This window comes from Streptomyces sp. NPDC050704 (genome assembly GCF_040654355.1).
In the GTDB taxonomy this organism is placed as follows: Bacteria; Actinomycetota; Actinomycetes; order Streptomycetales; family Streptomycetaceae; genus Streptomyces.
Map to the genome: position 1 here is coordinate 1 of NZ_JBFAHW010000053.1, position 57,462 is coordinate 57,462.

At 69.0% G+C, this 57,462-nt stretch carries 46 protein-coding genes, 1 tRNA gene and 4 pseudogenes (1 of these 51 only partly in view); 26 read left to right on the forward strand and 25 right to left on the reverse strand.

Translation table 11 applies throughout. The features are described from left to right. Positions 1–324, reverse strand: a pseudogene (locus tag AB0I18_RS28365) (hypothetical protein); the annotation flags it as partial. 456 nt (positions 325–780) lie between these two features. Between AB0I18_RS28365 and AB0I18_RS28370 the strand changes: the two are divergent. From AB0I18_RS28370 to AB0I18_RS28395, 6 genes are all read left to right on the forward strand, one after another. Continuing rightward, positions 781–1,146, forward strand: a complete 366-nt coding sequence (locus tag AB0I18_RS28370; RefSeq protein WP_363108428.1) for a transposase family protein — start codon at positions 781–783, stop codon at positions 1,144–1,146. Next, entirely contained in the window at positions 1,125–1,322 is a 198-nt protein-coding gene (locus AB0I18_RS28375; protein ID WP_363108429.1) for a hypothetical protein, read from the forward strand. The genes AB0I18_RS28370 and AB0I18_RS28375 overlap by 22 nt, the downstream gene beginning before the upstream one ends. Before the next feature lie 207 nt (positions 1,323–1,529). Then, positions 1,530–3,092, forward strand: a complete 1,563-nt coding sequence (locus AB0I18_RS28380) for a TIGR02677 family protein (protein ID WP_363108430.1) — start codon at positions 1,530–1,532, stop codon at positions 3,090–3,092. Beyond that, positions 3,089–4,333 (forward strand): TIGR02678 family protein, encoded by a 1,245-nt coding sequence (locus AB0I18_RS28385; RefSeq protein ID WP_363108431.1) that lies wholly within the window; start codon positions 3,089–3,091, stop codon positions 4,331–4,333. The genes AB0I18_RS28380 and AB0I18_RS28385 overlap by 4 nt, the downstream gene beginning before the upstream one ends. A gap of 7 nt (positions 4,334–4,340) precedes the next feature. After that, the gene (locus AB0I18_RS28390) at positions 4,341–8,570 is read left to right on the forward strand and encodes a TIGR02680 family protein (RefSeq protein WP_363108432.1); all 4,230 of its coding nucleotides are present in this window, start codon (positions 4,341–4,343) and stop codon (positions 8,568–8,570) included. Beyond that, complete coding sequence (locus tag AB0I18_RS28395) at positions 8,554–9,813, forward strand: Wadjet anti-phage system protein JetD domain-containing protein (RefSeq protein WP_363108433.1); 1,260 nt, start codon at positions 8,554–8,556, stop codon at positions 9,811–9,813. Before AB0I18_RS28390 ends, AB0I18_RS28395 begins: the two co-directional genes overlap by 17 nt. A 157-nt stretch (positions 9,814–9,970) precedes the next feature. On the opposite strand, the gene AB0I18_RS28400 is transcribed toward AB0I18_RS28395, so the two are convergent. Both AB0I18_RS28400 and AB0I18_RS28405 read right to left on the reverse strand, forming a co-directional pair. Next, entirely contained in the window at positions 9,971–11,971 is a 2,001-nt protein-coding gene (locus tag AB0I18_RS28400; protein ID WP_363108434.1) for a Shedu anti-phage system protein SduA domain-containing protein, read from the reverse strand. Between the two features lie 681 nt (positions 11,972–12,652). After that, a tRNA-Pro gene (locus AB0I18_RS28405) sits at positions 12,653–12,726 on the reverse strand. Positions 12,727–12,796: 70 nt separating this feature from the next. Here AB0I18_RS28405 and AB0I18_RS28410 point away from each other — a divergent pair. Further along, on the forward strand, positions 12,797–13,213 hold the full coding sequence (locus AB0I18_RS28410) for a nuclear transport factor 2 family protein (RefSeq protein WP_363108435.1): 417 nt from the start codon (positions 12,797–12,799) through the stop codon (positions 13,211–13,213). Positions 13,214–13,284: 71 nt separating this feature from the next. On the opposite strand, the gene AB0I18_RS28415 is transcribed toward AB0I18_RS28410, so the two are convergent. From AB0I18_RS28415 to AB0I18_RS28435, 5 genes are all read right to left on the reverse strand, one after another. After that, the gene (locus AB0I18_RS28415) at positions 13,285–14,109 is read right to left on the reverse strand and encodes a MurR/RpiR family transcriptional regulator (protein WP_363108479.1); all 825 of its coding nucleotides are present in this window, start codon (positions 14,107–14,109) and stop codon (positions 13,285–13,287) included. 242 nt (positions 14,110–14,351) lie between these two features. After that, on the reverse strand, positions 14,352–15,272 hold the full coding sequence (locus AB0I18_RS28420; protein WP_363108480.1) for an ABC transporter substrate-binding protein: 921 nt from the start codon (positions 15,270–15,272) through the stop codon (positions 14,352–14,354). A gap of 71 nt (positions 15,273–15,343) precedes the next feature. Then, positions 15,344–16,033, reverse strand: coding sequence for an ABC transporter permease (locus tag AB0I18_RS28425; RefSeq protein WP_363108436.1), 690 nt, complete (start codon positions 16,031–16,033; stop codon positions 15,344–15,346). Next, the gene (locus tag AB0I18_RS28430; RefSeq protein ID WP_363108437.1) at positions 16,030–16,695 is read right to left on the reverse strand and encodes an ABC transporter permease subunit; all 666 of its coding nucleotides are present in this window, start codon (positions 16,693–16,695) and stop codon (positions 16,030–16,032) included. The genes AB0I18_RS28425 and AB0I18_RS28430 overlap by 4 nt, the downstream gene beginning before the upstream one ends. After that, the gene (locus AB0I18_RS28435) at positions 16,692–17,960 is read right to left on the reverse strand and encodes an ABC transporter ATP-binding protein (protein WP_363108438.1); all 1,269 of its coding nucleotides are present in this window, start codon (positions 17,958–17,960) and stop codon (positions 16,692–16,694) included. Before AB0I18_RS28435 ends, AB0I18_RS28430 begins: the two co-directional genes overlap by 4 nt. A gap of 210 nt (positions 17,961–18,170) precedes the next feature. Here AB0I18_RS28435 and AB0I18_RS28440 point away from each other — a divergent pair, with 210 nt between their 5' ends. The 3 genes from AB0I18_RS28440 to AB0I18_RS28450 are packed head-to-tail and all read left to right on the forward strand — an operon-like array spanning position 18,171 to position 21,663. Continuing rightward, positions 18,171–19,172, forward strand: coding sequence for an ornithine cyclodeaminase family protein (locus tag AB0I18_RS28440; RefSeq protein WP_363108439.1), 1,002 nt, complete (start codon positions 18,171–18,173; stop codon positions 19,170–19,172). Further along, positions 19,169–20,761, forward strand: a complete 1,593-nt coding sequence (locus AB0I18_RS28445) for an aromatic amino acid ammonia-lyase (RefSeq protein ID WP_363108440.1) — start codon at positions 19,169–19,171, stop codon at positions 20,759–20,761. The genes AB0I18_RS28440 and AB0I18_RS28445 overlap by 4 nt, the downstream gene beginning before the upstream one ends. After that, a complete protein-coding gene (locus tag AB0I18_RS28450; protein ID WP_363108441.1) occupies positions 20,758–21,663 on the forward strand; it encodes an amidohydrolase in 906 nt (301 codons plus the stop codon). Before AB0I18_RS28445 ends, AB0I18_RS28450 begins: the two co-directional genes overlap by 4 nt. A gap of 121 nt (positions 21,664–21,784) precedes the next feature. On the opposite strand, the gene AB0I18_RS28455 is transcribed toward AB0I18_RS28450, so the two are convergent. After that, positions 21,785–22,699, reverse strand: a complete 915-nt coding sequence (locus tag AB0I18_RS28455; RefSeq protein WP_363108442.1) for a YceI family protein — start codon at positions 22,697–22,699, stop codon at positions 21,785–21,787. 223 nt (positions 22,700–22,922) lie between these two features. Further along, positions 22,923–23,305: pseudogene (locus AB0I18_RS28460) on the reverse strand (cupin). Between the two features lie 218 nt (positions 23,306–23,523). On the opposite strand from AB0I18_RS28460, the gene AB0I18_RS28465 reads away from it, so the two are divergent. The 3 genes from AB0I18_RS28465 to AB0I18_RS28475 are packed head-to-tail and all read left to right on the forward strand — an operon-like array spanning position 23,524 to position 26,484. Then, positions 23,524–24,063 carry a MarR family transcriptional regulator gene (locus AB0I18_RS28465; protein ID WP_363108443.1) on the forward strand — a complete coding sequence of 180 codons (540 nt, stop codon included), beginning with the start codon at positions 23,524–23,526 and terminating at the stop codon, positions 24,061–24,063. Beyond that, complete coding sequence (locus AB0I18_RS28470; protein ID WP_363108444.1) at positions 24,060–25,313, forward strand: multidrug effflux MFS transporter; 1,254 nt, start codon at positions 24,060–24,062, stop codon at positions 25,311–25,313. The genes AB0I18_RS28465 and AB0I18_RS28470 overlap by 4 nt, the downstream gene beginning before the upstream one ends. Before the next feature lie 55 nt (positions 25,314–25,368). Then, positions 25,369–26,484: a DUF4037 domain-containing protein gene (locus AB0I18_RS28475; RefSeq protein ID WP_363108445.1), complete on the forward strand. Its 1,116-nt coding sequence runs from the start codon at positions 25,369–25,371 to the stop codon at positions 26,482–26,484. 124 nt (positions 26,485–26,608) lie between these two features. Here the strand turns inward: AB0I18_RS28475 and AB0I18_RS28480 are convergent, their stop codons facing one another. Next, entirely contained in the window at positions 26,609–27,259 is a 651-nt protein-coding gene (locus AB0I18_RS28480; RefSeq protein WP_363108446.1) for a GNAT family N-acetyltransferase, read from the reverse strand. Positions 27,260–27,305: 46 nt separating this feature from the next. Beyond that, positions 27,306–27,797 (reverse strand): FBP domain-containing protein, encoded by a 492-nt coding sequence (locus tag AB0I18_RS28485; RefSeq protein ID WP_363108447.1) that lies wholly within the window; start codon positions 27,795–27,797, stop codon positions 27,306–27,308. An 88-nt stretch (positions 27,798–27,885) separates the two neighbouring features. Between AB0I18_RS28485 and AB0I18_RS28490 the strand changes: the two genes are divergently transcribed. Continuing rightward, on the forward strand, positions 27,886–28,455 hold the full coding sequence (locus AB0I18_RS28490; RefSeq protein WP_363108448.1) for a TetR/AcrR family transcriptional regulator: 570 nt from the start codon (positions 27,886–27,888) through the stop codon (positions 28,453–28,455). A gap of 58 nt (positions 28,456–28,513) precedes the next feature. Continuing rightward, a pseudogene (locus tag AB0I18_RS28495) lies at positions 28,514–29,714 on the forward strand (GDSL-type esterase/lipase family protein). Positions 29,715–29,793: 79 nt separating this feature from the next. Here AB0I18_RS28495 and AB0I18_RS28500 read toward each other — a convergent pair. After that, positions 29,794–31,266 carry a glycoside hydrolase gene (locus AB0I18_RS28500; protein ID WP_363108449.1) on the reverse strand — a complete coding sequence of 491 codons (1,473 nt, stop codon included), beginning with the start codon at positions 31,264–31,266 and terminating at the stop codon, positions 29,794–29,796. Positions 31,267–31,689: 423 nt separating this feature from the next. On the opposite strand from AB0I18_RS28500, the gene AB0I18_RS28505 reads away from it, so the two are divergent. Beyond that, positions 31,690–32,136 (forward strand): nitroreductase family deazaflavin-dependent oxidoreductase, encoded by a 447-nt coding sequence (locus AB0I18_RS28505; protein WP_363108450.1) that lies wholly within the window; start codon positions 31,690–31,692, stop codon positions 32,134–32,136. A gap of 49 nt (positions 32,137–32,185) precedes the next feature. Here the strand turns inward: AB0I18_RS28505 and AB0I18_RS28510 are convergent, their stop codons facing one another. The 5 genes from AB0I18_RS28510 to AB0I18_RS28530 all read right to left on the reverse strand — a co-directional run bounded on the left by AB0I18_RS28510 (position 32,186) and on the right by AB0I18_RS28530 (position 37,690). Continuing rightward, entirely contained in the window at positions 32,186–32,947 is a 762-nt protein-coding gene (locus AB0I18_RS28510) for a PIG-L deacetylase family protein (protein ID WP_363108451.1), read from the reverse strand. An 80-nt stretch (positions 32,948–33,027) separates the two neighbouring features. Continuing rightward, entirely contained in the window at positions 33,028–34,308 is a 1,281-nt protein-coding gene (locus AB0I18_RS28515) for a glucarate dehydratase family protein (protein ID WP_363108452.1), read from the reverse strand. A 195-nt stretch (positions 34,309–34,503) separates the two neighbouring features. Next, entirely contained in the window at positions 34,504–35,460 is a 957-nt protein-coding gene (locus AB0I18_RS28520) for a carbohydrate ABC transporter permease (protein ID WP_363108453.1), read from the reverse strand. Continuing rightward, on the reverse strand, positions 35,457–36,365 hold the full coding sequence (locus AB0I18_RS28525; RefSeq protein ID WP_363108454.1) for a sugar ABC transporter permease: 909 nt from the start codon (positions 36,363–36,365) through the stop codon (positions 35,457–35,459). Before AB0I18_RS28525 ends, AB0I18_RS28520 begins: the two co-directional genes overlap by 4 nt. After that, complete coding sequence (locus tag AB0I18_RS28530; RefSeq protein WP_363108455.1) at positions 36,362–37,690, reverse strand: sugar ABC transporter substrate-binding protein; 1,329 nt, start codon at positions 37,688–37,690, stop codon at positions 36,362–36,364. The genes AB0I18_RS28525 and AB0I18_RS28530 overlap by 4 nt, the downstream gene beginning before the upstream one ends. A 306-nt stretch (positions 37,691–37,996) precedes the next feature. On the opposite strand from AB0I18_RS28530, the pseudogene AB0I18_RS28535 reads away from it, so the two are divergent. From AB0I18_RS28535 to AB0I18_RS28545, 3 genes and pseudogenes are all read left to right on the forward strand, one after another. Next, positions 37,997–38,537 (forward strand): annotated as a pseudogene (locus AB0I18_RS28535) (LLM class flavin-dependent oxidoreductase). 101 nt (positions 38,538–38,638) lie between these two features. After that, complete coding sequence (locus tag AB0I18_RS28540) at positions 38,639–39,085, forward strand: TIGR03668 family PPOX class F420-dependent oxidoreductase (protein WP_363108481.1); 447 nt, start codon at positions 38,639–38,641, stop codon at positions 39,083–39,085. 450 nt (positions 39,086–39,535) lie between these two features. Continuing rightward, entirely contained in the window at positions 39,536–39,763 is a 228-nt protein-coding gene (locus AB0I18_RS28545) for a DUF6480 family protein (RefSeq protein ID WP_363108456.1), read from the forward strand. Positions 39,764–39,892: 129 nt separating this feature from the next. On the opposite strand, the gene AB0I18_RS28550 is transcribed toward AB0I18_RS28545, so the two are convergent. The 3 genes from AB0I18_RS28550 to AB0I18_RS28560 form a co-directional block, all read right to left on the reverse strand. Further along, positions 39,893–40,957 carry a maleylacetate reductase gene (locus tag AB0I18_RS28550; protein ID WP_363108482.1) on the reverse strand — a complete coding sequence of 355 codons (1,065 nt, stop codon included), beginning with the start codon at positions 40,955–40,957 and terminating at the stop codon, positions 39,893–39,895. Positions 40,958–40,971: 14 nt separating this feature from the next. Next, positions 40,972–41,847, reverse strand: a complete 876-nt coding sequence (locus AB0I18_RS28555; RefSeq protein WP_363108457.1) for an intradiol ring-cleavage dioxygenase — start codon at positions 41,845–41,847, stop codon at positions 40,972–40,974. Positions 41,848–41,996: 149 nt separating this feature from the next. Beyond that, the gene (locus AB0I18_RS28560; RefSeq protein ID WP_363108458.1) at positions 41,997–43,751 is read right to left on the reverse strand and encodes an FAD-dependent monooxygenase; all 1,755 of its coding nucleotides are present in this window, start codon (positions 43,749–43,751) and stop codon (positions 41,997–41,999) included. 174 nt (positions 43,752–43,925) lie between these two features. Between AB0I18_RS28560 and AB0I18_RS28565 the strand changes: the two genes are divergently transcribed. Beyond that, positions 43,926–45,731: a helix-turn-helix domain-containing protein gene (locus AB0I18_RS28565; RefSeq protein ID WP_363108459.1), complete on the forward strand. Its 1,806-nt coding sequence runs from the start codon at positions 43,926–43,928 to the stop codon at positions 45,729–45,731. 274 nt (positions 45,732–46,005) lie between these two features. On the opposite strand, the gene AB0I18_RS28570 is transcribed toward AB0I18_RS28565, so the two are convergent. After that, the gene (locus AB0I18_RS28570; RefSeq protein WP_363108460.1) at positions 46,006–47,187 is read right to left on the reverse strand and encodes an endonuclease/exonuclease/phosphatase family protein; all 1,182 of its coding nucleotides are present in this window, start codon (positions 47,185–47,187) and stop codon (positions 46,006–46,008) included. A 23-nt stretch (positions 47,188–47,210) separates the two neighbouring features. After that, positions 47,211–47,846 carry a M15 family metallopeptidase gene (locus AB0I18_RS28575; RefSeq protein ID WP_363108461.1) on the reverse strand — a complete coding sequence of 212 codons (636 nt, stop codon included), beginning with the start codon at positions 47,844–47,846 and terminating at the stop codon, positions 47,211–47,213. Positions 47,847–47,933: 87 nt separating this feature from the next. Between AB0I18_RS28575 and AB0I18_RS28580 the strand changes: the two genes are divergently transcribed. The 6 genes from AB0I18_RS28580 to AB0I18_RS28605 all read left to right on the forward strand — a co-directional run bounded on the left by AB0I18_RS28580 (position 47,934) and on the right by AB0I18_RS28605 (position 54,806). Continuing rightward, on the forward strand, positions 47,934–48,629 hold the full coding sequence (locus AB0I18_RS28580) for a response regulator transcription factor (RefSeq protein ID WP_363108462.1): 696 nt from the start codon (positions 47,934–47,936) through the stop codon (positions 48,627–48,629). Next, positions 48,622–49,737 carry a HAMP domain-containing sensor histidine kinase gene (locus AB0I18_RS28585; protein WP_363108463.1) on the forward strand — a complete coding sequence of 372 codons (1,116 nt, stop codon included), beginning with the start codon at positions 48,622–48,624 and terminating at the stop codon, positions 49,735–49,737. Before AB0I18_RS28580 ends, AB0I18_RS28585 begins: the two co-directional genes overlap by 8 nt. A 351-nt stretch (positions 49,738–50,088) precedes the next feature. Further along, a complete protein-coding gene (locus tag AB0I18_RS28590) occupies positions 50,089–51,159 on the forward strand; it encodes a LacI family DNA-binding transcriptional regulator (RefSeq protein ID WP_363108464.1) in 1,071 nt (356 codons plus the stop codon). 487 nt (positions 51,160–51,646) lie between these two features. Continuing rightward, entirely contained in the window at positions 51,647–52,987 is a 1,341-nt protein-coding gene (locus tag AB0I18_RS28595; RefSeq protein WP_363108465.1) for an extracellular solute-binding protein, read from the forward strand. Between the two features lie 11 nt (positions 52,988–52,998). Continuing rightward, the gene (locus AB0I18_RS28600; RefSeq protein ID WP_363108466.1) at positions 52,999–53,883 is read left to right on the forward strand and encodes a sugar ABC transporter permease; all 885 of its coding nucleotides are present in this window, start codon (positions 52,999–53,001) and stop codon (positions 53,881–53,883) included. Continuing rightward, on the forward strand, positions 53,883–54,806 hold the full coding sequence (locus tag AB0I18_RS28605) for a carbohydrate ABC transporter permease (RefSeq protein ID WP_363108467.1): 924 nt from the start codon (positions 53,883–53,885) through the stop codon (positions 54,804–54,806). Before AB0I18_RS28600 ends, AB0I18_RS28605 begins: the two co-directional genes overlap by 1 nt. Positions 54,807–54,858: 52 nt before the next feature. Here AB0I18_RS28605 and AB0I18_RS28610 read toward each other — a convergent pair whose 3' ends face one another. After that, positions 54,859–56,118 carry an alginate lyase family protein gene (locus tag AB0I18_RS28610; protein ID WP_363108468.1) on the reverse strand — a complete coding sequence of 420 codons (1,260 nt, stop codon included), beginning with the start codon at positions 56,116–56,118 and terminating at the stop codon, positions 54,859–54,861. Positions 56,119–56,150: 32 nt separating this feature from the next. Then, a protein-coding gene (locus AB0I18_RS28615) for an alginate lyase family protein (protein WP_363108469.1) crosses the window boundary here: on the reverse strand, positions 56,151–57,462 show its final stretch. 2,015 nt of this gene lie beyond the right edge of the window; the window shows 1,312 of its 3,327 coding nt (coding positions 2,016–3,327); the start codon falls outside the window, past its right edge — the gene reads right to left on this strand; the stop codon is at positions 56,151–56,153.

The following is a 57,462-nucleotide window of genomic DNA, read 5'->3' on the forward strand; positions in this document are numbered from 1 at the left end:
GATCAGCGTGTGTACCCGGGAGGCGGTCCACACCTGGTCCTCACTCCAGCCGTGCGCGGCCGGCCCCTCCTCCAGCCACATCGCGAGCTTGGCCTCCACGTGCGCGCGAGTGACGTCGACCGGATCCTCAGCCGCCGCGTCGGCATCCGGATCCGGCGAGTACTCCCCCAGGTAGCGGCCCAACTGCGCGGCCGCCAGCAGATAGTTGTACCGGGTGGTCTCCGGATAGTTCCCCGACCGCAGCGAGCGGTCCCAGTCCCGCAGGAATCCCGACCAGGTCGTCGACAGCCCCGCAGTGATCTTGTCCAGGTCCAGCAGCGGCATCCTCGCAAACGTCCGAGGAAAGGCGCCGATGAGCGGCGTGCTCAACCCCGAAGACCGGAAACGACCCACACGAAAAGGGCCCCCGCAGGTGTTCACCTGCGAAGACCCTTCACACTGTCGGGACGACAGGATTTGAACCTGCGACCCCTTGACCCCCAGGAGTGAGGGTGACAGGCATTTTCTGGACATAGCAGAATTAGTCAGGATGCCTTTTGTTCGTCCGAAGCTCTGCCGTGTGCCATCGCGCGTACCGTGTGGTCCCCAACTGGTCCCCGGAGGAATGCGCGCGACTGCTGGCCGCTCGGGCCCCGCGCCTGGAGAAGGCCCTGAAGAAGATCGCCAGGAAGGGTGGCGGCGGGGTGGTGCTGCTGGACGGCACGCTGATCCGCACCGGCAGCGCCCCGCACGGACAACCAGAACAACTACTCCGGCAGGCACAAATGCCATGGCCTGCTCGTGATCACGCTCACCGACGAACAGGGCTGGCTGGTATGGGTCTCGGCGGTCGGACCGGCGCGAGCCTCGGAGATCGCCGCCTGCCGTCACGACAAGCTCACGCAGAAGTTGCGGACGGCCGGGCTCGGCGCGATCACCGACCTGGGGTTCGTCGGGCTTGACGACAGTGATCCCGACGCCGACCCGACGGTGATCACCGGCTACAAGGCCGCCCGGAACCGGTTTCTGACGCGAGAGCAGAAGCTGTTCAACAAGACATTGGCGATCGACCGGGCACCGGTCAAGCACAGCTCCGCCCACCTGAAGAACTGGCGCGTCCTCGGCAAGGTACGCACCCACCCGACGTGGACGACCACCCTGATGTAGTGAATAGCCCGGACCTTGTCCTAGAAGCCTTCGAAGGCCGCCAGTCTGCAGACAAGGTTCCTCAACGCGATGGCTTCATGGTGCGGCCGATGGCCAGCGGGATGCCGATGGCCTGCTGGTTGGACAGTTTCCGCTGGGCCACCACGGTCGACTACGCAGTTATCAATCCGAGTTGACCCACGAGGTCCCCGGGGACGACGGAGGGGTTCGGTGCAGGGTATGCAGTCACACAGGTGATCTGCATCGCATACTATCTGTGACACCACACCGTTCACCGGTCCACCAGGAACGGCATCCCGCAACCTCCACCATCCCCGTCCATGCGATGCGCAGACGTACGGCGGCAGGGGCGAACGAATCCCATCCGACTGATCCCAGGATCCATGACCACTGTGTACGGCCTCGGCCATCGCATGCCCCTCGTCAACTACTTGACGTCCCAGCAGGCTGTGTACTATCGGCTCGCCCTGGACATTCTCCTGGAGGAGGAGTCACGGCTCGGCATGCATCTTCCGGCAGACGGCATCGGCCAGGAGGTGGCCAAGCGGCTGAGCGGCGCACCCGAGTTACTGGCCGAAATGCCGCCGATCGACGGCCTTCTGGACTCGCTGAACACCTGGGGCAACGTCAACCGCATCTACAACCTGCGGCGCAGCGGCACCGTTCAGGAGTTCATACGCAAGGACTTCCTGTATCAGCTGACCCCCGCGGGCGCGCAGGTCCACCGGACTCTGACGTTGATCGACCAAGAGCTGGGGGCCACCGGTGCCCTCCAGGCCTCGATGCTGCCGGAAGTCCTTGACGCACTGACCGAGCTGGTGAAGGCAGTGGAGAAGTCCCCTCCGGACCTGGCCCGTGCCAGTCGTAACTTCCAACGCCTGGCCAATGGATTCACGCAGCTGACGGAGAACGCGAAGCTCTTCGTGCAGGGCCTCAACCGTACCCTCGCCGTGGACGACCAACTGGACGTGGATGCGTTCCTCGCCTACAAGGAAGTCGTCGTCGGGTACCTGCAGACCTTCATCCTGGCCTTGAGCCGGAACGGGCCGCTCATCTCCGGGCTGATCGAACAGGCCGAGGAAGCCGACATCACAGTGCGTCTCGGCGACATCGCGACCCAGGAGTGGGCCCCGCAGATGGGCGTCGCGAAGGAGGACGTCATCGCGCGGGACACCGACCGGGCTGTCGGTCAGTGGGCGGGCGTACGCAGCTGGTTCTTCGAGGGACCCGACCGTCTGCCGATCGCGCAGACCCTCCAGGACCGCGCGTCCGACGCCGTCAACCACATTCTGCTCACTATCCGGCAGATCCACGAGCAGCGCTTCCGCAGAGTCGACCGAGCGGCCGACCTGGTGGCCCTGGCCACGTGGTTCGACGCGATGAGCGACAGCCCCCAGCAGAAAGTGTCGGCGCTCTGGCACACCGCGTTCGGGATGTACTCCGCCCGTCACCTGGGCACGCCACGACCGCCGGACGACGACGAGGACGTCCTGCCTCGGGCCAGCTGGTGGGAGAGCTCACCCGCCCCGGTCTCCGCGGTGTTCCGGGCGTCCGGCCCCCGGACACGGCCCGGGCCGCCACCTCGGGTGCGCAGTCCGCGCCGCGCTAAGAGCATGCTCGCTGCCCAACTCGACAAGCAGCAGCACGAAGAGACCTCCGCGGAGGAATCCCTGGCTGCCCGCGGCCGTGTCCGGCTCTCGTTACTGGGGCAGTTGAGCGACGCGGAGGCACACGTCCTGCTGCGCTGTCTGGACTGCGTGCTCTCCGTGCCGGAAGACGGTGCCGGCGTACGCAGGGCCCGGACCAGCGACGGACGGCTCGCGATCACGCTCGCCCCGGCGGATCCACCGTCCGCACAAGCAGCGTCCGTCGCGATGCGTGGCGGGCGGTTGCGGATCGCGGACATGGAACTGACGATCAGCCTTTCCTCGGGGAGATCAGCGTGACCAGCCGGAGCCGCGAAGCCGCGTTCGAACGCAGCCAGATCATCCGAGCACTTCTACTTCGTCCACTGCTCCACCGGCGGGGACGTCACATTCGCACGCTGGATCTGGCGCGCCGGCACCAGGCCGAGCTGAGACGCTGGTTCGACCATCATCTGGGCTGGCAGTTGCATGTGGAGCGTGACCACCTCCGCCTGTTCAAGATCCCCGAAGCGCCCGACCGGCAGGGCATCGAGGCGCCAACGGCCCGGCAGTCCGCCCTGTACTGCCTGCTTCTGGCGGTCCTGGAGGACTGTGGACAGCAGACCGTGATCAGCGAACTCGCCGAAAAACTCACGGCCGTGACCGCCACCCACACCGCGCTGCGCCGCTTCGACGCCACCGCGCATCGTGAACGCTTCGACTTGGTCGCCATGGTGCGGCTGCTGTGCCGTCACGGGATCCTGGCCCCCACCGGTGACGCCGGGACCGCTCACGAACACGAGAAGCAGTACGTCGCGGGCAGCGGCGACGCGCTGTACGACGTCGACCACCGTACGGCGGCTCTGATGCTGGCCGCACCTGTTGCCCCGGCTCAAGCCACGGGACCGGACGAACTGTTCGACGCCCTTGGGGCGGAACAGGGCAGGACAGCCAACGAGTTGACCCGCCAGGCCCTGATGCGCCGGCTCGTCGACGAGCCTGTCGTTCATCTCTACGACCTTCCCGGCGACCAGCGCGACTACTTCCTCGCTCACACCGACGAGGTGCTGACCGCCGTACGCCTCGGCCTCGATACCCGTGTCGAGGTACGCGCCGAGGGCGCGGCCGTCATCGACGAGGAACTCACCGACCTGGAATTCCCCAAGGCAAGCGCACCTTCGTTCGCTGCCCTGGTGCTGGCCGACAGGCTCTGTGGCGAGGTGGAGAGCAGGTCACCACGCCGGACGTTCGTCTCGCATCCACGGCTCTTCGAACTCACCGCCGACGTAGCCGCAGATCTGCTGCAGCTGATCACGACCATCAACGGCCACCCGATCGACGCGATCCGCGTCAAGGAAGCGGCCCTGCCCGTTCTCGTCCAACTCGGCCTGGCCGAACACGTCTCCGGCGGAATCCGCGTCCGCCCCGCCATCGCCCGCTATCGCGCCATGCCCGGCCTCGGCACGCGCAAGGGAGCCGAGAACCTGATGCTCTTCGGCGCGCACGACCTTCCCAGCCCATCTGCCCGCTCCAGCGAAGACGGCAGCGATGACACCCTCTGAACCTCCTGTGACCGACCCCGCTCTACAGCAACTCCTAGGCGGCGGTCTGCCGATACCCGAGCGCCTGCGCTTCCAGCCCCTGCGCATGGGGCTCATGGGTATCTGGGAGTACGACGAGCAGGTGTTCTTCTTCTACGGCGGGAAACTGATCCTGCGTGGCCACAACGGCAGCGGCAAGACCAAGGCCCTGGAAGTCACCAGTCCGCTCCTGCTCGACGGCATCCTGAACGCCCGGCGTATGGACCCGTTCGGCAACGCGGCACGCACCATGCGCGACAACATCCTGTACCGCGGGCAAACGCAGCGGATCAGCTATGTGTGGACGGAGTACGGCCGCGTCACCGAGTCCGGCGAGTTCGAGTACCTGACCGTCGGGATCGGCATGCACGCGCTGGCATCGGGCAAACAGGCGCTGCGCGACAAGTGGTTCTTCACCACTCCCCTCCGTGTGGGGGCCGACTTCTCCCTCTACGACGATGACCGCCGGCCTCGCAACCGCGCCCAGCTGGAAGACGTCCTGGGCAAGGAGGACGTGTATGAGCGGGCCAAGCACTACCGTGAGGCGCTCGCCGCACGGCTCTTCGGATTCTCCGCGGCACGGCTCCTCTCGCTCATCGATCTCCTGCTGACGCTGCGCCGGCCCAAGCTGAGCGAGGACCTGACGGTGGCCAGACTGAGCCGGCTGCTCAGAGACGGCCTCCCTCCCGTCAGCGGTCTGCTGCTGGAGGACCTGGCCGGAAAATTCGACGAACTGGCTCGCGAGCGTGAAGAACTCCAAACCCTGGTCCGCAACAAGGGCCATGTGGACACCTTCCTGTCCTTCTACAGCCGACTGGCCCGGCGGATCGTGCGTAACGAGGCCGAGGGTCTGGTTGCCGCAGGAGCGCGGCGCAGTTCCGCGCACCGGGCCCAGCGTGAGAAGGCCGACGAACTCGCCCTGATGCGAGACCGAATGCGTCGGCACGAGGAAGAGCGCCAGCGTATCCAATCCCACAGCACCACCTTGCAGACCCGTGTCAACGAGCTGAACACCAGCCCGGAGATGAAAGAGCGCGGGTTGATCATCGCGCTGCAGAACCAACAGATGGCCGCCGAGAAACTGCTGCGTGAGGCCAACGCGCGGCATGAGGAAGCGGTGGGGAGCCACAACAAGGCCGCCGGTGAAGACCAGGAGGAGCAGGACGAGTTGGAGACGGCTCTCCAGCACATGATCGCTGCGGAGCAGTGGGCCGACCAGTGCGTGGCCGCCACCGCCCTGGAAGTCGTCCACCGCGATCAGCGGGAAGGCATCCGTCGCACCCCCGAGACGGCTCGGAACTCCCTCATGACCCATGTAGACGCACGGACCAAGATTCTCTCCAACGCCGCCGAGTTCGCCAAGGGCGTCGTGGAGGCACATCGACTCCACGACTCGGCGGCAGAGCTGGCCTCCCGCCTCGGCGAACGCCTCGGTGCTACCAAGCAGACCTGCGACGGGCACGAGGAGAACCTGGCGCAACGCGTCCGTGAGCTGCGCGCCTTCCTCGTCGAGTGGTCTGAACAGTGCCGACAACTCCAGCTGACAGACCAGCAGTTGAGTGGTCTCCTCGCGGCCGTGCCTGTCCTGGGCAAGGACGCCGCCGTAACCCTGGCCGAGTTGGTCGCGGCGGAGGCCCGGCACGTCGAGATGGAACTGACCGCCGTGCTCGCCGAGCAGGAGGCGTCCCGCAAGAGCCTCCAGGTCCAGCACAGGGAGATCACCGAGAAACGCGACCGTGTCGCCGCCGAAGAAGACCCCGTGCCGCCGGCTCCCTCCACCCCGCGCCGGACACGGACGACCGAGCTCGGCGACGGCGCGCCCCTGTGGAAGCTGCTGGAGTTCGCGCCGACGGTGACGGGGCAGGAGGCGGCGCGGCTCGAAGCCGCACTGCTCGGCGCGGGCCTGCTCGACGCTTGGGTCACCAGCGACGGCCGGGCCCTCTCCCCCGACACGCTGGAGACCGTGCTCATCGCGGTCGACGAGCTGGAGGCACCCGCACGCTCCGTCGCCGAAGCGATCCACCCCGTCGATCATCCGATCGTCCCGGCGGCCGTGACCCGGCGGATTCTCGGTTCGATCGCTCTGGGCGAAGAGGACCCCACGCACCCCCATTCCACGCGTGTCGGGATGGACGGGAGTTGGCGCATCGGCGCCGTCCACGGTCGTACGACGGGTACCGACGCCTCCTACATCGGCGCGACGGCGCGGGCCGCAGAACGCAGGCGGCGCCTTGAAACCCTTGACCTGCAACTGCACACGCTGGGCGCGAGCATCACCGAGTACGACGCGCAGATCGCCGGCACCCGCGGGCGACTGGACCAGCTCGACGCGGAACGTACCGAGACCCGGGACAAGGACCGTGCCGTACGGGAGACGCGGCACGCCCTCGACGGGACACGCGCACTGCTCGGCGAGCTCGAACTGGAGATACAGCAGGCCCAGACGAACACACACACGTTGTGGGAACAGTGGCAGGCCGCCGAGCGCCGACTCGACGATTACGCCCGCCCCCGCGGCGTACGCCCCGACCACGCCTCCATCCAGCAGGAGCAGCAGTCACTGGCCCGTTACGCGACCAGCGTCACCGGGCTCTTCCACGCGGCGAAGGAACACCTCGCGCGGGACATGAGCGCCCGCCGCTCCCGACAGCGTCTCACCGAGCTCTCCGACCGGCTCCATAAACGCCTGCACGAACTCGGGGCGGCCCACAGCGATCTCGAAGACAGAAAGGAGCAGCTCAGGGTCCGCACGGAACTGGCCGGTGCCGATGTGGACAAGGTCCTCGCCGATATCGCCACGGCTTCCAAGGAACTCGCCGCGGCGAAGGAAGCGCTGGAGGACAACCACGCCAAGGCCAGGCAGTTGTCCGAACAGGCCGGCACCCTGGTCGGCACCGTGGACGCCGCCGTGAAGGAGTGCGCGGAAATCGATGAGCAGTACCAGGAGGTACAGAAGAACTATGGCCGCCTGGGCCGGTGCGGATACCTCGAACTGGCGCGCGTGAACGCCGTCGGTGACGAAGACACCGCCGAGGTCGAGGCGCAGGCCCGGGCCGCGGTGTCCCGACTGGCCGACGAGCCGTGGAACGAGGCCGCTCTCAACGAAGCGCGCACCGACGCCGACGCCCAGTTCAGGCTCCTGCAGTCCGACCTCGACGGGCCTGACTGGCGGCCTCGCGCCAGATACGAAGGCACGCTGTTCCTGGTCTCCCTCCTGCACAACGGCCAGAGCCGCAGCGTCCCCGAGGTGCAGGACATCATGGCCAACGAGGTCCACACCCGGCGCGGCTACTTGAGCGACGAGGAGCACGGACTGTTCACCGAGGTCCTGCTGGGCCGCCTCGGCGATCACCTCCAGCGTCGACGCACCCGAGCGAAGAATCTCATCGAGCACATGAACACGCTGCTTCAACAAGTGCCCACGTCCTCCGGACACCTCATGAAGCTGATCTGGGAACCCGACCCCGGCCAGGACCAGGACGTGCTGGACGCCCTGGACTCCCTGGACGGGCAGTCGAGCGAGCACCTGTCCGAGGCCGCACGCGAGCGGCTCATCCGCTTTCTCGTCGAGCGTGTGCAGGCCGCCCGGGACAGTGACAGCGGTGCGGACTGGCGGACGCACCTGCGCGAGGCCCTCGACTACCGGGCCTGGAGCCGCATCCGTATTCGCCACAAGGCCGGCCCCGACCAGAAATGGACCAACCTAACCGACGTGAAGCAGCAGAGGGGATCCGGCGGAGAACAGGCCGTTGCACTCCAACTGCCCCTGTTTGTCGCCGCGGCTGCTCACTACAAGGGCGCCGCCGCGACCGCACCTCGCCCCATCTACCTCGACGAGGCATTCGCCGGCATCGACGCCAAAATGCGGGGACGGTGCATGGGACTGCTCACGAAGCTCGACCTGGACGTGGTCCTCGCCAGCCACGACGAATGGGGTTTCCACCAGGAGGTCCCCAAGGTGGCCACCTACCAGCTGTTCCGGCACTCGGGCCTGCCCGGCGTACTGACCACACCGATCCTGTGGGACGGCGCCGAGCGACACGTTCTGCCCGACCCCGCCCTGAACCAGGACACCGCTTTCGACATGGGCATCGACTGGGACGACGAGGAAGACATCCTCGACGACGAGTTCGCCGAGGAAGAGGACGAGGAGACCGAAACCGGAGACGGCGACTACAACCTCGAGGACAAGGATGCCGACGATGACAAGGAAGGGTGAACTCCCCCCGGGACTGGCCCGCTGGGCCGCCACCCCGGGCGGTGAGACGTTCTGCACTGCGCTACGCCGCCGCATCGCCAACGGGGGCGGACTCGACCGCAGGATGAAACTGCCTCTGACGGCACAGGAACGAGCCGATCTGGTGGACCTGTTCGGCACGAAGAGCATCAACGGCCCCCACCTACACCTCGACCGGATGAACCAGGCCCTCCTGGACGGCGCGTACGCACTCCCGCTGCGCCAGTTGCTGATCGGCGTGGACGGTCCCCTGCTGACCAACCGAGGTCAGGCCCGGTACCGAAGAATCGTCAAGAAGCACGGGGTCCACCACGCGCGGACCACCCTGGCCGCGCGAATCACCGGGGTGCCCGAGCTGGAGAAGGAACTCTCGCTGCTCACGGCCCTGGAGGACCCAGCCTCCTGGCTCCCGCCCGAGGACTCCACGGCCGCGACGCGAACCTGGGCGACCTACAACGCCGCTCTCAGCGCTGCTGCCGAATGGTTTCAAGGGCAGTCCCGCGGCTGGAAGTTCGCCGAACGCGAGCTTGCCGTACGCGCGCTGGGCGGCAGCAAGAGGTGGACGAAACCAGCGAAGAACGCCTTCAGCAGGGTGATCGGCCAGCCCTTCGACCAAGCGGTGTACACCGCCGACACCGGCATCCGGATGCTCGGTCCTGCCAGCTGGCGGCTCGAAAGTCTCGTCGCGGACGCGGCGGCAGCGCGGCCGTTCGTGGACGTCCCGGGCAAGGCCGCCGCGACGTCGGGCACCCTCGACGTGCCTGCCGACGGAGTGCTGCTGATCGAGAACCAGGAGACGTTCCAGGCACTGAGCCGCACCAGCGTTTCGGAACAATGGCTCTGCATCTGGATGGAGGGCTACGCCTCAGAGGCTCTCGTCATGTTCCTCACCTGTCTCCCCGACATCCCACTGGCCGCGTGGGGCGACCTCGATCCGCCCGGCATCGACATCATCGTGAAACTCAGCGCCAAGAGCGGCCGATCCATCACCCCGGTCGGCATGACCCCCGAACTGTATGCGGCCGGATACCTGTTGGAGGAGGACGAGGAGACTCTCGCTGGCTGGCACAAGCAAGCGGAAGCTCTGGCCGTCACGGCACCGGAGGCGTTTCGCCCGTTGGCCCGGGCCATCGCCGGTAACAACGGCCGTCGCTGTGAACAGGAGGGCCTGCATGAACTCGTCCTGCCGCACCTGCCCAACCATCTCAAGAACGTGCTCGCTTGACTCGGCGGGCCCGGACGGACGAGTCGGACCGGGGCAGCGGTCCGAACCGGCCGAGGACGGCCCGATGTGCGGCAGCGTGGGGGCGCAGTCACAAGCCCAAGCGAAGGGAAGGATCATCAGGGAGACCAGTATCCGACTTGGCGCGGTCGGGTGCGCCTCAGCGGTCCTCGACGATGAAGCAGGCCCGTTCGTAGAGTTCGTCGAACGTGATGACTTCGACGTCCTGGATGGATCGCCGGTACTGCTCGAAGGAGCTGATCTTCTCCGAGTTCGCCGCACCGCCGTCGGTGAACTCGCTAAGGTTTCCGATCACCAATACCTGTCGGGGGCGGACGGTGGAGATCTCGATGCCGGTCGGGGCGCCGTCGTCCCGAAAGTGCCTGTGTAGTTCACCGCTGACCAGTCGTAGGGCCTTGTGGGCGGTCTTCTGTACCTGCGCCACGGCACCGACGATGTCCTTGGAGACCTGGTAGACGTCCGGGAGGCGGTACGGAGCGCTGGCCAGCAGTCGCGTCTTGTGGGTCTTGATCTCGCAGAACAGCAGGCTGCTGATGAAGCCCTTGGAGCGCATGACGGCGTCGCTGCGCTTTCCCGCCCCCGTGAAGATGTTCGCACCAGCCGTGATGCGCTCCAGCTTGCCGTCGTCGAGGGGGCCACAGGCGACGAGGTTGAGGCCGTACCCGAAGATCCACGGATTCTCCTCGAAGAAGCCCTGCCAGACCGCCTCCGGCCCTGCCTCCCCGCGCTCCCGCTCGAAATACTCCGGGTCGTTCAACAGCTGTCTGAACCGTTGGAGTTGCGCCTTGCGGTTGCTGATCAGTCGGATGTCCTCTTCCGTGAGGGCGCCGCCGACGGCGGTCCTGACGGCTTCGAGGAGCGTCGTGCGGTCCTGGTCGGCCAGGAGCCGAGCCAGTTCGGCTTCGTCGCCGACGACCAGCCGCAGGCTGCTTCCGGGAATGGACAACCCGACGCAGTTCTGGAGGAAGCTGATGACCTCCCAGAAGTTCTCGTGGACATCGCTGGTGTCAACGAGCGCCTTGACGATCTGAGGAGCCTCGGTGCCGGGAATCGCCACCATGGCGGCCGTCCTCTCAGCCCTGGTCTTGTCCTTCTTCCACAGTTTGATCCTGGGCGAAAAGACGCCGTCCTTGTTGATGAGGGTGACGTGACACAACGTGGCCACCTGCGGCCGGTCGTCAAGAAGGAACTCGGTGATCAGACAACCTCGTCGAGTGTCGTAGAAGTAGGGAAATCCGTGTCCGCGGATCTCAAGATCCGCAAAGTCCTGCCGTGTGACGTCGAACTCCGGGGTCACCAGACCAATGCGGAAACGCCGAGCAATGGGCGGACCGGCCTCGGCCGTCTGGTTCCTCCAGTCCGGTGGGACGGCCGGAAGGGGCTCCAGGTCGCCTTCGACCACGAGGGACTGAACATCCTGGCGCTGGAGCCTTTTGAGCAGGGGCTCCAGCCGCTGCCAGATCGCGTCGGTGACCGTTTTTGTGAATGCGTCCAGCAACACGCGATCCACGGTGAGAACCGCCGCGTATGTATCGTCCGTCCAGCGGTCACCGGGCATGGGGTGGTAGATGCCGCCGTCCCGGCGCAGCGTCAGGACGGTCGCGCGGATCAGGTCACGAGCCACCTGCTCGCCATCGCGATCCAAGAGGCTGTAGGTCTGCCCGAGAACGAAGTCGAGTTTGCCGGTGTCGTCGTCGGCGAGCGGCAAGGAGACCATCGGGCCCGTGGCCTGTATGGCGAACGGTGCGTAAATCGGCCGGCCCGACAGGCACTCGAAGGTACGGAAGGTCCAGCCGTCCGGCCCGAGAAGGCGGTTCAGCTCCTCGACTCGTCGGGATGACTGGTCGGCGTCGGGCTGTACCTCTGGATGAACGAGTCGTGCCAGGAAGGCCAGCAGTACCTCATCGGGGCCATCGAGAAGTTGGAAGCGCGAGTCCTCGAAGACCCAGTCGTCCGGCAAGTCCAACGGATTGTTGACCCGGTGCTGGACTATGTCGCCACGCGCCGTCGTGAACCGGGAGTCCGTCGACACCAGCCTGTCCAAGTCGTACAGGCCCTCCAGGAAGTCGATCTCGTCGAGCCGCCCCCACCAAGGGCCGCCCTCGCCACGCAGGTAGTCGAAGATGTCGCGTCGCGTCACCGCCGTGATCCTCGGCGTGCTCCGCGGTCCCAGTAAGGCTTCAGCGTGAGTCATGCCTCCAGGATGGACGTACGTCGGCTCGCAAGGAGGACCATTGGGGACACTTGGATCTCTCGATTTGAACGGCTGGCGGCGTCATCCAGGTCTCCAACATGGCGAGGTCTGTCGCTGACGCTCGCCCAAACCAGCGTGCTGCACATCGCGTCGATCCGACTGACCTGTGCTCCAGCCGCCATCCGCCAACCAACGCGAGGGCACTTTTTCACTGAAGAGCCACTCGTTCACCCGTGACTACAGACGACTTGGCCAGCACCCCAACACGCCTGACACCCCATCAGAACGAGTGTCAAATGAGCGTCGCAAGCATCATTTCAGCGTCAAGATATCGCCCGCACCTCCCACACCACACAACGCGCACAGGAAAAACACCAGGTCAGGCACCCTTGGCGGCTGATTCGAAGATGGCCATGCACTCCATGTGACGCGTCATCGGAAACACTTAGACGACTCCACGAACCGCCCACTCCACGCCCCATCGTCCGCTCCGTGGCGCACCTTGACCGGGTCAAAGTGCGCCACAGCCCCCGTCAAGCGCCCTGGTCCCCAAGCGGTCCCCAAAAAGGATCAGGGGGCCACTTCAGATCTGCTCTGAAACGGCCCCTGACCTGCGACTTTGTAAAGTCGGGACGACAGGATTTGAACCTGCGACCCCTTGACCCCCAGTCAAGTGCGCTACCAAGCTGCGCCACGTCCCGATGCGTCCTACCGCGGAGTTCCGCGTGAACACGCAGGTAAACCCTACCGTACGTAGACGAGAGGAACTTCATGCCGCTCGGCGTCGAAGACCGCATGGCCATCACAGAACTGCTCTCGATGCACGGCCACTTGTTCGATGCCGGGGAGCTGGACCGGCTGGACGAGCTGTTCACTGACGACATCGTCTATGACGTCACCGACCTCGGGGCGGCGGAGCCCTTGGTGGGAATCGCCGCCATCCGGGACGCCTCGCTCGCGCTGGGTCCGGCGAATCCGGTCGGCCATCACATCACGAATATCGTCCTGACCGAGTTGGCGGACGGGCAGGTCCGCGCCCTGTCCAAGGGGATCGGCATCAACGCGGACGGCACGAGCGGCAGTGCGACGTACGAGGACACGATCGTGCCCGGCGACCAGGGCTGGCGCATCGGCCATCGCAAGGTGCTCGCGCGAAGGGTTCCGTTGGGCGGCAAGTACGGCAGGTGAGGCGGAAGCCCCGCACGTCGGTCGACGAGCGGGGGCGGACCCCCGGGCGATGCCATCACCAATCCTCACTGTCAGTCGACGAACAGGCCCCGTGCCGCCGCGCGCGCGTCGAACTCCTCCAGGCGGGCCTGGGCGTCGGGCAGGCCGTCGCACATCGCCTCCAGGAGGACCTGCCCGAGCAGCATGGGGGCACTGATCGTGTCGAAGACCAGGCCGGTGCCCACGGCGGCCGGGAGGAGCAGGTCGCTGTGGGCGGCGACCGGGGAGAACGTACCGTCGGCGATCGTCACCACGGTCAGTCCCGTACCGCGGGCGTGGTCGAGGGCGTCGAGGACCTCGGCCGGATGGCGCGGCAGCGCGAAGCACAGCAGTGCGCTCGCGCCGGCGTACCGGGCCGCGTCGATCCGGTCGGCGAGCGATGAGCCGCCCTCGTCGAGCAGGCGTACGTCGGGGTGTACCTTCGCGGCGAAGTAGGCGAAGCCGTGTGCCTGGGCGGCGGAGGCGCGCAGCCCGAGTACCGGCAGTGGCCGGGAGGCGGCGAGCAGCCGGCCCGCGCGTTCCACGGGTTCTGGGTCGGCGAGCAGGGACGCCAGATGAACCAGGTTGTCGATCTCGGCGTACACAGCCTGCTGGTACTGGTTGTTCGACCGTCCTTCGTCGGCCGTCCCGGCGGGGGCGAGGTCCCGCAGATGTCTGCGCAGCGCCGGATATCCGTCGAAGCCGAGGGCGACCGCGAAACGGGTCACCGACGGCTGGCTCACTCCGGCCAGTTGGGCCAGTTCCACACTCGACAGGAAGGGCACGGCCGCCGTCTGCCGGACCAGGTAGTGGGCGATGCGCCGTTGTGTCGGTGTCAGCCGCCGTCCCTCGAACAGCTTGTGCAGCCCTGCGGACACACCGCCCTCGTGGAGCGCGCCAACGCCGGTTCCCGCTCCCGCTCCCGCTCCGGCATCGTCCGTGTCAGTCACCTTGATCCCCCCAGCCGGTCGTGCCGAGTCCCGGGCTCACACACGATGGGCGCCAGGAACGTGGGGGTGGACGGTGGCCGGGTGGCGAACCCACCACCCGGCCACCGTCCACCCCCGCCACCGTCCACCTCTGCCACGGATAATCCCAACAGTGCGGATATCCGTCCCGGTCAGCTCTGGAGGCCGGCGCCCTTCAGCCACTCCTCGGCGACAGCGCTGGCGTCCTCCTTGTCGTTGACGAGCTTCTTCATCATGTCCAGCAGGTCCTCGGTGGTGAGCTTGGCCGAGACGCCGTTGAGCGCCTCCTTGGCCGTGTCGTTGACCGCGGACTTGTAGACCAGGGGCGTGACGTTCTGTGAGGAGAAGAGGTTCTTCGGGTCCTCCAGCACCACCAGCTTGTCCTCGATGATGGCGGGGTCGGTGGTGTAGAGGTTGGCGGCCTGGACCGTGTCCTCCTTCAGCAGTTTCAGCAGGGTGCTCTGGGCACCCGCGTCGAGCGGCTGGAACTTCCCGAACTCGACTCCGTAGATCTTCTTCAGACCGACCATGCCCTGGTTGCGGGTCTTGAACTCGGAACTGGCGCCGACCGTCATGTCGCCCGCGACGGGCTTGAGGTCGGCGAGGGTCTTGAGGTTGTGCTTGGCGGCGATTTCAGCGGTGACGGTGACCGAGTCCTTGTCCTCTGCCGCGGCGGAGTCGAGGATCTCGACCGACTTCGGCAGCTTCGCCTTCAGCTCGGTGTTGATGTCCTCGGTGCTGGTCGCGGTGCTCTTCGGGTCGACCGCCACCGACAGCAACGCGCCGTTGTACTCCGGGAAGACGCCGATGCCGCCCTTGACCACCTGGTCGTAGTAGACCTCGCGGGCCCCGATGTCGAACTTGCGGGTCACCTTCAGGCCCTTGTCCTCCAGGGCCTGTGCGTAGATCTCGGCGAGCAGCTGGTTCTCGGGGAAGTTCGCCGAGCCGACGGTGATGGTCTTGCCGTCGCTGTCGCCACTGCTGCCCGTCAGCGGGTTGTCGTCGTCGCTGCCGCCGCCGCAGGCGGTCAGCGCGAGTGCGGCGGTCAGGGCGAACGCGGCGCCGCGGTACATGCCTTTCATGGGTCATTCCTTTCTCAGGAGCTCTCCGGGGCTCTCCGGAGTGAGCTCGGGGATACAAGAAGTCAGGATCTGGTCGCCGAACCCTGTAGACCCGGCGACACGACGACGCGCCGCAGCGCGGTGAAAACAGCCTGGACGACGAGCGCCAGCATGACCACGACCGCGGATCCGCCGATGACCAGTTCGTAGTTGTTGCGGGCGAGTCCGTCGACGATGAAGCGGCCAAGACCGCCGAGACCGGGATACGCGGCGACGGTCGCGGTGGCCACGACCTGGATCGCGGCGACCCGCAGCCCGAGCAGGATCAGCGGCAGCGCCATCGGCACCTCGACCTTGAACAGGACCTCCCAGCCGGTCATGCCCATCCCGCGCGCGGCGTCCCTGGCGTCGGGGTCGACGCCCCGGACTCCCTCGAAGGTGTTGATCAGGATCGGCGGGACGGCGAGTGCGACCAGGGCGACCAGTACGGGCGTGGTGCTGAGCCCGGCGAGCGTGACGACCAGCACGACCAGGCCGAAGGTGGGGATCGCCCGCGCGAGGTTCGCCACGGTGGCGACGGCGAACGCCCCGCGGCCGGTGTGCCCGACCAGCAGTCCGAACGCCAGCCCGATCACGGTGGCGAACAGCAGCGACAGGCCGCTGTAGGTCAGGTGTTCCGCGAGCCGGTGGGGGATGCCGTCCGCCCCGTGCCACTGCTCGGACGCCGTCAACCAGTCGCCCACGAGCCGGAGTTGGTTCAGAAGGTCGTTCATGCCTTCGCCCCCTTGCCGCGGGCCCATGGCGTGAGCAGTCGCTGAGCCAGCACCAGCAGGGCGTCGGTGGCGAGGGCGAGCAGCATGATCAGCACGGTCGCGGTGATGATCGGGGTCGGGAAGTCGAGCTGGAGGCCACGGGTGATGTAGTAGCCGAGGCCGCCCTGTCCGATCAGCTGCCCGACGGCGACGAGGCTGATGGACGAGACCGCGGCGACCCGTACACCGGCGACGACGACGGGCACGGCGATCGGCAGTTCCACCTGGATGACCCGGCGTACCGTGCCGAATCCCATCGCGGTGGCCGCCTGCCGTACCGGTTCGGGGACCGAGGCCAGTCCGTCCACGACGTTGGGGATGAGGACCGACAGCGTGTAGAGCGTCAGCGGGATCATCACCGTACGTTCGGTCAGCCCCGTGTACCGGACGAAGATCATGAACAGGGCCAGCGACGGAATCGAGTACAGCACGTTGGCCGCGGTCAGGGTCGGCGGGTAGATCCATCGCCAGCGGTGGCAGAGCATGCCCAGGGGCACCGAGATGATCAGCCCGAAGAGCACCGGCAGGAGTCCCAGCCGCATGTGCACCCCCGTGTAGTCGGCCAGCTCGCCGATGTGATCACCGATCCACGCCCACCGGATCAGGGGTTCCCCGTCGCTCATCGCTCGCCACCGCCCGAACTGCCGGTGCCCGCGTCACCCTTGAGCACCTTGGGGGCCGCCGCCTCGGACGCCTCGTCCTCGACCGGCTCACCGCCGGTTCCCTCGCCGCCGGTCCCCTCTCCGTCGGCAGCACTGACGCCGACGCCTTCGTCATCGGCCGCACTGTCGTCGGCGGCCACGTCCCGGGCCATCGCGGCGGACAGCTCGTACGCGTCCGCGACACCGATCACCGCGCCTTCCGCGTCCACCCCCACCGCGAGGCGGGAGGGCGACAGGAGTGCCGAGTCGAGGGCGGCCCGCGCCGAGTCGCCGACGAGGCTGAACGTGTGGCCGAGCGGTGTCAGCGGCGCGTCCGCGAGGGTGCCGCCGTCCGGCAGGTCGGCGACGGCTGTCCAGCCGAGCGGCCGCCGGTCGGCGTCGACGACGAGCACCCAGGGCTCGTTCGCCGCCCGGGCCTCGGTCACGTGGGCGGTCGCCGACAGCACCGGTCCGTCGCGCAGCGGCAGGTCGGCCGCCTTGACGAAGGACAGCCGGCGAATGCCGCGGTCCTGGCCCACGAAGTCGGCCACGAAATCGTCGGCCGGGTGAGCGAGCAGCCGCTCCGGGGTGTCGAACTGGGCCAGCTTGCCCCCCGTACGGAACACCGCGATGTTGTCGCCGAGCTTGATCGCCTCGTCGATGTCGTGGGTGACGAAGACGATGGTCTTGTGCAGCTCCTTCTGCAGCCGGATGAACTCCGCCTGCAGTTCCCCGCGCACGATGGGGTCGACCGCGCTGAACGGTTCGTCCATCAGGAGCACGGGCGGGTCGGCGCCCAGCGCCCTGGCCACCCCGACGCGCTGCTGCTGCCCGCCGGAGAGCTGGTAGGGATAGCGCTTGGCCATCTCGCCCGGCAGCCCCACCAGCTCCAGCAGCTCCGCGGCCCGCGTCCGTGCCTTCTTCTTGCCCCAGCCGAGGAGCAGCGGCACGGTCGCGATGTTGTCCAGGACGGTGCGGTGCGGGAAGAGACCGGCGTGCTGGATCACGTAGCCGATGCCGCGGCGCAGCTCGGGTGCCGCGACCTGCCGGATGTCCTGGCCGCGCAGGCTCACCGTGCCGGCCGTCGGCTCGACCATGCGGTTGATCATGCGCAGGCTCGTGGTCTTGCCGCAGCCGGAGGGGCCGACGAGGACCGTGATGCCGCCCTCGGCGAGCTCCAGGGACAGGTTGTCCACGGCTGTGGTGCCGTTGGGATAATTTTTGCTCACTGCGTCGAATCTGATCAAGACTGCCCCTTACCCGGCTGTATATCTTCATGCAGAGTTGTGCGTGACTGAATGAGAGTCAATGCTCTTCTGTAAAGGGCGCGTTACGTTCGGCCGAAAAAGCGAAAAATGCGCCCGCAATATTACTCTCTGCGAGTTATATCCCTTTCAGTGCTCGCCATCGCCACCCCAGACGTAGTTCAGACGCAGCAAGACATAGGGAGACATCCCATGGAACCGATCTGGTTCACCTTCCTGAACGGCTCGGACATCGACAAGCTGGAGATGTCCGACATCGAGGTGCTCGACGCCGTCGAGCAGGGGCTACGTGCCCAGGGTCGCGGGGAGACGGTCATCGAACCGCGCGTGCACCTCGTGCCCGATCCCACGTTCAACGGTCATTTCAACGTCCTCCGCGGCTATGTCGCTCCACTCGGGCTGGCCGGAGTCAAGATCGTAGGCGACTACGTCGGCAACTACGAGGCCGGGCTGCCCTCCGAGATGGCGCTGCTCAACCTCTTCGATCCGCGTACGGGCATGCCGGTGGCCGTGGTCGACGCCACCGCCATCACCGAGATGCGCACCGGTGCGATGACCGCGCTGGGGGCACGCCATCTGGCCCGTCCCGACGCCAAGGTGCTCGGTCACATCGGCGCCCGCGCCACGTCGTACTGGAACGTCCGGCTGCTGGACCGGATCTTCGACCTCTCCGAGATACGTGTCCACTCGCGCCGCCCGGAGAGCCGCAAGGCCTTCGCCGAGCGGCTGGAGCGCGACCTCGGCAAGCCCGTCATCGTGACCGAGGACTGGAAGTCGTGCGTCGAGGGCGCGGACATCGTGGTGGAGGCGTCCCGGCTGGACCGGCCGGAACCGCTGCTGAAGACCGGGTGGATCGCCCCGGGCGCCCTGGTCGTACCGTACGGAACGATGAGCGCCGTCGAACTCACCCTCACCGACATCATGGACAAGATCGTCGTCGACGACTGGGGCCAGGCCAGGTCCGGGCCGTTCGGCGCCCTCCGCGCGCACGTCGAGTCGGGCAGGCTCAGCGAGGAGACCCTGCACGGCGAACTGTGCGAGATCGTCGTCGGCGACAAACCCGGTCGGGAACGCGCCGATGAGACGACCCTCTTCTGGCACCGCGGACTCTCGCTGTCCGACATCGCGCTGGGCGCCGCCATGCTCGCCAAGGCGGCAGAGCGCGGCCTCGGTCAGAAGCTGCGGTTCTCATGACCGACACGCGCCCCCGTCCCCCGCGTGCCCTCTCCACCGCCACCGCCACCGCCACCTCCACCGATGAGCCGGTCGTCGTCGACGGGCGGACGCTGTCCTGCGAGGACGTCGTCGCCGTCGCCCGGTACGGCGCCGAGGTCGTCCTGGCGGACGAGGTGATCCCCCGGCTGGCACGCGACCGTGCCGTCGTCGACGACGCGGTCGACCGCCAGGTGCCGACGTACGGTCTGACGACAGGTCTTGGCAGCCGGTCGTCGTACGCACTGCCGCGCGACGAGCTCGAAGCGTTCAGCGTCCGTACGGTCCGGGGCCGGGCCAACGCGGTCGGCGATCCGCTGCCGGTCCCCGTCGTACGTGCCGCCGTGCTCGCCCGGGTCAGCGGCATCGCGGGCGGCGGCAGCGGAGTGCGGCCGGAGATCCCGCGGCTGCTGGTCGCCATGCTCAACTCGCGCGTGCATCCGGTGATCCCGGAGGTGGGGTCGATCGGCGCCTCCGACCTGTGCCAGCTGGCGCATGTCGGCCTGGTCGTCATCGGCGAAGGCCGGGCCGAGCTCTCCGGCGAGGTCCTGGACGGCGGCGCCGCACTGCGGCGGGCCGGTCTTGCCCCGGCCGAACTGGGCCCGAAGGACGGGCATGTGCTGTGCAGCGCAAGCCCGTTGGCCGCCGGTCAGGGCGCCCTGGCCCTCCATGAGGCGGCCGCCGTCCTCACCCTGGCCCAGGCGGTCACGGCCCTCACCTTCGAAGGGTTCCGGGCCAACACCAGCCCGCTCGACGCCCGGGTCCTGCGCACCCGGCCGGCCCCCGGGCAGTCCTTGGCGGCGCGGGAACTGCTCGCCCTGTTGGACGGCGGCGAGCTGAGCGACCCCCGCCGCGCGCGGCGAGTCCAGGACCCGGTCAGCCTGCGCTGCGCGGCCCAGGTGCACGGCTCGCTGCACGCCGCCCTGGACTTCGCCGGCGCCGCGCTCGAACCGGAGCTCAACGGCTGCGGCGACAATCCGGTGGTGCTGGCCGACACCGGCGAGATCGTCTCGTCCGGCAACTTCCACACCCCGGCCCTGGCCCTCGCCTTCGACACGCTCGCGCTGGCCCTCACCCAGACGGCGTCGGTCTCCGCCGAGCGCATGCGGCGGCTGCTCGACCCCGCCGTCAGCGGACTGCCCGCGAACCTCTCGCCGTACGGTCCGGAACGTTCGGGCTTCGCACCGCTGGCCAAGACGGCGCAGGCCCTCGTCGCGGAGATCCGTATGCTGTCCGCCCCGGTGTGCACCGATCCCCGGCACGGCGCGGACGCCGTCGAGGACGACTCGACCAACGCGGCGCTCGGGGCCCGGCGGCTGACGACGATGCTCGTCCGGCTGCGACAGCTTCTCGCCGTGGAGGCCGTGGCCGCGGCCCAGGCCGTGGACCTGGCCGCGCCGGCCGCCCTCGGCCGAGGACCCGGACTCCTGCACCGCGCGATCCGCGAACTCGTCCCGCGCCTGGACGACGACCGGCCCTGCGGGGTGGACGTGGACCGGGTGAGCGGCGACATCCTGGGGTCCGATGATGTGCGGGGCGCACTGCGCGCCCTGGCGGGAGGAGCATCGTGACCAATGTCGACGTGCACCAGCATCTGTGGAGCACCTTGTTCGTGGCGGCCCTGCGAGCACGCGAGGAGCCACCGTTCCTGGACGGCTGGACCCTGCACATCGCCGGTGAGCCACCGTACGAGGTCCCGCCGGCCGACCATGACGTCGCCCGCCGCGCCGAACTCGCCGCCGCCGACGGCCTCGACCTGGCTCTCGTCTCGCTGTCCGCCCCGCTCGGCGTGGAGTGGCTGCCGTCCGACGAGGCGCGGCCGCTGCTCGACGCGTATCACGAGGGCGCGCTCGAACTGCCCGAGCCCTTCGGCGCCTGGGCCGCCGCCTGCGTCCGGGACATCGACGCCGACGCGACGGCCGACGCCCTCGACCGTGGCTTCGCCGGCCTCCAGCTCCCGGCCAACGCCCTTGCCGACGCCGCCGGTTACGCGCGGTGCGCCCCGCTGCTCGATCTGCTGGAGGCGCGCGGCCTCCCGCTGTTCGTCCACCCGGGGCCCGCGGCCGGTGAGCCCCTCGGGCCCGGCTGGTGGCCCGCGATGGTCCCGTACGTACAGCAGATGCACTCCGCCTGGTTCGCCTTCCGCGCCTTCGGCCGGCCCCGTCATCCGCAACTGCGGGTGGTCTTCGCGCTGTTGGCCGGCCTCGCCCCGCTGCACGGCGAGCGCTTCGCCGCCCGTGGTGGTAGCGAGGGGCGGAGGGAGCCGGATCCGGACATGTTCGTCGAGACCTCCTCGTACGGTCCTCGTGCCGTCGACGCGGTCTCCCGCGCCCTCGGTACCGGCGTCGTCGTCCAGGGCTCGGACCGGCCCTACGCGGAGCCGCCGCAACGCCCCGGCTTCGGTCTGGGCGGAGCCGCGGCGTACGCCTTCCGCATCGCCAACCCGCGCCGCCTGCTCACCGGGAAGGACTGACCGCGCCAGGATCGCGACGGCCTCCCGGCCTTCCGGGCGGCCTCGCCGTATTCGGCGTCCGCGGGCTCACCGACGAGCCCGCGGCTGCTCGACGCGCCCGGGCCCGGTCCGACCGGGAAAGCTACTCCGGCGGCGTGGGCGTGTCGTGCGTGCGGTACATCGCCTGTATGTCCAGCTCCAGTTGGACCGTCGGCCCGACCACGGCGATGCCACGCGCCAGCATCGAACGCCAGTTGAGGGTGTAGTCCTCCCGGTGCAGCTCCGCCTTCGCCAGGGCCGCGCACCGCAACTCCTGGTCGTAGCCGCCATTCACCGTGCCCAGGTACGTGGTGTCCAGGGCGACCGAGCGGCTGATGCCGTGCATGGTCAGGCTGCCCTGGAGGATCCACTTCGTACCACCGCGGTAGGCGAAGCGCGTACTCGTGAAGTCGATGTGCGGATACCGCTCCACATCAAGGAAGTCCGCGGAGCGCAGGTGGTTGTCGCGTGTCGTGTTGCCGGTGGTGATGCTCGACGCGTCGATGCGTACGGAGACATGGGAGTCCGCCATGTCCTGCGCGACCCGGATGCCGCCCTGGAAGCGTTCGAAGCGGCCGTGGACGTTGGCCATGCCGACGTGCTTGGCGATGAAGCGGATAGCGGTGTGCGGTGGGTCGAAGAGCCAGGTGCCGGGGGCCGGCAGGTCGAGTTGGCGGGCCGGCTCCAGGCGGATCCGCTGGGGAGGGTGGATCACGCCGGCGACGACGTCGATCGTCTCGCGGTTCGGCGACAGGCCCTCGGCCATGACCATCATGCTGTACGTGCCCGGCGGCAGGGCCGCCATGAAGAAGCCGTAAGGGTCCGTGGTGCCGCGGGCCGCTACGCGGTGGGAGTCCACCGCGGTCACCGTGACATCGGCGCCGCCCATCGGCTGGCCCATGGGGTCCATGACCTCGCAGCCGACACCACCCGCGCCGGGCGGCAGGGGAAACGCGAGGCCCACCGCGGCAGCGGAGGCGCCCTTGGAACGTCGGCGCCTGAGCAGTGCGAGGGCCATGATGTTCACCTTTCTTCGTTTGCTACGGCGGCTCGACGTCGCCTCGCACCGCCGCCGGACGGCTCCCGCAGGGCGAATACGCTCGGGGCACAGGTCACCGGAGGATCGGGACACGAGCCACTCATGATCTTGGTGCACGCCGTGGCAGCGCGGGTGTCTCATTACGAGACACCGCCCGCTGAGCGTGCCGATCAGGGGTGTCCGCGCTCCCGCCGCGCAGGCCTCACGCGGTACCCGGTCCGTCCTTCTCGTCGACGAAGAAGCTGTCGTGGTGGACCAGGAAGTCGGTGAACTCCCGCCCTCCGCGCTGTGCCATCTCCGCGACCCTCTCGAAGTACTCCTCGCGCCGTTGTAGAGGCCCACCTCGCCGGAGAGGACGAAGAAGGACTCGGAGATCGACCGGTGGAAGTGGGTGCCGGGGCCTGGTGACCTGGGCCCCATGCCCACGCGGTACAGCCCGAACTCCCCGCCGGTCGAGGCGTGCGTGGCCAGGTAGTGCGTGCGGTTGCCGGACGGGGAGGTCAGCTCGGGTTCGGCGTCGGACGGCCTGAACACCGCGTTGATCTCCCCGTTCTCTCCCAGATAACGGGGCTCCGGATATGACATGCCACTCTCCTCACGTTGACGTATCCGAGGTCTCGGGCCGACGAGACCTGGCGGTCATCGGCCCGAGGACCGAAACGGGACTGCACCCACGGACGATCACCTGTCCGTGATGTCCGTCGACTCGAGGTCAGGACACTACAAAGCGAAACTTTCTCTTCGCAAATTCGTCGGAATGTACGGCTTGTTGTGAGTAGTTAGCACGCTATAGCTTGGTATTCATGAGTGATGATGTCGAGGAGCAAGCCGGGGCCGATCTACTCCTGGCGGAGTCGTTGCGGTGGGGCGTGTCCCGGCTGGCGTCACGGCTCCGCGCCGAGCAGCCGGGAAGCGAACGGACACTGACGCGACTGGCCGCATCGGTGCTCGCGAACCTGCGGCACAGCGGCGCGTTGACGCCCTCCGAGCTGGCCGCAATCGAAGGGCTGCAGACACAGTCCCTCACCCGCGTGCTCAACGAGCTGGAGGAGCAGGGCCGTATCCGCCGCTCACGCAGCGAGGTGGACGCGCGGCGCCAGAACGTCGTGCTCACCGAGGCGGGCCGGGAAGCGCTGCGCGAACATGTGCGCGACGGCAACGCGTGGCTGGCCGCGGCGCTGCGTCAGACACTGTCGCCTGCCGAGCGCGGGGTGCTGGGGATCGCCGCCGGACTCATGCGGCAGGTGGCCGAGACCGAAATCGCCGCGGACGCGCACCGGCACGGACACGACAGGTCGGCGGTGTCGTCCTCGGACGCGGAGGGGGCGGCCCCCGCGCTGTGACCACCCGCGACACCGGGAACACTGGGAAGGCATCCGCAACCGCTGACGGCCCGCAGCTCGCATCCAAGCGACGGGCGCGGCTGCTGCTGGTCCTGGCCGGGCTCAGTGCCGCCAGCCCACTGGCCACGGACATGTACGTGCCCGGGCTTCCGGACCTGGCGCGTTCTCTGGACACCAACGCCTCGGGCGCGCAGATGTCGCTGACCGGATTCCTGGCAGGGATCATCGTCGGGCAACTCGTCCTGGGACCGCTCAGCGACGCCGTCGGCCGCCGCCCGGTCCTTGTCTGCGGGACCGTCCTGTTCGCCGTCTTCTCCGCTGTCTGCGCGCTGGCACCGACCTTGGAAGTACTCAACGCGGCACGGGTCGGGCAGGGCATCACCGGAGCGGCAGGGATCGTCGTCGCGCGCGCCGTCGTGGCCGATCTGTTCAGTGACGGTGAACTCGCCCCGGTCTTCTCCCGACTGGGCGCGATCAGCGCCACCGCCCCGGTCCTGGCTCCGCTGGCCGGGGGCGCACTGCTGCTGGCGGTTTCCTGGCGCTACGTCTTCGCCGTCCTCGCCGTCGTCGGCCTGCTCCTCGCCCTGGGCGTGCTGCGCTGGATACCCGAGTCCCATCCGCCGCACGCACGCCTCGCCGGCGGACTGGCCGGCGGACTGCGGGCCATCGGCCGGGTCGCCGGCCGGCGCGCGGTGCTCGCCCCGGTGCTGGCCCTGGCCTTCGGCGGGGCAGCCGTCTTCGCCTACATCGCCGGCACGACCTTCGTCTTCCAGGACATCCACCACCTCAGCCCAGCCTTCTCAAGCCTGGTCTACGGCGTCAACGCCGTCGGCAACATGGCAGGCAGCCTGGCCTACGGACGGCTGGCGCAGCACCGTCCGGCCGAAACCCTTCTCATCGCCGGCGGCGGTCTCGCGCTGACAGGCCCGGCGGCGTTGCTGCTCATTCAGGCGACCATCGGCAGCAGCATGCCCTTCACCTGGCTGTGCCTGCTGACCTCCCTCACGGCGCTCGGGATCTTCTTCCCCGCTGTCGTCACCATCGCCCAGAGCCGCGGACGCGCGGCCCCTGGAGCGACCTCCGCCCTCCTGGGCGGAGGTCAGTTCCTGTTCGGCGCGGCCGCCTCCCCGCTGGTCGGGCTGTTCGGCACGCACAGCCCCGCTCCGATGGCCGCCGTCATGACCGCCTGCCTCATCCTGGCCACGCTCGCCGCGACAGCCACCAAGCGGACACGCACGCGCACACCGTAGGAACGGGCGGCGAAACTCGGTGGATTTCGTGGCGCGTGCCGAGCAGGGTGACCGCATGACGCCACCTGCTCCTGAACACCTCCCGGGTCTTCAGCTGGCACGGATCTTCTACGAGGAGGCGGTGCTGCCGATTCTCGATACGGCGTATCCGGGCCTTCGCCATGCGGCGGCGAGGGTGGGGTCCGGATCCGAGGTGCTGGGTTTCGACACCGCGCGATCGGCGGATCATGAGTGGGGCCCACGGCTGGATCTCTTCCTCGCACCGGAGGATGCCGCCCGCCACGGTGCCGATCTGCGTGAGCTTCTGAGGGAACGGCTGCCGAAGCGTGTGCGGGGCTGGCCGACGCACTTCCGTCACGGTGATCCGGGTGACCCGGTCGGTGTCATGGAGCTGACGGACGGTCCGGTCGACCACCGGGTCTCGGTGAACGATGTCGGCGGCTGGCTGAACGATCAGCTCGGACTCGGGCTCGGTAGGGCGTCCGGCGAACCGACGGTCGGTGACTGGCTGGCGATGCCGCAGCAGAAGCTCTGCGAGGTCACCGGCGGGGCCGTGTTCCACGACGAACTCGGCACCCTCACGGCAGCGCGCCGACGGGTGGAGTGGTATCCCGATGAGGTGTGGAGGTATCTGCTGGCCTGTCAGTGGCAGCGGATCTCTCAGGAGGAAGCGTTCGTCGGACGCTGTGCCGAGGTGGGGGACGAGCTCGGATCGGCTGTGGTCACCGGGCGGCTGGTGCGGGACCTGATGCGACTGTGCCTGCTCCTCGGGCGGCGATACGCGCCCTACAGCAAGTGGTTGGGGAGCGCGTTCAGACAACTGCCGGTGGCCGAGGGGCTGATGCCTTCACTGTGGGGTGCGGTGACGGCGGTGGAGTACTCGGCGCGGGAGAAGCACCTGTGTGACGCGTACGAGGTCGTCGCCGTCCTGCAGAACGCCACGGGGCTCGCGGAACAGGTGGATCCGACACGGCGGCGCTATCACAGCCGACCGTTCCAGGTGCTGCACGCCGAGCGTTTCGCGCAGGCTCTGGCGCGAACGATCTCTGATCCGACGCTGCGTGCCCTGCCGCTGTCCGGGAGCGTGGATCAGTGGACTGACAACACGGACTTCCTCGGACAGCGACGTCCTGCGCGCGCTGTGCTCGACGCACTCGACGCACTCGGATGAAGGGCCCGGCCTCCTCGGCGTCACCGACGTTCCGCCTGAACGGCAGTGCCAGGAACGGCGGTTGGGTGACCATCGAGCCCTGCCTGCGGAAGACGGAGGCCGACGGTCGGCAGGCTCAGCGAATTCAACAGGCGGGAGGGTCGTCGCGGTTCAGGTAACAGCTGGTGACCGGCGCCAGCGTGGTCCAGCCGAGGGACTCATACAGGCCCCGCCCTTCAACCGTCGCGCCGAGCACCCCGGTCCGGCCGCCCGCCGCGACAGCCGCGGCCGCCAGGGTGTGCATGACCACCCGTGCCAAGCCACGGCGACGGTGAGCAGGCGCTGTTTCGATCTGGTCGAAGACGACAGAACCGGCGCCTGCGGGGCCGCCGACCTGGCCGTGTGCGGCAAAGGTGCCGTCCTCGCCGAGGACGAGGGCGCGGGTGACATCGCCTCGGCTCCAGGTACGCAGCCGGTAGCCGATGGGGAGGTCCGTGGCGGACGGACGCAGGGTCGTCGACATCAGGAAGCCGGGGTCGCCGAAAGACCATCCGGGGGCGAGCCAGGGGGCGATGGTCTCCGGGGCCGTGAACACCTTGAGCCAGGTGCCGGGCGCTGTGACCGTTTCCGTGAGCTTGCGGATGAGCGCCTCGTCGGCATGGGGCAGGACGTGTCGGGTCACCTGCTTTGGCAGCCCGACGTCGACCGTGAATCCCCAGGGCTCCTCCACCGGAGGCGCGGCCCCGCGCGAGACGGCCCAGCCGTCGACCCAGGCCCGCACGATCTCGGTATCCATCCGACCCCCATGTAATAGGTGCACACGAATAAGGGATGTTACAGATTCACGCGGTCACCTTGGCGACGAACGCGGAGATGTTCGCCACCGTCCGCTGGATCTTCTCCTCCAGGGTGATCGTCTCGTGGAGCCGCGCGCCTGCGCCCGCGTCCTTCATGCCCCGCACGTACAGCGAGCAGGAGAGGTCGCTGCATATGTAGATGCCCACCGAGTTGCCCTGCTGTCCGGCCTTGCCCGCCTTCGGCGCGACCATCAGGGAGACACCGCCGGTGTGGGTGGTCACGCACATCGCGCACATGCTGCGCCGCGTCTGCCAGGAGGCGGGGGCGGGGCAGCGCATCGCGACGGCCCGCGGGCGGCCGTCCAGCTCGGTCACGAGGTAGGTGCGGTCGGGGGCCTGCGGATCTCGCCAGCCGAAGTAGTCCAGGTCGCCCCAGGGGCGGTCGGCCAGGTCACGCGGGACGGACAGGCGTTTCGCCGCACCCTTGGTGCAGTTCACGAACGCGGCACGGATCTCTTGCTCGGTCAGTGGCTTCATAAAGGGCAGGCTAATTTGCCTAAACCTCTTAGGCAAATACATAATGAGCTTCACCGTTCTGCTGAACGGGAGGAGGGGGAGGAGTCGTATGGCACGTGTAGGACTGACCACGGAACGCCTCACCCGGGCGGGAGCCGAGCTGGCCGACGAGGTCGGCTTCGACCAGGTGACCGTCTCGGAGCTGGCCCGGCGGTTCGACGTCAAGGTCGCGAGCCTGTACTCACACCTGAAGAACTCTCAGGATCTCCGGACCAGGATCGCCCTGCTCGCGTTGGAGGAACTCGCCGACCTGGGCGCCGCGGCACTGGCCGGGCGGGCCGGCAAGGACGCCCTGACCGCCTTGGCGAACGTCTACCGCGACTACGCCCGGGAGCACCCCGGCCGCTACGCCGCGACCCAGCTGAGACTCGACCCGGAGACAGCAGCCGCCAGCGCCGGCGGCAGACACTCACAGATGACCCGGGCGATCCTGCGCGGCTACGACCTGCCGGAGCCGGACCAGACGCACGCGGTCCGGCTGCTGGGCAGTGTTTTCCACGGCTACGTCAGCCTGGAGATGGGCGGAGGGTTCAGCCACAGCGCCCCCGACTCGCAGGAATCCTGGTCACGGACCATGGACGCCCTCGACGCCCTGCTGCGGAACTGGCCCGCACCCTGACCAGAGCTCTGAGCCCTGGTCCAGCCCCTCCCGACACCTTGATCAACAGGTTGAGACCATGCACACCGAGCACGACTGGATCACCACACCCATCACCGCGGACCTCCTCCGCGGCGCCCTCGACCTGGAGCGCACCGAGCACGGCGTGCTGCCGCACCGGCTGCCCACCCGGGCCCGCGCCCAGTACACCGACGGGCAACTGACCATGGCCGAGTCCCAGCCGTCGGGCGTACGGCTGGTCTTCCGCACCCGGGCCACCGCCGTCGAACTGGACACCCTGCCCACCAAGCGGGTCTACGTGGGAGCCCCGCCGCGCCCGGACGGCGTGTACGACCTGCTCGTCGACGGCCGCCTGGCCGGCCAGGCCAGTGTGACGGGCGGCAACACCTTGGTGATCGACATGGCCACGGGGACCGCCGAGAACCGCCCCGGGGCGGCCGGCACCCTCTGCTTCACGGGCCTGGCCGCCGGCGTCAAGGACGTCGAGATCTGGCTGCCGCACAACGAGACGACCGAACTCGTCGCCCTGCGCACCGACGCCCCGGTCGAGCCCGCACCGGACCGGGGCCGCAGGGTGTGGCTGCACCACGGCAGTTCGATCAGTCACGGCTCCGACGCCGCGAGCCCCACCACCACCTGGCCCGCCCTTGCCGCCGCCCTCGGCGGCGTGGAACTGATCAATCTGGGCCTGGGCGGCAGCGCCCTGCTCGACCCGTTCACCGCCCGTGCCCTGCGCGACACCTCCGCCGACCTGATCAGCGTCAAGATCGGCATCAACCTCGTCAACGCCGACCTGATGCGCCTGCGCGCCTTCACTCCGGCGGTGCACGGCTTCCTCGACACCGTACGCGAGGGCCACCCCACCACTCCGCTGCTGGTCACCTCGCCCATCCTGTGCCCCATCCACGAGGACACCCCCGGCCCCAGCGCCCCGGACTTCGGCGAACTCGGCGCGGGAAGGCTCCGGTTCCTGGCCACGGGCGACCCGGCGGAACGGGCCGGCGGGGAAGCTGACCCTCAACGTCATACGGGACGAACTGAGCCGCCTGGTGAAGCAGCGGGCGGCGGACGACCCGAACCTGCACTACCTCGACGGTCGCGGCCTCTACGGCGAAGCGGACTTCGCCGAGCTGCCGCTGCCCGATGAGCTTCACCCGGACGCCGCCACACACCGCCGCATCGGCGAACGCTTCGCCGCCCACGTCTTCTCCCCCGGCGGCCCGTTCACCGCCGAAGCCGCCGCGAACAGCCGCGTCTGATCCGGCCCTGGTCAGAGGTCAGGCCAGGAGCGGAGCCGGATCATCACCGTGCTCGGCCGACGGTCACGCCATCACGCGTTCACACCGTCACGCCGTCGATCTCGAAGGTCTGCACCGAGGCGGCGCCGAAGGGCACGACGAGGCTCTTGCCGTTCAGGCGCAGGTTCGTGCGCGCGGTGTAGAGGTCGCCGCCGCCGGAGGTCGCGGTGCTCCAGCTCCGTACGAGCCCGCCGCTGCCGCCGGTGACCTGGCCGAAGCGGGACAGGTCGAAGGTGAGGTTCTGCGCGGCACCGGAGTTGACGGCCACGATGACCAGTCGCCTGGCCGCCGCATCATGGGCCGCGACCGCGTATCCGACGCCGGTGTCCAGGATCGTCATCCCGGGACGGATGTGGCGGCTGAACTGGGCCATCACGTAGTACTTGGGCTGGACGGTGGTCGGCTGCAGCGTGCTCGCGTTGTACGCGATCATCGCCCAGCCTGTGGACGGGTCCATCACCTGCCAGTAGACCCAGGCGGTCGGGTGCAGCCAGCGGAAGTCCAGGCACAGGTTGCTCGCCATGGTGAGGCCGCTGCCGTCGCTGTCGCCGGTCTCCGAGTTCCAGAGCTTCTTGCCCGCCGTCGTCACGACGTCCGTGTGGAGGAGGTCGCGGCGGCCGCCCGAGCCCTGGTAGCCGTGCACGTTGAACTGGCTGACCAGCGCCTTCGTCGACGACCCGAAGGAGTTCCAGGTCGTACGCGCCAGGTCGTAGCTCGTCTCGTCCGACGCGGAGATCCTCGTAGCCGTCAGGCCGCGCTTGTCGAGTTCGCTGCGCATGTGCGGGAGTACGGCCGCCTGGACGGAGGCGTCCATGTGGCAGCCCTCCTGGGTGCCGGTGGCCGTCCACCAGGTGGACGAGGGCTCGTTGAAAGGGTCGACGGTCGCGAAGTTCACGCCCCAGTTGTTCTTCGCGCGCAGGGCCACGGCGGCCAGGTGGGAGGCGTGCTGGCGGTAGTTCCAGGTCTGGAGGTTGTTGCCGCCGCCGGACGCGCCGGACGGGTTGTGGTTGGAACACATCCACCACATGGGCGAGTTGGCGAACAGCTCGCTGACCGCGCCCCGTTGGGTCGCCTTGACGAGGGCGGCACGCTGGGCGGCGTCCGCCGACCAGTCCCAGGCCGAGGACGCGGGGTCCTCGTTGTTCCAGTCCTGCCAGAAGCCCTCGATCTGCTTGAAGGCCGGGATGTTGGGCGAGGCGACCATGCTCTGGCCCTCCACGCTGTTCGAGCTGCACGCGCCCAGGTTGTAGCGGGCGATGTTCATGCCGAGGCCCGGCAGTGTCCTGCCGTTGTACGCGACGGACTTGGTGGTGAAGAAGATGTCGGCGAAGTCGTCACGCGCGCCGAACACGTTGGCCCACCACGCGAGCGAGGTGCCCCAGCCCTCCCAACGTCCGTAGTTGGTACCGGGGTTGACGCCGATGGTCGCGTCGGCTCGGGCGGTGCCCGTCGCCAGGGCACTGCCGAGCAGCGTGCCGCCCGCCGCCGCCAGCAGGGATCTGCGCTTCATCATGGAGTCTCCTGTCGCGATCATGCCCCCACCTCACTGAAGAATGAGGCGGGGGCATGCGGTTGTCGAGACGGATGACAGCGCTTTCTGTTTCGATAAGTTTGCGGGCGCCCGTGTCACACGGCTGCGTGCACGCCCCAGTCGTCACAGCCTCACGCGAGCCGGCCGCGCCCGGCAGGGGATGTGACCGCCATCACAGGCGTCGCGGTGTCGAGAAGGGTGCACCGGCTCCGTCCCAGGGACACGAGCGGCCACGACGGGCCGCGTGACGCGGGAGGAATGATGATCTACCGGATGGATCACGCCTGCGTCGTGGTCAGTGCGCCGAGGGCGCCCCAACCGAAGTTGATCGCCGGTCAGCACGTTCCGCACCAGACTTCCGTTACCTCCACTCCTGAACCTCCGCTCCAGAAAGGACCGTCCGTCATGGCTGTCGCCGATGACCTCGACCACGCCACCGATTCGCAATGGGACTGGGTCGCCGAGCAGACCCGTACGTATCTGGCCTCGGGTGGCGCCGAGGGACACGAGTCGAACGGCGTCTACACGCTCGTGCTCGCCACGACCGGACGCAGGACCGGCGTTGCGCGCCGCACCTGCCTGATCTACGGCACCGCGGGCGAGGACTTCGTCGTCGTCGCCTCCAAGGGCGGTGCCGACGAGGATCCGGCGTGGTTCAAGAACCTCCGGGCGGACCCGAGCGTCGGGGTGCAGGTCGGCGGCCGTCGGTTCACCGCTCGCGCCCGGGTCGCGACGCCGGCCGAACGTGAGCTCCTCTGGCCCCGGATGGCGAGCATCTTCCCGCTGTACGACGAGTACGCACGGAAGACCGACCGCGAGATCCCGATCGTGCTGCTCACTCCGCAGGACTGACCCCGGCTCAAGGAACTTGACGGGCACATCGTCACCGGGTGACCCCGAGTCAGTCCTGATCGGCTTCGGTGAAGAACTCCGGTGGTGCCTGCAGGTCGTGGGCGCGGAACAGGACGGCGTGCTCGACGCCCATGGCCTTGCCGCTCATCGCGGTGAACTTCGGGATGAAGTCCTTGGGCGCGGGGTGGTCCGGGAGCGCGGCCAGGTACGCGGCGTGCGCCTCCAGCGAGGCGACGCCGCGGCGCAGCGGCTCACCCGTGACCTCGACGCCGTGGGTCGCGCCGGAGCCGGCGAGTCCGGGGACGATGAGCCAGCGCACGGAGTGCGGTTCGAGGTTCTCGTCGTCGATCTGCTCCGGGAAGACCCACCGGTTGCCCGCGTCGCGCACCGCGTCGAGTGTCGCGAGCCCGGCCGCGCGGTGGTCGGCCTGGTCGAAGCCATAGGGCGTCTCGATCTCGTAACCGGTGCCGAGTACGACGTCGGGCTTGAACCGGCGGATCTCCCGGCAGATGTCCCGGCGCAGGTCGAGGCCGTAGACGAGCACGCCGTCCGGATGTTCGAGGACGGTCAGGTGCTTGACGCCGACGACGGTGCAGGCCGCCTGCTGCTCGGCGACGCGCAGGCGTGCCGTCTCCTCGGGAGGGTTCGGCATGCCGGCCTCGCCGCGGGTGAGCAGGAGATAGCCGACCTCGATGCCGCGCGCTGTCCAGCGGGCGACGGCGGCGGACGTGCCGTACTCCATGTCGTCAGGGTGGGCGACGACACAGAGCACGCGGTGGAAGGACTCCTCGGGAAGGGCAGGCAATGTCATGTCGGCCATCCTTCCGCGTTCCGGGCCCGCCGTCCGCCGTTTGACCCACACCTGCCGTCACAGGTGTACGGGCACCGGTGTCACCACCGAGGGAGCTTGCGCTCGTACTCCGGGTGGATGCGCCGCATGTAGCCGGTGTCGTCGCGGCCGCGCATCCCCGAGTCGAGGTAGAGCCGGTGCAGCCGGTCCAGGGCGTCGTGGTCGAGTTCGACGCCGAGACCGGGTCCGGTGGGGACCTTGACCGCGCCGTCGCGCAGTTCGAGGACGCCGGGGACCACCACGTCGTCCGCGGAGTTCCACGGGTAGTGGGTGTCGCAGGAGGTGTCGAGGTTGGGGATGGCGGCGGCCACGTGGGTCATGGCGGCGAGGCTGATGCCGAGGTGTGAGTTGGAGTGCATGGACAGGCCGATGCCGAACGCCTCGCAGACGGCGGCGAGTTCACGGGTCCGGCGCAGCCCGCCCCAGAAGTGGTGGTCCGTGAGGAGGACCTGGATCGCGTTCTGCTCGACGGCCGGGCGCAGCTGCTCCCAGGCGATCACGCACATGTTGGTGGCCAGCGGCATGGGCGCGGTCTTCGCGACCTCGGCCATACCGGGGATGGTGTCCGTCGGGTCTTCCAGGTATTCGAGTACGCCGTCGAGTTCGCGCGCGACGTACCGCGAAGTCTCCACCGTCCAGACGGCGTTGGGGTCGAGGCGCAGGGGCTGGCCGGGGAACGCCTCGGCCAGTGCGCGGATCGCGGCGATCTCCTCGTCTGGCGGGAAGACGCCGCCCTTGAGCTTGAACGACCGGAAGCCGTACCGCTGTTGCATCAGCCGGGCCTGCTCGACGATGCCGGCCGGGTCGAGGGCCTCGCCCCAGTCGTCGCCGACCGCCGGGCTGCCGTCGAGCGCCGGGTGTTCGGCCCACTTGTAGAAGAGGTAGGCGGCGAAAGGCACGGAGTCGCGGACCGTGCCGCCGAGCAGGTCACTGACGGGGCGTCCGGTGAGCTTTCCCTGGGCGTCGAGGCACGCCACCTCCACGGCGGAGGTGGTCCAGCCGCGCTCATGGGAGCTGGGCACGGTGGGCCGCAGGGCGGTGTCGATCGCGGCGGCGACGGCCGTGCTGTCGAAGACGTCCATGCCGACGACCGCCTTCGCGGCGACCAGCAGTCGTTCGAGACGGACGTCGCCGCCGGTCGACTCACCGAGACCGACGGTGCCGTCCTCCAGGACGAGTTGCAGGACGCAGCGCAGGGCGAGGGGCTCGTGCACACCGTTGGAGTTGAGGAGTGGCGGGTCGCGGAAGGCGATCGGCGTGACGATCAGTTCGCGGATCCGGGTGCCGGTTCCAGTGCCAGTACCAGTGGTCGTGGTGCTCATGCGTGGACTGCCTCCAGGCCGTGGTCGATCGGTTTCGCCAGCCGGGCCGTGTGCTCCGGCATGGGGTCGAGCAGGGGCGCCCGTACGTCGCCGACGTCCTTCATGTCTCCTCGAAACTAGGGGTGTGACGACTGTGGGCATACACGTGTTGGCATACGGACGTTGGCCTATGGGTGTTGGCCAACAGGTGTTGGCTCAGCCCTTCGTGGCCCCGGCCGCGATGCCGGTGACCAGCGAGCGCTGGAGGAGCAGGTAGACGACCAGGCTGGGGACGAGCGCGATGACGGCGCCGGCCAGCACCACCCCTGAGCCGACCTCGGGGTCGGTGCGCAGGATCGACAGGGCGACGGTGACCGTGTAGTCGGTGGGGTCCTTCGCGGCGATCAGCGGCAGCAGGTACTGGTCCCAGATCATGATGAAGCCGAGGACGCCGGCCACGCCGAGCGCGGGCTTGCACAGCGGCAGCACGACCTGCCACAGCATCCGCAACTCGCCCACACCGTCCAGCCGGGCGGCCTCCTCGATCTCCACCGGGATGTCCCGCATGAACTCGGTCAGCAGCATCACCGAGAATCCCCAGGCACCGACCGGCAGGATCACGCCCCAGGCGGTGCCCTTCAGGTCGACGCCGACCAGCGGGACATCGCCGAGGACGAGGGACAGCGGGATGGCGATGACTTCCTCGGGGAGCATCATCGTGAGCATGAACAGCGTCAGGACGAGGGCCCGTCCGCGGAACCGGTGCCGGGCCAGCGCGTAGGCGGCGAGGACGGAGACGGTCAGCTGGAGCAGCAGGCCGCCGCCCGCTATGACGAGCGAGTTGGTGAAGTAGTCCCAGATGCCGCGGTCGCCGGCCACCCGCATGTTCGTGAGGCCGGCGTCGTGCGGATAGAAGGAGAGCACCGAGCCGCGCGCGTCGTCGTCGAAGGCGCCGGAGACGATGGTCAGGAACGGCGCCGCGAAGACCCCGAGCGCGATCAGGCAGAGCAGGACGCGCAGCGCGAGGCCGAGACCCGGCCGGTCGCTCCAGCCGAGCGCGGTGTCGAAACGGGCGGGGGTGGTGCGGGCCGCCTTCGCCGTACGGCGGGACGCGGAACCGGAGGTCTTGCCGGGTGCCTGGACCGGAACCGGGTCGATGGTGGGTGCGCTCATCGCACGTCTCCCCTCTTGCGCAGCTGGTTGACGGTCACGGTGAGCACGAGTGTCACGCCGAGCAGGACGACCGAGGCGGCGGAGGCGCCGCCGATGTCGTTGCGGGTGAAGCCGAGCGTGAAGGCCCGGGTCATCCAGACCTCGGTGGATCCGGCGGGACCGCCGCCGGTGAGGACGTACACCTCGGTGAAGACGCGCAGGCCGCGGATCGCGGCGAGGGTGAGGACGATGCCGAGTGCCGGGCGGATGGCGGGCAGTGTGACGTAGCGCAGCCGCTGCCACAGGGAGACACCGTCCATCGCGGCGGCCTCGTACAACGAACGGTCCACACCGGCGAGTCCGGCGAGGATGATCACCATGTTGTACGGGGCGGTGATCCAGATACTCATGGCCATCACCGACCACAGGGCGGTGTCCGGGTTGTCGAGGAACGGCACGGGACCGATGCCGACGAGGCCGAGAGTGCTGTTGATGAGACCGTCGGACGTCGGGTAGTACATCAGCCGCCACATCTCGCCGACGACCGCGGTGGCGGTGACGACGGGCAGGAAGACCGCGGTGCGGATGAACTTGAGGGAGCGGGTCTGCCCTTCAAGGAGCAGGGCGAGGCCGAAGCCGACGACGATGGCACCCAGGGACATGCCGACGCCGAGGAGCAGGGTGTGGCCGATCGCGTCCTGGAAGCGTTGGTCGGTCAGGACCCGGGTGTAGTTGTCGAGCCCGACCCACTTGTCGCCGAGGAAGGGCCGTACCTCGAAGAAGCTGAGCCAGACGCCCTTGCCCATGGGCACGAACTTGAAGACGAGGGCGAGGAGCAGGCCCGGGGCGAGGAACACCCAGGGAAGCAGGGCTTTCCCGGTGCGGACTCCGCGCCGCCGAGGGGCTGTGGTCACGGTTGCGGTCATGGCATCAGGTCCTGGTCCTTGAGGTCACCGGCGAGGGTGTCGTTCAGTTCCCTGAGGCCGGCGCCGACGTCACTGCCGCAGTACGTGAACAGCGCGTTGAGACTGTCGGCGGTGTCCTGCTTGATCGGGGCGAAGTCCGGGGCGTTGGGGAACTGCTCGGAGTCCTCGCGGTACGCCTTCTGCACCACGCTCCAGCGGGCGTCGCCGCGCACCTTCGCCGCGTCCAGCGTGGAGTTGACGGGGATCCGCACGACGGGCTGGTGGTCGCCGGTCATGGCGAGCTGCTGCGCCTCGGATGAGACGAGGAAGGAGGCGAGGGCCTGTTCCTGCTTCGCCTTGCCGGTCTTGGCGCCGAAGTAGATGTTCTCGCCGTCGGCCAGCACGGTGGAGCCCGCGGGCCCCGCGGGGGCGGGCAGGACCTCGTACTTGTCCTTGCCGAGCGCGGCGTCGAACGTGGCGATGTTGTAGGGGCCGGTGAGGTACATACCGGCGTTGCCGTCCTGGAAGTTGGTGGCGGTGGAGGTGACGGAGGTCAGCGCGGCGGGCTGTACGACAGCGTTGTCACCGCAGAAGAGGTTGTCCTTCAGCCAGGTGACGGTACGTACGGCGGCCGCCGAGTCGGCGACGGGACGGTAGCCGCCGTCGCCGTCGGGCTCGATGATCTCGGCGCCGCCCTGCCAGAGGTAACTGGAGCCCCACCAGGCGGCATAGGCGTTCTGGGCACTGCCAGGGACGACCATGCCGTACGTGTTCTTCTTGCCGTCCCCGTCGGGGTCGCGGGTGGCGAATGCCTTGGCGAGCGTGAGCATGTCCTGCCAGGTCTTCGGCTGCGGCAGGCCGACCTTCTCGCGCCAGTCCTTGCGCACGAACAGGGTCACGGCCTGCCTCGAGTACGGGACGCCGTAGTGCTTGCCGTCGAGACCCACGGTGGAGGACCAGGTCTTGGCATCGATCTGCCGGTGCCCGGCGATCGATTCGGGGTCGATGGCCTTCAGCAGACCCTGGCGCTGGTAACTGCCCATCAGCGCGGTGTCGTTGATCATGACGTCCGGCAGGTCCTTGGTGGAGGCCCGGCTCTGCAACTGCTGGTCGAAGTTGATGACCGGCTGGTAGTCGACCTTGATGCCGGTCCTCTTGGTGAAGGCGGCGAACACCGGCTTGTACGTGGCGGCCGCGTCCGGGTTGCTCCGGGTCCAGACCTCAAGCGTGTTCGGGTCGCCGCTGCCTGCGGTGTCGGATCCGGAGCCGCAGGCGGCCGTTCCGAACAGGAGCCCCGCGGTGGCGAGTGCGGCGGCCAGGCGGCGGCGCCGTCGACGGTCACCCATGGGCACACTCCGTTCACGTTCATGTCCATGAACTCTCTTCATGGATCTAAATACGCGCCTGCCAGCTAAGAATCGTTTCAGCCGTATGTCAAGACATGGATTGGAGTTTTCACCGTCGTCACACACAGCCCCGGAATTCGGCCACTCGGCCGGGCGGGACCGGTCCGGGCGAGGCGAGGCGAGGCGAGGCGAGGCGAGGCGAGGCGAGGGCATGCTCCGGCCTCACGGGGGTACCGCAACAGCCCGGCAGCGAGCCGGCGTACGACATGGCGGACCGGAACCGAGGACGGACGCGGGGTGCAGACGATGAAGTTCGGAGTGTCCACGTTCCTGACCGACGAGGGGATCGGGCCCGCCGCCCTGGGCCCGGCTCTGGAGGCGCGGGGCGCGGCCGCCGCAGCCACCCGTGAGCTGCTGCTGGGTACCGGGATCGCGCTGGTGATTCAGCGGGACCCGATCATCACCGCGAAGGAAGTGGCCATGCTGGATCTGGTCTCCGGTGGCCGTGCCGTCTTCGGGGTCGGGGCGGGCTGGAACCGCGAGGAGACGCGCAACCACGGAACCGACCCGGCCGGCCGTGGCCGGCTCATGGACGAACGGATGCGCGCGATCATCCGGCTGTGGACGCACCCCAAGGAACTGGCCGGCCAGATCGACCGTATGCGGCAGGTGGCCGGTGAGCGGCCCGGTGTGGTCGCGTACGGGCGCCCCGCACGACCGGGAGGCGCTCGACACCTACGCGCAACTCGGCGTCGAGCACGTCGTGTTCCACCTGCCGACCCGGCCGGAGGACCAGACGCTGAGCACGCTCGACGAGCTGGCCGAGGCCGCGTCCGAGTACCGCTGACGGAGACCGTCCGGCAGAGTGGACAGGTCTGACAGCGACAAGAACAGGATCAGGACCAGGACCAGGGAATCGCCGGGGAATCGGAGCTCGCTGTGCCGGACATGGACGAGGACGAGGCGCGACGCCGGTTCGTGGCGGCCCGCGTGGCCCGGCTGGCGACAGTGGACGCCGAGGGGCGGCCCCACCTGGTGCCGATCGTGTTCGCGCGGCACGACGACGTGATCGTCACGGCCGTCGACTGGAAGCCCAAGACCACCCCGCACGTGAAGCGGCTGCGCAACATCGCCGTCCACCCGTCCGTCAGCCTCCTCGTGGACGCGTACGACGAGGACTGGGACCGGCTGTGGTGGGTCCGCGCGGACGGCGACGCCCGTATCGTCCCGCCCGACGAACCGGCCGTGCAGGACGAGTACGCCACGGCGATCGCCCTGCTGCGCGAAAAGTACGCGCCTTACCGTCGGCAGCCCCCGGGAGGCCCGGTGATCGCGGTCACCGTCCGGCGGTGGCTCGGCTGGCGGGGCGGCGCCTCGCCGGCTCCGGGCCTGTGAGAACCGCGTTTTCCCGCATGCGAGCGCGGCACCCGCAGTCCCTGCGGAGACGTGAGTCCCCCACCGGGACGGACCCTGTTGGCGAATCCGGTCGGCAGCCCCCGACCCGGGCACCGGGCACCGGGGATTCGCCAACAGCGTCCGGGACGGGCGGGGCCACGCGTTTCGGGGCCTCGGCCCGGGTACTCGACCTGGGCCGGTCGTGCCCTCGGACGAGACCGGGGCGGTCGTTCCCCGCTGGACGTCCGGAAGGCGACGGGCTCGCCGACCGCCGCGTTCTCCCGATGCCGAGCACACGAACACCGAGCCGATCGACAGGGCCCGAACCGTGGCCTCCCACCGGGGCGAGGCCCGTGGCGCGGCGGTTCTCCGCCCGGCGAGCCAGGCATTCGCCGAAGGTACCGGCGTGGGCCTTGAGAGGCCGCAAGCACAGAAAGAAAGCCGTGAGTCATGAACGCGACCAATCCGGATCCGGATCCCCGCACCACCCCTGGTCTCGAACCCGGCGGAGGCGTGCCGCCGGGAGAGACCCCGCCCGCGGAGGGGAGCACGCCATGGGCCGGACCCGAGGAGACGTACAACCCTGCCAAGGGCTGGGCCAAGGCCCCGCTGGCTCTGATCATCATCGTCGTGCTGCTCTGCGCGGTGGGCCTCATCGCCTTCGCGGTGGCGCTGTGAGAGCAGCGGCACCCTGAGACCGGGCCCGGCTGCCCGCGCGCCGGACCCGCCCGCTTGTCCTCTCCGGCGCCCACTGGCCATGGGTGAACCCCATGGCGACGAAGACCGTCCCAACCCCGACAGGGACTTTCAGACAGCGTCGAGCGCTCGGCCTTCGTACGCCGCCCGCAGCACTCCCCGTGCCCCGTCCAGCGTGACCTCGCGCGGATTGGCGTACGCCTGCCCCGCCGCCTGTTCGGCCGCGACTGTCAAATCGTCCTCGGCCAGGCCGAGTTCGGCGAGTGAGCGAGGTGCGCCGAAGCGGCCGGCCAGGGTCCGGAGAGCCCCCGGGGCGTTGTCGGTGCCGAGGGCGCGGCCGAGGACGCGCATCGCTTCGGGGGCGGTCGGCGCGTTGTACGCGAGGGCGTACGGGAGGACCACCGTGTGTGTCTCGGCGTGTGGCAGGCCGAAGGTGCCGCCCAGGACATGGCACAGCTTGTGGTGCAGGCCCATGGTGGTCGCGCCCAGGCAGGAGCCGCAGAGCCAGGCCGCGTAGAGGGCGCGGCCGCGGGCCTCCAACCCCTCCGGTTCGGCGGCGACCTCCGGGAGTGCCGAGACCATGGCGCGTACGCCCTCTTCGGCCATCAACGAGACGAGTGGCGAGGCGTCCGGGGCGTACAGCGCCTCCACCGCGTGCGCGACGGCGTTGATTCCGCTGGTGACGGAGAGGGCGACGGGCATGGAGAGCGTGAGCTCCGGGTCGTACACCACACTGCGCGGCAGGACCGACGGATCACGACTGGTGCGCTTCCTGCCGTCCTCGGTGAGGCCCCACACGGGGGTCATCTCGGAGCCGGAGTACGTGGAGGGCACGGCGATCAGCGGCAGGCCGGTGCGCAACGCGATCGCCTTGCCGAGGCCGATCGCCGAACCCCCGCCGACCGCGACACATCCGTCGGCGCCGACCGTGCGCGCCACCTCGACGGCCCGGTCGGCGACCTCTGCCGGGACATGCATACGGGCTTCGGTGTGCAGCCCCGCGCACAGCGGGCCCAGCGAGTCGGCGACCGCCCGCGCGGTGTCCGAGCCGCGCCTCCCGGACACCACCAACAGCCGCCGCAGTCCGAGCCGTTGGGCCTCGTCCGCGGTCGCGGTCACCGAGGCTCCGGGGCGGAAGACGACCCGCATGGGCTGTGCCTCGTACGAGAAATTCATGGCGCTCACAGGGTTCATGCGGCGGGACCCGGGGTCAGTACGAGGTCGAAGCGGGCCTGCCGGAAGGGGTTCGGGATGCCGAACTCCCTTGCCAGGGACGGGTCGTCGGTCTCGGCGAAGTCCTGGACCAGGCTGCTCTTCACCGCGAAGACCGCGTCCGAGTCCAGATAGTCGCTGCCCGCCACGAAGATGTGCGTGGTGACCGGGGTGTGCCCCTCGGCCGTGGCGATGAAGTGGATGTGCGCGGGCCGGTAGGGATGCCGGCCGGTGGCGCGGAGCAGTTCGCCGACCGGGCCGTCGGTCGGGATGGGGTACGGACTCGGGACGCAGCTGCGGAACCAGAAGCGGCCCTCGGCGTCCGTCGTGAAGAGGCCGCGTCCGTTGCCCGCCGGCTGGACGTCCGGCCGCTGCACGTCGTAGAAGCCGTGCGCGTCGGCCTGCCACACGTCGAGGACCGCGCCGGGCAGCGGTGTGCCGTCCTCGGCGAGCACCCGGCCGCTGACCACGCACGGCTCGCCGCTGCCCACCAGGTCGATGTCCGCGCCGAGTTCACGGACCGGCGACTCGGTCATGTGGAAGGGGCCGAGGACGGTCGACTCCGTCGCGCCCGCACCGCGCTGGGCGTTCAGCGTCTCGACCAGCATCGACAGCCCGAGCACGTCCGACAGGAGGATGAACTCCTGCCGGGTGTCGGTGCACTGCTGCCCCGTAGCCGTCAGGAATCCGATCGCCCGCTCCCACTCCTCCTGGGTGAGCCGCGTCTCCCGCGCGAAGTCGTGCAGATGCCGGATCAGCCCGACGAGCAACTCGCGCAACCGCGGATCGGTACCCGCACCGAGACTCCCAACAGCCTCCTCGGTGACCGCGGCCCCGTCGGCATCGATGGTCATAACGACTCCTGTTCCTACCGGGTCCCGCTTTCAAACAATCACTGTCAGCGCCCCTGCAAGGGGCGCGGGGAACTGCGCGACCAGCCACAGTCAGCCCGCACGAACACGCGACCCGCAGCCCCCGCACCCCAACCGCGCAACCAGGGGAGCTACCGTCCGAGGATCCGCCGCAGCGCCCCGGTCAGCAACCGCTCGGCGTCCTCCGTCGCCGTCGCATGCCGGAAGGCGACATACCCGTCCGGGCGTACGAGAAGAGCGCCCGAGTCGGCGATCTCGCTGAGCCGCGCCCAGTCGCCGTACGGGTCCTCGTACTGCTGCCCGGGGCCGATGACGGCGGTGGCGACGTCCAGGTCCGCCGCCTCTGCCGCCCGTACCCAGCGCTCGCCGCCGATGCCGGTGAACAGCGTGAAGCGGCCCTGCCCCGCTGCGTCGAGAGTGGACAGGGTCCTGGTCCCGGCCGTGATCCAGGCGTGCGGCAGCTTGGCGCCGGGCCGGGAGGTGGGCTGGTGGTACAGCTCGGGGTCGCGGTCGAAGCCGGGGTCGGGCGTGCCGTCGGGGACGACCGCGGCGGAGGCGTCGGCGGAATAGCGCTGGTTGAGGTCGACGCCGTGCGCGTTGAACTCGTACGCCTTGAAGGCGATCGCGTCGCGAAGCTTGGCGCGCTGCTTCTCGGCGGCCTCGGTGGCGTCCTTGCGGGCGGCGATGTTGGCCCACAACTGCTCGGGGGTCTGCGGGGAGAGCCCGTCCAGGGCCTCGAAGACGGGGGCGGTCTCGCCGATGGACTTGTTGGCGCGGGTGACGACCTGCCTGCCGATGGGGGCGCGCTCGGCGGTGTACGTGTCCAGCAGCTTCGGGGAGGCGGTGCCGTCGAGGACGTGCTTGAGCTTCCAGGCCAGGTTGTACGAGTCCTGGATGGAGGTGTTGGAGCCGAGGCCGTTGGACGGCGGGTGGCGGTGCGTGGCATCGCCGGCGCACAGGACGCGGCCGTTGGAGTAGGTCTCGGCGTACATCTCGTTGACCGTCCAGGCCGAGGAGGACTTGATGGTCACCGGAATCTCGTCGTCGCCGACGAGCCGGCGGACGATCGACTCCGCGTACTCGGTGGTGAGGTCCGGGGCGCCCGCGGTCACGTCGTATCCCCAGACGATCATCCACTCGTTCCACGGGCGGACGTTGCGGACGAGGCCGGCTCCGATGCCGCCGACGGTGGCCCCGGGGGCGAGGACCCAGTACAGCGTCGAGGGCCGGTGCGCGGTGTACTCGCTCAGGTCCGCGTCGAAGACGATGTTGATGCTGCCGGCCACGCCCATCTGACCGCCCATCGGCAGGCCCGCGTCCTCGGCGACCTTGGAGCGGCCGCCGTCGGCGCCGATCAGGTACTTGGCGCGGACGGTGTACTCGTCGCCGCGCAGCCGGTCCTCGACGGTGACGGTGACTCCGTCGGCGTCCTGGACGAAGGACTTGTAGACCGTGCTGAAGCGGAGGTTGGTGCCCCGCGCGACGGCGGCATCGACGAGAACCGGCTCCATCAGGTGCTGCGGCATGTCGCACATGCGGGTGGGGCTGGCGAGTTCGTGCGCGGCCTGGACGAGCGGGTCGTTGCCCCAGGAGCGGACGCGGCCCAGCTCCTCGCCGGCCAGACTGGTGCAGAAGGTGGTGTTGCCCATCAGGTGCTGGGGCGTGGCCTTCGCGATGACCTCCCGCTCGACGCCGAGGTCGCGCAGGACCTCCATCGTGCGCTGGTTGGTGATGTGGGCGCGGGGTGTGTCGGCGAGGCTCGCGTAGCGGGTGACCACGATGTTGGGCACGCCGTAGGTGCTCAGGGCCAAGGCGGCCGAGGCGCCCGCCGGGCCGCTGCCCACGATCAGTACGTCGGTCTCGACTACGGGCTCGACGGTGTGCACGACAGACGCTCCAGAGGATGAGAACAGCACCAACCAGTCATGATCATGGGGTGGTGCGCGGATGCGCGGGTGTCTCATTACGAGACAGTGGCAGGGGCGGAGGCAGGGGGCGGAACACACCTTCCGCGGGCCCATGTCGGTTCCGCCGGGGCGCCCGATACGGTGAGAGGCGTCGTGACCACCACCGAAGACTCCCCCGCCCGCCCCGCCCTTGCCCCGCTGCGTCAGGCACGCGAGCGGTTCCTGACAGGGCGCCCACTGCCCGACGGCGTACCGGACGAGGTCGTCGCCGCGTGGCGCCGTGCCCGCTTCTTCGGCGTGCCGCACGACCTGAGGGGACCCGCCAGGCCGCTACCGGCGGCGAAGTCGGCCCTGCTGTCCGCGGCGCGGCCCGTGCTCGAACGGCTCGCGCCCGCCCTCACCCCCGGGCAGTCGTCGCTCGTCCTCACCGACGAACGGCTGCGCGTGCTGTGGTCGGCCGGGAGCGCGCCCGTCAACGCGACATGCCGCGACCTCTCCGAGCAGGAGGTCGGACACAACAGCGCGGCCCTCGCCCTGCGTACACGCCGCCGCGCGGAGGTGCACGGCCCCGAGCACTTCCTCGACCTGTGGCAGGACGTCTCCGCCGTCAGCGTCCCGGTGTTGGCCCCGGAGAGCGGTCAGGTGCTGGGCACGGTGACCGTCGCCTCCGGCCTCCGCACCGGGTGTACGCCCCACCCCGGCGCCGCCCTCGCCGAGGCCACTGCGACGGCCGTCGAGGCAGAGCTGCTGGCACGGTCACGCACACCGGAGCGGGTGCTGCTCGACGCCTACCAGCGCGCCACCGCACGGCCGGGCGCGGCGGTTGTGGCCCTCGACAGGAGGAACCGGCTGCTGAGCGAGGCCGCGGCGGAAATGGTCTCGCCGGGGGCGATGGAACTGCTGGAGCGGAACGCTGCCGCGAGCGGTTGGGGTGAAGGCGCGGCGACGGGCTCGGACCGCGAGGAGGCGAACTCGGGTTGCGGGACGCCGGGGGCGCAGCCGTGCGGTTCGACCCGCGCGGGTGCGTACGACCTCGTGCTTCCCGACGGCGTCGGCACGGCGCACGTCACGCCGGTACGCCACCGGGGCACAGTCATCGGTGTGGTCGCCGTGCTCGAACCGCCCGTCGGCGGGACGACGCCGGCCACCGGGCCGCCGGCCGTCGCGCTCGCCGGGCGTTCGGTGCCCTGGCGGCATGCGACGACGCGCGCGACGGAGCTGGCTCGCTCCCGGGAGCCTCTGCTGCTGACCGGCGAGCGAGGGATCGGAAAGACGGCGCTGGCGCGGGAGTTGCTGACCCGGCGCGGGGACCGGGATCCGCTCGTCGTGGACGCGGCGGAGGGACCGGTCGACAAACTCGGCGCCTGGGCCGGGGCGTTGGCGGAGGACCGCGTGCTCCTGCTGCGCCATGCCGAGCGGCTCGCCCAGCCCGACGTCGCCGCCCTCAACGCCGCCCTCGAAGGGCATCCGAACGCACCTCTGCTCGTCACCTACACGCCCGGGACTCCCCCGGGACCCTGCCTCCAGCGTCTGCTCGACACACTCGCCGCGCGATCCGTGACTCTGCCGGCGCTGCGTGAACGCCCCGAGGACATCAAGGAGTTGCTCACGGAGCTGGCGCCGAAGCCGGTGCCGGGACGGCCTCCGCTCACCTGGACCCTGGACGCCCTGCGGGCCATGGAGCAGCACCCGTGGCCCGGGAACGTCACGGAACTCATCCACCTTGTACGGACGTTGGCCGAGCAGCGGCGGGCGGCGGGGCCGGTACGGCGGGCCGAACTGCCGGACCTCGTCCGGGAGGGGCCCGCGGCACGGCAGCTGAGCCCGATGGAGCACGCCGAGCGCACCGCCATCCTGGAGGCACTGCGCCGGCACGGCGGCAACAAGGCACGCGCGGCGGCGGCACTGGGAATCGCCCGCGCGACGCTGTACCGAAAACTGCGGGGTTACCGGAGCTGAAAGCTCCCGACGCCCGCACCTGCTGATGCTCACCGCCCCGCTGGGCCCAGCTCAGACAGTCGGCGCACCGGCTGCGCCGGAACCGGGTGCTGCTGGTGAGCGAGGCGTACGACATCGGGTACACCCCCGGTCACCGACGCCGAGGACGAGACACTCACACGGGCGCGACTGGTCCACATCGATCAGTACTACCTGCGGGTCGACACCATCGCCGCGGTGCGTACTCCCGGATCCCGGGACGGAATCGGAGCCTTTTGAGCCTGTTTCCGAGTGTTCACCAGCTGATTCCGGCCGCCACCGGCAGGTGGTCGCTGCCGGTGCCCGGCAACACCCACGAGCTCTCCGGCTCCACTCCCCTGACCAGGATCTGGTCGATCCGCGCCACCGGGAAAGACTCGGGCCAGGTGAAGCCGAAGCCGTCCCCGGCCGCGCTCTGGGCCGAGCGCAGTTGTGAGGTGAGGCCGGCGAAGGCGCGGTCGTCCATGGTGCCGTTCAGGTCGCCGAGCAGCACCACCCGCTCGTTCCGCTCGGCGGCGACGGCCTCGCCGAGCGCCTGCGCGTTTCTGTCCCGCGAGTCCGTCCGGAAGCCTTCCCTGGGATTCACCCGAGCCGACCCCAGGTGGGCCACATACACCGCCAGCGGACCCTGGTCCGTGGCCACCGTGGTGCGCAGCGCCCGGTTGTAGGCCAGCTTGACCTCGGCCGGCTTGGTGTCCCCCAGCGGCCCGACGTCCTGCTTGATGTCGACCGGCCGGGTGTCGGACAGCGGCAGCTTGCTCCACAGCCCGACCGTGCCCAGCACCGCGTGGTACGGGTACGCCTTCGCCAGCCCCTTCTCGTACGTACCCCTGGCCTGCTGGGTCAGCTCCTCCAGTGCCAGCACGTCCGCACCGGAGGCGGCCAGGTCGCGGGCGGTGCCGGCCGGGTCGGAGTTGTCGGCGCCGACGTTGTGGCTGACCACGGTGAGGTCGCCGCCCGGGTGGGACTTGTCGCCGAGCAGCCCGCCGAAGAGGTTCAGCCACACCGTGACCGGCAGCAGCAGCGCGGCCACCGCGGAGGCGGAGCGGCGCCACAGCGCCCCGGCCAGCAGCACCGGGACGAACAGGCCGAACCACGGCAGGAAGGTCTCCACCAGGCTGCCGAGGTTCCCGATCCGGTTCGGGATCTGCGCGTGCAGCAGCATGAGCAGGCCGAGCAGCAGCGCCAGTGCCGCGAGCACCGGGCCCCGCTTCCAGGGGCCCGGCCGGGCCCCGATTCGGATCACCCGGCGGATGTCCGCGCGCCAGGTACCGGGGCCGGTGTCCTGGTGGCCGGTGCCGGTGTCCCGGCGGCCTGCGCCGCCCTGTCCGGTCTCCGCCGCGTCCGCCGCGTCCGCCGTATCCGCCCTATCTGCCGTATCTGCCGTATCTGCCGTATCCGCCCTATCCGCCCTATCCGCCCTATCCGCCTGCGCCATCGTCGGTCCTCGCTCGCTGCCGGTCACTGCTGAATCCTCGGGTCCTCGGTGGGGTCGGCATACATGCGCGGGCAACCGCGATCGATCGCGTCGGCGCGCAGTTCGTAGTGCCAGGGTTCGTTCCGGTAGATCTGGCACAGCCCGTACCCGGCACCGTGCTCGGACAGCCACGCCGTCGCGTCGGAGCGCCCGATGTCGACCGCGTCCCCCGACACGTGAGGAGACGTCGCCGCGGTCGCCACCCACCGGGCGGCCTCGTCCTCGGACCCGTACTTGGAGACCGCCTCGCGAAGAAGCTGGTTCTGGTACTCCGGGGAACGCCAGCCGCTGTTGACGTGGAACTCGACTCCGTCGTCCTCGGCGGCCGTCGCGGCCCGGCGGAGTGCCTTGAGTAACTCTGGATCGAGGTTGGCCACGGCCGGAGTCGCGTCATCGAAGACCGTCACGCCGTCGGGGACGACACCATCGGCCTCGCCGAGCGCGGCACGGTGCTCACTGCGAAGAGTGTTCAAGGGTGATACGGCCGAGGAGGACGACGACTTCGACACCTGGTAGCCGAGGGCCGCGGTGATCACCGCCAATACGGCTATCAGGCCGACGCCGAGTAACTGGCGAATGCGGCGGGTCGGCGTTCGTGCCGATGGTGGGGTTCGAGTCATACCGCCAGTGAAGGCAGCGCGGTGTTGCCGGCACGTATGCGGTTTTCGATACGCCGACGATATGCGCCGGCTCGTAGCATCGAGAGCATGCGTGTGCTGATCGTCGAGGACGAGCCCTATCTGGCAGAGGCCATCCGCGATGGCCTGCGCCTGGAAGCGATCGCCACCGACATCGCCGGTGACGGCGACACCGCTCTGGAACTGCTGAACGTCAACACGTACGACATCGCCGTCCTCGACCGCGACATCCCCGGCCCTTCCGGCGACGAGATCGCCAAACGCATCGTCGCCTCCGGCAGCGGCATGCCGATCCTCATGCTCACCGCGGCCGACCGGCTCGACGACAAGGCCTCCGGGTTCGAACTCGGCGCCGACGACTACCTCACCAAGCCGTTCGAACTCCAGGAACTCGCGCTCAGGCTCAGAGCACTCGACCGCAGACGTGCTCATCACAGGCCTCCCGTGCGGGAGATCGCCGGTCTGCGGCTGGATCCGTTCCGCAGAGAGGTCTACCGGGACGGCCGCTACGTCGCGCTGACCCGGAAACAGTTCGCCGTGCTCGAAGTCCTCGTCGCTGCCGAAGGCGGTCTCGTCAGCGCCGAAGAGCTGCTGGAACGCGCGTGGGACGAGAACGCCAACCCGTTCACCAACGCCGTGCGCATCACCGTTTCGGCACTGCGCAAACGGCTCGGCGAACCCTGGCTGATCGTCACCGTGGCCGGCGTCGGCTACCGCATCGACACAGCACCCGGCACCGGACGCGCGGGAGGAGACCGTGGATAGGCAGCCTGGTCTGAGCGTTCGCGTCAGACTCACCCTCAGCTACGCGGGCTTCCTCATGATCGCCGGCGTCCTGCTGCTCGCGGCGGTGTGGGTGTTCCTCCTGCGTTACGTCCCCGATCGCGCGATGCTCACCAACGCCGATGCCGACAGCCTCACGCACGGTGTTTTCCCCGTCCGCTCCGCCCTCCTGGATGTCTTCGCTCCGAGAGCAGCCGCGGTACTGGTGTTCCTGCTGGTGTTCGGCCTCGTGGGAGGGTGGATCCTCGCCGGCCGGATGCTCGCCCCCCTGACCCACATCACCGACGCCACACGCATGGCCACGAACGGATCGTTCTCCCACCGAATCCGGCTACCGGGCCGCACGGACGAGTTCCGCGAACTCGCCGACGCCTTCGACACGATGCTCGCCCGGCTCGAAGCACACGTCGCCGAACAGCGGAGATTCGCGGCCAACGCCTCTCACGAGTTGCGCACACCGCTCGCGATCTCGAAGGCACTTCTCGACGTGGCCCGCACCGATCCGAACCACGACCCCGGCGAGGTCATCGACCGCCTCCACGCCGTCAACACCAGGGCGATCGACCTCACGGAAGCACTGCTCATCCTCAGCCGCGCCAACCAGCGGTCCTTCACCCGAGAACACGTCGACCTGTCCCTCACGGTGGAAGAAGCCACCGAGACGCTCCTCCCCCTCGCGGAAAAGCACGGCGTCACCATCGAGACCTGCGGCGACATCACCCCCACCATCGGATCGCAAGCCCTCCTGTTGCAGCTGACCACGAACCTCGTACACAACGCGATCGTCCACAACCTGCCCGAACAAGGCACCGTGTGGGTCAACACCGGCCTCCGCCCCGACCGTGTGGTGCTCACGGTCGAGAACACCGGCGAGAAGGTCACCCCGCAGATGGCCTCGGCACTCACCGAACCATTCCAGCGCGGCACCGAACGCATACACAACGACCACGCAGGAGTCGGCCTCGGCCTGGCAATCGTCAAAACCATCACCCACGCCCACGACGGAGTACTCACCCTCACCCCGCGCTCCGCCGGCGGGATCCGCATCACTGTGGAACTACCCGCGACATCCCCGAACACCGACGGGTGAGGAATCGGGTGTCGTCCCAGGTGGAGGCGGCTCCAGCACTACGGCCCACACGTCAGCGAGTCCGGGGTCCTCAGCGATCCGGATGACCGCGAGGACGATGTCCAGGCGATCTCTCATCGTGTCCGGCACGTCGATCGGCCGGCGAACACGCGACACCGCGACTGCGAGCCCTCAGTCCCGGGGCCGGTACCGGGGAGAAAGTTTGGAATTCCCGACCTCTCGTCGTCCGCCCATCCCACTGCTAGCCTCCGCTTCGGGAACCGGTTGCCGAAAGTGTTGCCGCACTTCCCAGGGGTGGGCGACCCCCGGACGGCGGACAAGTCGCCTCCGGGGCGGAACGAGAGGTCGAGGATGACGAGGAAGATCAGCGGTGACATCGCGGGCCGGCGCACGATCCGGGACGTGGCGGCCAAGGCCGGAGTGTCCGCGTCCACGGTGTCGCGGGTCCTCGCCGGGGACTACCCGGTGAGCACGTCCACCCGCACCCGCGTGATGCGGGCGGTCCGCGAACTGGACTACGTCGCCGACGCGCGCGCCAAGGCGATCGCCGGCGTCGGCACGCCGACGCTCGCGTTCGTCCTCGACGACATCACCGGCCCGTCGTTCGCGCACATGGCGCACGGTGTGGAACGCGAGGCGACCCGGCTCGGCCATCTCTGTCTGGTGTGCAGCACGGAGGGCGACGCCGAACACCAGCTGGAGTTCATCGAGATGATGCGCGCCCAGCGTGCGGCCGCCGTGATCCTGGTCGGCGGCACCGCGGACACGCCCGAGTACCGCGAGCGCATGGCCCGTATCGCCGACTCCCTGGCGTCCGCGGGATCACGACTCGTCCTCTGCGGCCGGCCGCCCCTGGACCCGGGCGCGCCCGTCACGGTCATCGAGTACGACAACGAGAGCGGGGCGTACGCACTCTGCGCCCACCTCCTGGCGCAGGGCCACCGGCGCGTCCTGTTCCTCGGCGGCAAGCCGTCCAACACCACGGCCCAGGGCCGCGAACAGGGCTACCTGGCCGCCCACCGCGCCCGCGGCGTCGAACCGGACCCGGACCTCCGCCTCTCCGGCGACTTCACCCGCGACTCGGGCCACCGTCTGATGCGCCAAGCCCTCGCCCAGGGCCTGGAGTTCACGGCGGTGATGGCCTCTACCGACATGGTGGCATCCGGTGCCCTCACGGCACTCCACGAGGCCGGCCTGTCCGTCCCGGGCGATGTCTCCCTCGCCGGTTACGACGACATCCCCTTCGCCCGGGACCTCCACCCGCCCCTCACCACGGTCCACGTCCCCTACGAGGAACTGGGCCGCCTGGCCGTCCGCACAGCCCTCAGCCGGGCACCGGACGCCCCGGACGAACACCTCCTCCTGGGTACGCACGTGGTGGTACGGGACTCGGTGGCACCGCCGGGAGGCACGGCCCGGTGACCGGGTGACACCGCCCACCCAGGCCTGGCCTCGCACGGCGTGCAAGCCGCCCGGAAACAACGAAGTAACCGGTAACCATGCAGCGTCGCGCCACCGGATCACGGCGGCCGCACATCCCCGCAGAAACACTGTTGCGTAAGCGGTTTCTCAGCCGATCCGAAATCTGCCGTCAATGTGCGCACCACTCGCCGGAACCCGCGCGATTGCCGCGTAGGCCGTCCTGACCTGCGCGGACAGTCCCACCTCTCAGCGCGCCCAAGGCGTCCCGTGCTCACCTCCTGGACAACTCGGCGCAACAATTTCGACTCGGCCTCTTGATACACGCCCGACAGTCCGCCTACTGTCCCCGGCAGCAACCGGTTTCTACGACTTCTGCTCGGCCATCCCCCACAGCCGCGAGCCGATGCTTCCGGCAGCCGTTCCTGGTCATCACCAAACCGCCGCCCCCCGATCCGAGAACGTCCTCCTCCCGAAGGATCACGGTCAGATGAACTCCACCAGCCCCCGCAGAAGAGTCGCCCGCACCGCCATAGCGGGCCTCGCGCTGACAGGTCTGCTCTCCGCGTGCGGCGGATCCGGCTCCGGGGACGACGAGTCCTCAGGGTCCTCCGGCCCGGTCACCCTCCCCTTCTGGGGCTGGGCCAACGGCCACGAGGCCCTCGTCAAGGCGTTCAACGCGAGCCACAAGGACATCGAGCTCAAGTACACCAAGGTCACCGACCAGCTGGCCATGCAGAAGCAGCTGACCAACGCCGTCAAGGCCGGCAACGCGCCCTGTCTGCTGCAGAACACCGCCGAGTACGTGACGACGTGGGTCTCGCAGGACGCGCTCGCCGACATCACCAAGTACGTCGAACCCAGCAAGGACGAGTTCAACGCCGGCGCCTGGGCCAGTGCCGGGGTGCAGGGCAAGATCTACGGCGTACCCACCAGCTCGGCGCCCGCCTTCACCATCTACCGCACCGACGTCTTCAAGAAGTACGGCCTGAAGCCGCCCACGACCTGGGACGAGTTCATCGCCGCCGGCAAGGAACTGAAGAAGCACGACATCGAGATCACCAACTACGCCGGTGAGGACCCGAGCACCCTGGAGGTGCTCGCCATGCAGGCCGGTGCGCACTGGTACTCCATCGACGGCGATGCCTGGAAGGTCGACTTCGAGGACGAGGGCAGCCTCAAGGCCGCGGAGGTGATCCAGGAGATCATCGACAACAACCTCAACTCCAAGCTCTCCTTCGCCGACTACGCGGCCGTGCAGCGCAACTACGACACCGGCGGCACGGTCACCCGGCAGATCTCCACCTGGCAGATGGCCGGCATGGTCCAGAACTTCACCAAGTCCCACGGCGACTGGGCACTGTCCCCGTGGCCGACGTTCAAGGGTGAGGCGGCCAAGACTCCGGCCGGGACCAACCAGAGCGGTGGCGTGACCCTGGTGACCAAGCAGTGCGAGAACCAGGAGCAGGCCGCCGAGGCCGCCCTGTGGATGTCCACCAACAGCGGCGCCGTCAAGACCATGGCCAGCCCGACCACCGGCAACGGCGTCATGCCGGCGCTGGCCGACAGCGACGCGTACGTCGCCGAGGCGATCTCCGACAAGCTGCTCGGCGAGAACTACGAGCCGGCCAAGAAGGTCGTGACGGACAGCCTGGGCACGGTCACCACCGACTGGGTCTACGGCCCGAACTGGACCGCGATGTTCACCGAGCTGCAGGCCGGCTGGGCCAAGGTCATGAACAAGGAGCAGAAGGTCACCGACCTGCTGGCGCACATGCAGGAATGGACGGTCGACGACCTGAAGTCCCGCGGCATCAGCGTGAAGAGCTGAGGCAACACCGCATGATCCGCTCCCAGCGCTGGAAGGGTGCCGCCTTCACGGTGCCCTTCCAGCTCGGTTTCGTCTTCCTCTATCTGGTGCCGATCGGCTATGCCGTCCACCAGTCCCTCTTCCTCCAGCAGCAGTCGGGCCTCGGCCTCGGCGGCGCGACGGAGAAGTTCGTCGGTCTGGACAACTACCAGCAGGGCCTCACCGACTCGGCGTTCATGAACTCCGTCCTGCGGGTGTTCCTGTTCGCCTGTGTCCAGATCCCGGTGATGCTCGCCATCAGCCTGCTGCTCGCCCTGTTCCTGGACGCGCTCACCTCACGGCAGGCCGGCCGGTTCCGCATCATGCTGCTGGTTCCGTACATGATCCCCGGGGTGGTCGCGGCCATCGTGTGGATCAACCTGTACAGCCCCGAGGTGGGCCCGCTGACGCCGCTGGGCGAGCTCTTCGGGTTCGACTGGAACTTCTTCGCGCCCTCGATGGTCTGGCCGTCGATCGGCAACCTGCTGACCTGGCACGGCATCGGCTACAACATGGTGATCATCTACTCGGCGCTCCAGGGGGTGCCCCGCGAGCTGTTCGAGGCGGCCCGGCTCGACGGTGCCTCCGAGTCGCGCATCGCGCTGAGCATCAAGATCCCGTACGTGCGCGGGGCGCTGGTACTGACCGGTCTGCTCTCGGTCATCCAGATGCTGCAGATCTTCAACGAGCCCGCGTTGTTCCGGAACGTCACGCCACAGACGGTCAATGACAGCTTCACCCCGATCATGATCATCTACAACCAGGCGTTCAACGCCGGCAACTACAACTACGCCGCGGCCCTGTCGGTGCTGCTCGCCCTCATCCTCGGCGTGGCCTCCTTCCTCTTCTACCGGCTGACTTCGAAGGAGGTCGACTGATGGCGCTGACGGAACACCGCAAGAACAGCACCGAGCGGCCCCCCGTCCCTCCCGTCCGGCGGCGGGCCCGTCCCGACGGCGGTTCGCGCGGGCGGGGCGGCCAGCGGTTCATCCTGGTCGGTCTGGCGCTGGCCAGTGCGTACAGCCTCTTCCCGGTGTACTGGCTGATCGTCGCCGCCACCAAGGACCGGACCGGGCTGTACCAGAGCAACGGCCTGTGGTTCTCCGGCATGCACCTGTGGGAGAACCTGCAGCAGGTGTTCACCTACGACGACGGCATCTTCCTGCGCTGGACCGCCAACTCGTTCCTGTACGCGGGCGTCGGCTCCCTCGGCGGCACCCTGCTCGCCCTCGCCACCGGCTACGGCCTCGCCCGCTTCGACTTCCCCGGACGCAGTGTGGTGTTCGCGTGCGTGGTGGGCTCGTTCCTGATCCCGATCGCCCTGCTGACGCTCCCGCTGTACCTGCTGTTCTCGGAGATCGGCCTGGTCGACACACCCTGGGCGATGCTGATCCCGTGCCTGATCAACCCGTTCAGCGTGTATCTGGCCAAGGTGTACACCGAGGCGACGATCCCGTTCGAACTCCTGGAGGCGGCCCGTATCGACGGGGCCGGCGAGCTGCGGATCTTCTTCAGCATCGTGCTGCGGATGATGACCACGGGCGGTGCCACGGTCTTCCTGCTCGCCTTCGTCAACACCTGGAACGCGTTCTTCCTGCCGCTGACGGTCCTGCGCGGCGAGGAGAACTGGACCCTCAACCTGGGCCTGTACAACTGGACCGGCCGACGGCTGGAGTCCGGCGTCGACCTGACCAGCCTGGTCCTGACCGGGGCGCTGCTGTCCATCGTGCCGATGGCGATCATGATGATCGCGATGCGCCGCTACTGGCGGTCGGGCGTCACCCTGGGAGCCCTCAAGTGATGACATGGGGCCGGTCCCCCTCCGGGGAAACCGGCCCCACCTTCGCTGACGCCTACTTGGCGTACGTCAGCGTGCCGAACCCGAGCTGGTCGAAACCGCCGCTGTTGGGCCCGTAGTCACCTCCGCCGCCCTCGGGCCGCACGCTCTCGGCCATGGCGGTGATGTACGGGACGGACAGCCCGCGCCGGCGGGCGTAGTGGTAGTGCAGGATGTCCCAGACCGGTCTGGCCTGCCCGCGGCCCGCCGAGGAGATGACGGTCTGGGACTGCTGGGCGCAGTTCTGTCCGGTGCCCCAGGTGTAGGTGGTGAAGGGGACGTTCTGGCCGAGGTTGTACTTGGCGACGTACTGGGCGGCCTTCATGAACCGGTTGTTGTCGTAGCCGTACAGGTCCTCGCCCTGGGACCAGGCCATTTCGCAGAAGGCGCCCAGCTGGCCGATGCCCATGACGGTGTGGCCCTGGTCGCGGCCGGACTCCTGGTACTGGGCGAGCCCTTCGCTGTCGTACAGGAAGGGCACGGCTTTCCTGATGGCGCCGTTTCCCGCGCCGTTCTTGAAGTAGTTGACCGCCTGGTCGTACTTGGCCCCGTCGTCGCACAGGATCCCGATCGCGAGGACCGAGTTCATGTTGCACAGGTCCCAGTTGGCCCAGTAGTTGGTGATGCAGGCGTCGTTGTGGTTGGTGAGGAACTGGTTGTTGAGCGGGTAGAAGACGTCGAGCATCATCCGCTTGAACCGGTCGAGGTCGAACCCGCTGTAGCCGCGCATGAGTTCGGCGGCGTTCGCGAACTGGTAGCCGTAGATCCCGGCGGCCAGGAAGCGGTCGGCGTTGCCCGTGACGGTGGTCAGGGTCGCCGACCAGGCGTTGAGGATCCGTACCGCCGCGTCGCCGTTGGCCGTCGTACCGGCGATCTTCCAGCGCAGGGCGTTCTGGTAGGCGGCGTGGATGTCGTTGTAGAGGAGGCCGTAGTTCTCGCCGGTGCCGCCACGGACGACGGTGGCCTGCGGGCGGGGCGTCCAGGTGGCGGCGGAGTGGGAGTTGGCGGTCAGCCGGTTCCAGCCGGCCAGCCACGGGTCGTCGCCCGCGGCGACCCGTACTTTGGCCCGGTTGAGTTCGCCGTAGGCGTGCACCATGCCGGGGTGGGTGAAGGTCGCCGGGGCGGCCCCGGCCGTGCCGCCGGTGAGGGCGGTGGCCGAGGCTCCGACGGCCAGCGCGGCGGTGAGACCGCCGGCGGTCCTCAGCAGACCGCGGCGGCTCAACTCGGTTGGGTTCTCCGGTGTGTTGTGGGGGGATGTGCGGCTCTTGCGGCTCATAGCTGTGCATCTCCAATCCATGAAGGATGGATCTAGGTGGGGGTGATGCTCACCTCGCTGAACTGCGTGGTGCAGCGGGCCAGGGGTGCGCGCGAGCACACCACGAGACCCACGTAATAGGGGGCGTCGCCGAAGCCGGGGATCTCTCCCGCGGCGAGGGGGGTCCAGCTGACGCCATCATCGGTGGAGACGGCTGCGGCGAAGGCAGTCCCGGTGCGCTTCAGCCGCAGCAGACAAGGGAGTTGGACGGAGCCGGTGCCGGTGGTGGTGAAGTCGGAGCGTCCCGCCACCGTCTTGCGCAGCATGAGCTGCGCGGTGGTTCCGCCGGTGACGATCGCCCCGGCCGCCTGGTCGAACGGTGACGGGGACTTGGCCATGAGCAGGCCCACCCGGTCGGCGGTCGCCCCCGCGCGGGAGAGGAGCCGGGCGGTGATCTCGCAGTCGCCGGTCACCGGGCGGCGCATGAACTGGCCGGTCATTCCCTGGTTGTTGACGCTCAGGTCGGTCCCCGCACCCCGCACGACGAAGGTGTCCCCGTCGGTACTCGTGATGCCGGGGGTGCGCACGGAGACCACGCCGTACGTTCCCAGGTCGCGCTCGTCCACGACCACGTCGCCGAGATCGCCGTACGTCCAGGGCGCGGGCGGGGGCGTACCGACCGTGAGGGTGAGGGTGCCGCTCGCGTCTCCGGCCGCGTTGCCCGCGGTGGTCGTGACGCTGAACTCGCCTGTCTCGTCCGGGATTCCGGAGATCAGCCCCGACCGGCGGTCGACACTCAGTCCCTTGGGCAGGCCGCGGGCGGAGAACCGTACGGGCTCGTGCGAAGCCCCGACCAGATGGCGGAAGGGCACACCGCGGTTGGCGAACGCGGCGGTCGCGGAGAGCGGCTCCGGCGTGGAAGGGCGCGGCATGACGGCGCTGTCCGGCGCCGAACTCGGGCCGTGTCCACGGGTGTTCGTCTTCGCGACGGCGTAGTGGTACGTGGTTCCGGGCGTCCCGGTCCCGTCCGCGTACCGCTGCCGGGTGCCGAACCCGACCGGGCCGACGTCGGTGGCGATCCTCTCGTACGGTCCGTCGGCACGTGTGGCCCGCAGCACCGTGTAGCGGGCCGAGAGGTCCGGGTCGGTCCAGGTCAGCTCGACGGCGTCGGCTCCGGTGGCGGCCTTCAGGTCGGTGGCGGTGCGGACGGGGCGGGGCACGGACCAGACCGGGCCGCCGGCCGATGTCACGCTGACGTTGTCGAAGGCTCCGGTGCCGGTCTCGGCGTACTCCTCGTCGACGCCCAGGCAGGAGGTGAGGACGAGCCCCGCGTACGCGGTTCGCCCCAACTCGACCTCGGTGGAG

Excerpts from the sequence above, each read along its gene's own strand:
- AB0I18_RS28575 (WP_363108461.1), bottom strand. The coding sequence starts at position 47,846 with ATGACTCGAACCCCACCATCGGCACGAACGCCGACCCGCCGCATTCGC.
- AB0I18_RS28590 (WP_363108464.1), top strand. The coding sequence starts at position 50,089 with ATGACGAGGAAGATCAGCGGTGACATCGCGGGCCGGCGCACGATCCGG.
- AB0I18_RS28555 (WP_363108457.1), bottom strand. The coding sequence starts at position 41,847 with ATGACCATCGATGCCGACGGGGCCGCGGTCACCGAGGAGGCTGTTGGG.
- AB0I18_RS28420 (WP_363108480.1), bottom strand. The coding sequence starts at position 15,272 with ATGTACCGCGGCGCCGCGTTCGCCCTGACCGCCGCACTCGCGCTGACC.
- AB0I18_RS28545 (WP_363108456.1), top strand. The coding sequence starts at position 39,536 with ATGAACGCGACCAATCCGGATCCGGATCCCCGCACCACCCCTGGTCTC.
- AB0I18_RS28610 (WP_363108468.1), bottom strand. The coding sequence starts at position 56,118 with ATGAGCCGCAAGAGCCGCACATCCCCCCACAACACACCGGAGAACCCA.
- AB0I18_RS28570 (WP_363108460.1), bottom strand. The coding sequence starts at position 47,187 with ATGGCGCAGGCGGATAGGGCGGATAGGGCGGATAGGGCGGATACGGCA.
- AB0I18_RS28505 (WP_363108450.1), top strand. The coding sequence starts at position 31,690 with ATGGCTGTCGCCGATGACCTCGACCACGCCACCGATTCGCAATGGGAC.
- AB0I18_RS28605 (WP_363108467.1), top strand. The coding sequence starts at position 53,883 with ATGGCGCTGACGGAACACCGCAAGAACAGCACCGAGCGGCCCCCCGTC.
- AB0I18_RS28465 (WP_363108443.1), top strand. The coding sequence starts at position 23,524 with ATGAGTGATGATGTCGAGGAGCAAGCCGGGGCCGATCTACTCCTGGCG.
- AB0I18_RS28540 (WP_363108481.1), top strand. The coding sequence starts at position 38,639 with ATGGACGAGGACGAGGCGCGACGCCGGTTCGTGGCGGCCCGCGTGGCC.
- AB0I18_RS28525 (WP_363108454.1), bottom strand. The coding sequence starts at position 36,365 with ATGACCGCAACCGTGACCACAGCCCCTCGGCGGCGCGGAGTCCGCACC.
- AB0I18_RS28395 (WP_363108433.1), top strand. The coding sequence starts at position 8,554 with ATGACAAGGAAGGGTGAACTCCCCCCGGGACTGGCCCGCTGGGCCGCC.
- AB0I18_RS28580 (WP_363108462.1), top strand. The coding sequence starts at position 47,934 with ATGCGTGTGCTGATCGTCGAGGACGAGCCCTATCTGGCAGAGGCCATC.
- AB0I18_RS28500 (WP_363108449.1), bottom strand. The coding sequence starts at position 31,266 with ATGATGAAGCGCAGATCCCTGCTGGCGGCGGCGGGCGGCACGCTGCTC.
- AB0I18_RS28515 (WP_363108452.1), bottom strand. The coding sequence starts at position 34,308 with ATGAGCACCACGACCACTGGTACTGGCACTGGAACCGGCACCCGGATC.
- AB0I18_RS28530 (WP_363108455.1), bottom strand. The coding sequence starts at position 37,690 with ATGGGTGACCGTCGACGGCGCCGCCGCCTGGCCGCCGCACTCGCCACC.
- AB0I18_RS28445 (WP_363108440.1), top strand. The coding sequence starts at position 19,169 with ATGACCGACACGCGCCCCCGTCCCCCGCGTGCCCTCTCCACCGCCACC.
- AB0I18_RS28380 (WP_363108430.1), top strand. The coding sequence starts at position 1,530 with ATGACCACTGTGTACGGCCTCGGCCATCGCATGCCCCTCGTCAACTAC.
- AB0I18_RS28475 (WP_363108445.1), top strand. The coding sequence starts at position 25,369 with ATGACGCCACCTGCTCCTGAACACCTCCCGGGTCTTCAGCTGGCACGG.
- AB0I18_RS28485 (WP_363108447.1), bottom strand. The coding sequence starts at position 27,797 with ATGAAGCCACTGACCGAGCAAGAGATCCGTGCCGCGTTCGTGAACTGC.
- AB0I18_RS28425 (WP_363108436.1), bottom strand. The coding sequence starts at position 16,033 with ATGAACGACCTTCTGAACCAACTCCGGCTCGTGGGCGACTGGTTGACG.
- AB0I18_RS28480 (WP_363108446.1), bottom strand. The coding sequence starts at position 27,259 with ATGGATACCGAGATCGTGCGGGCCTGGGTCGACGGCTGGGCCGTCTCG.
- AB0I18_RS28550 (WP_363108482.1), bottom strand. The coding sequence starts at position 40,957 with ATGAATTTCTCGTACGAGGCACAGCCCATGCGGGTCGTCTTCCGCCCC.
- AB0I18_RS28600 (WP_363108466.1), top strand. The coding sequence starts at position 52,999 with ATGATCCGCTCCCAGCGCTGGAAGGGTGCCGCCTTCACGGTGCCCTTC.
- AB0I18_RS28595 (WP_363108465.1), top strand. The coding sequence starts at position 51,647 with ATGAACTCCACCAGCCCCCGCAGAAGAGTCGCCCGCACCGCCATAGCG.
- AB0I18_RS28440 (WP_363108439.1), top strand. The coding sequence starts at position 18,171 with ATGGAACCGATCTGGTTCACCTTCCTGAACGGCTCGGACATCGACAAG.
- AB0I18_RS28430 (WP_363108437.1), bottom strand. The coding sequence starts at position 16,695 with ATGAGCGACGGGGAACCCCTGATCCGGTGGGCGTGGATCGGTGATCAC.
- AB0I18_RS28410 (WP_363108435.1), top strand. The coding sequence starts at position 12,797 with ATGCCGCTCGGCGTCGAAGACCGCATGGCCATCACAGAACTGCTCTCG.
- AB0I18_RS28455 (WP_363108442.1), bottom strand. The coding sequence starts at position 22,699 with ATGGCCCTCGCACTGCTCAGGCGCCGACGTTCCAAGGGCGCCTCCGCT.
- AB0I18_RS28510 (WP_363108451.1), bottom strand. The coding sequence starts at position 32,947 with ATGACATTGCCTGCCCTTCCCGAGGAGTCCTTCCACCGCGTGCTCTGT.
- AB0I18_RS28520 (WP_363108453.1), bottom strand. The coding sequence starts at position 35,460 with ATGAGCGCACCCACCATCGACCCGGTTCCGGTCCAGGCACCCGGCAAG.
- AB0I18_RS28490 (WP_363108448.1), top strand. The coding sequence starts at position 27,886 with ATGGCACGTGTAGGACTGACCACGGAACGCCTCACCCGGGCGGGAGCC.